The sequence below is a fragment of the Frischella sp. Ac48 genome, assembly GCF_019641635.1.
GTDB classification, from domain to species: Bacteria; Pseudomonadota; Gammaproteobacteria; order Enterobacterales; family Orbaceae; genus Frischella; species Frischella japonica.
Map to the genome: position 1 here is coordinate 1 of NZ_JAETXP010000013.1, position 57,671 is coordinate 57,671.

Annotated in this window: 44 protein-coding genes, 2 tRNA genes and 3 pseudogenes (1 of these 49 running past the window's edge); 12 read left to right on the forward strand and 37 right to left on the reverse strand. The window is 33.6% G+C overall.

The window, feature by feature from the left end:
- Window positions 1-283 precede the first annotated feature (283 nt).
- The 8 genes from JMI89_RS09600 to JMI89_RS09635 all read right to left on the reverse strand — a co-directional run bounded on the left by JMI89_RS09600 (window position 284) and on the right by JMI89_RS09635 (window position 8,720).
- The gene (locus JMI89_RS09600; RefSeq protein ID WP_220679958.1) at window positions 284-1,159 is read right to left on the reverse strand and encodes an EamA family transporter; all 876 of its coding nucleotides are present in this window, start codon (window positions 1,157-1,159) and stop codon (window positions 284-286) included.
- A gap of 3 nt (window positions 1,160-1,162) precedes the next feature.
- Window positions 1,163-2,074: a tRNA pseudouridine(55) synthase TruB gene (gene truB, locus JMI89_RS09605; RefSeq protein ID WP_187755873.1), complete on the reverse strand. Its 912-nt coding sequence runs from the start codon at window positions 2,072-2,074 to the stop codon at window positions 1,163-1,165.
- A gap of 200 nt (window positions 2,075-2,274) precedes the next feature.
- Window positions 2,275-2,652 (reverse strand): 30S ribosome-binding factor RbfA, encoded by a 378-nt coding sequence (gene rbfA, locus JMI89_RS09610; RefSeq protein WP_220679959.1) that lies wholly within the window; start codon window positions 2,650-2,652, stop codon window positions 2,275-2,277.
- Window positions 2,653-2,744: 92 nt separating this feature from the next.
- Window positions 2,745-5,429, reverse strand: a complete 2,685-nt coding sequence (infB, locus tag JMI89_RS09615; RefSeq protein WP_187755875.1) for a translation initiation factor IF-2 — start codon at window positions 5,427-5,429, stop codon at window positions 2,745-2,747.
- 30 nt (window positions 5,430-5,459) lie between these two features.
- Complete coding sequence (gene nusA, locus JMI89_RS09620) at window positions 5,460-6,935, reverse strand: transcription termination factor NusA (protein ID WP_220679960.1); 1,476 nt, start codon at window positions 6,933-6,935, stop codon at window positions 5,460-5,462.
- A gap of 39 nt (window positions 6,936-6,974) precedes the next feature.
- Window positions 6,975-7,430 (reverse strand): ribosome maturation factor RimP, encoded by a 456-nt coding sequence (gene rimP, locus JMI89_RS09625; RefSeq protein WP_187755877.1) that lies wholly within the window; start codon window positions 7,428-7,430, stop codon window positions 6,975-6,977.
- Window positions 7,431-7,623: 193 nt separating this feature from the next.
- Window positions 7,624-7,700 (reverse strand) — tRNA-Met (locus JMI89_RS09630).
- Between the two features lie 225 nt (window positions 7,701-7,925).
- Window positions 7,926-8,720, reverse strand: a complete 795-nt coding sequence (locus tag JMI89_RS09635) for a hypothetical protein (RefSeq protein WP_187755878.1) — start codon at window positions 8,718-8,720, stop codon at window positions 7,926-7,928.
- A gap of 338 nt (window positions 8,721-9,058) precedes the next feature.
- Here JMI89_RS09635 and JMI89_RS09640 point away from each other — a divergent pair, with 338 nt between their 5' ends.
- The 6 genes from JMI89_RS09640 to JMI89_RS09665 all read left to right on the forward strand — a co-directional run bounded on the left by JMI89_RS09640 (window position 9,059) and on the right by JMI89_RS09665 (window position 17,980).
- On the forward strand, window positions 9,059-10,429 hold the full coding sequence (locus JMI89_RS09640; RefSeq protein WP_187755879.1) for a hypothetical protein: 1,371 nt from the start codon (window positions 9,059-9,061) through the stop codon (window positions 10,427-10,429).
- Between the two features lie 14 nt (window positions 10,430-10,443).
- Complete coding sequence (locus JMI89_RS09645; protein ID WP_220679997.1) at window positions 10,444-11,469, forward strand: SPFH domain-containing protein; 1,026 nt, start codon at window positions 10,444-10,446, stop codon at window positions 11,467-11,469.
- Between the two features lie 14 nt (window positions 11,470-11,483).
- The gene (locus tag JMI89_RS09650; RefSeq protein WP_187755880.1) at window positions 11,484-11,726 is read left to right on the forward strand and encodes a hypothetical protein; all 243 of its coding nucleotides are present in this window, start codon (window positions 11,484-11,486) and stop codon (window positions 11,724-11,726) included.
- 316 nt (window positions 11,727-12,042) lie between these two features.
- Window positions 12,043-15,300, forward strand: coding sequence for an ankyrin repeat domain-containing protein (locus JMI89_RS09655; RefSeq protein ID WP_220679961.1), 3,258 nt, complete (start codon window positions 12,043-12,045; stop codon window positions 15,298-15,300).
- Between the two features lie 57 nt (window positions 15,301-15,357).
- The gene (locus JMI89_RS09660; RefSeq protein ID WP_187755882.1) at window positions 15,358-16,746 is read left to right on the forward strand and encodes a hypothetical protein; all 1,389 of its coding nucleotides are present in this window, start codon (window positions 15,358-15,360) and stop codon (window positions 16,744-16,746) included.
- 22 nt (window positions 16,747-16,768) lie between these two features.
- Window positions 16,769-17,980 (forward strand): hypothetical protein, encoded by a 1,212-nt coding sequence (locus tag JMI89_RS09665; RefSeq protein ID WP_220679962.1) that lies wholly within the window; start codon window positions 16,769-16,771, stop codon window positions 17,978-17,980.
- Between the two features lie 707 nt (window positions 17,981-18,687).
- Here JMI89_RS09665 and JMI89_RS09670 read toward each other — a convergent pair.
- The 4 genes and pseudogenes from JMI89_RS09670 to secG all read right to left on the reverse strand — a co-directional run bounded on the left by JMI89_RS09670 (window position 18,688) and on the right by secG (window position 21,156).
- Window positions 18,688-20,022, reverse strand: coding sequence for a Fic family protein (locus JMI89_RS09670; RefSeq protein WP_187755884.1), 1,335 nt, complete (start codon window positions 20,020-20,022; stop codon window positions 18,688-18,690).
- A gap of 341 nt (window positions 20,023-20,363) precedes the next feature.
- Window positions 20,364-20,482: pseudogene (locus tag JMI89_RS12120) on the reverse strand (integrase arm-type DNA-binding domain-containing protein); the annotation flags it as partial.
- Window positions 20,483-20,689: 207 nt separating this feature from the next.
- Window positions 20,690-20,775: transfer RNA gene (locus JMI89_RS09675), tRNA-Leu, on the reverse strand.
- Between the two features lie 9 nt (window positions 20,776-20,784).
- Window positions 20,785-21,156, reverse strand: coding sequence for a preprotein translocase subunit SecG (gene secG, locus JMI89_RS09680; protein WP_187755885.1), 372 nt, complete (start codon window positions 21,154-21,156; stop codon window positions 20,785-20,787).
- 209 nt (window positions 21,157-21,365) lie between these two features.
- Between secG and thiI the strand changes: the two genes are divergently transcribed.
- Window positions 21,366-22,811 (forward strand): tRNA uracil 4-sulfurtransferase ThiI, encoded by a 1,446-nt coding sequence (gene thiI, locus JMI89_RS09685; protein WP_187755886.1) that lies wholly within the window; start codon window positions 21,366-21,368, stop codon window positions 22,809-22,811.
- Window positions 22,812-22,896: 85 nt separating this feature from the next.
- Here the strand turns inward: thiI and JMI89_RS09690 are convergent, their stop codons facing one another.
- From JMI89_RS09690 to murA, 17 genes and pseudogenes are all read right to left on the reverse strand, one after another.
- Window positions 22,897-25,668 carry a pitrilysin family protein gene (locus JMI89_RS09690; RefSeq protein ID WP_220679963.1) on the reverse strand — a complete coding sequence of 924 codons (2,772 nt, stop codon included), beginning with the start codon at window positions 25,666-25,668 and terminating at the stop codon, window positions 22,897-22,899.
- The gene (locus JMI89_RS09695; protein ID WP_220679964.1) at window positions 25,665-27,350 is read right to left on the reverse strand and encodes an ABC transporter ATP-binding protein/permease; all 1,686 of its coding nucleotides are present in this window, start codon (window positions 27,348-27,350) and stop codon (window positions 25,665-25,667) included. The genes JMI89_RS09690 and JMI89_RS09695 overlap by 4 nt, the downstream gene beginning before the upstream one ends.
- Before the next feature lie 14 nt (window positions 27,351-27,364).
- Window positions 27,365-29,902: a TonB-dependent receptor gene (locus JMI89_RS09700; RefSeq protein ID WP_187755889.1), complete on the reverse strand. Its 2,538-nt coding sequence runs from the start codon at window positions 29,900-29,902 to the stop codon at window positions 27,365-27,367.
- A 215-nt stretch (window positions 29,903-30,117) separates the two neighbouring features.
- Window positions 30,118-30,696 carry a DJ-1 family glyoxalase III gene (locus tag JMI89_RS09705; protein ID WP_187755890.1) on the reverse strand — a complete coding sequence of 193 codons (579 nt, stop codon included), beginning with the start codon at window positions 30,694-30,696 and terminating at the stop codon, window positions 30,118-30,120.
- A gap of 63 nt (window positions 30,697-30,759) precedes the next feature.
- Complete coding sequence (locus tag JMI89_RS09710) at window positions 30,760-32,139, reverse strand: undecaprenyl-phosphate glucose phosphotransferase (protein ID WP_187755891.1); 1,380 nt, start codon at window positions 32,137-32,139, stop codon at window positions 30,760-30,762.
- A 93-nt stretch (window positions 32,140-32,232) separates the two neighbouring features.
- Window positions 32,233-33,063, reverse strand: a complete 831-nt coding sequence (rfbD, locus tag JMI89_RS09715) for a dTDP-4-dehydrorhamnose reductase (protein ID WP_220679965.1) — start codon at window positions 33,061-33,063, stop codon at window positions 32,233-32,235.
- Window positions 33,063-33,591: pseudogene (rfbC, locus tag JMI89_RS12125) on the reverse strand (dTDP-4-dehydrorhamnose 3,5-epimerase). The gene rfbD and the pseudogene rfbC overlap by 1 nt, the downstream one beginning before the upstream one ends.
- Window positions 33,592-33,596: 5 nt before the next feature.
- Window positions 33,597-34,459, reverse strand: a pseudogene (rfbA, locus tag JMI89_RS09725) (glucose-1-phosphate thymidylyltransferase RfbA).
- Window positions 34,460-34,479: 20 nt separating this feature from the next.
- The gene (gene rfbB, locus JMI89_RS09730; RefSeq protein WP_220679966.1) at window positions 34,480-35,535 is read right to left on the reverse strand and encodes a dTDP-glucose 4,6-dehydratase; all 1,056 of its coding nucleotides are present in this window, start codon (window positions 35,533-35,535) and stop codon (window positions 34,480-34,482) included.
- A 22-nt stretch (window positions 35,536-35,557) separates the two neighbouring features.
- Window positions 35,558-36,928, reverse strand: a complete 1,371-nt coding sequence (locus JMI89_RS09735) for a phosphomannomutase CpsG (protein WP_220679967.1) — start codon at window positions 36,926-36,928, stop codon at window positions 35,558-35,560.
- A gap of 25 nt (window positions 36,929-36,953) precedes the next feature.
- Window positions 36,954-38,366, reverse strand: a complete 1,413-nt coding sequence (locus JMI89_RS09740) for a mannose-1-phosphate guanylyltransferase/mannose-6-phosphate isomerase (protein WP_220679968.1) — start codon at window positions 38,364-38,366, stop codon at window positions 36,954-36,956.
- Entirely contained in the window at window positions 38,363-39,451 is a 1,089-nt protein-coding gene (locus JMI89_RS09745) for a glycosyltransferase (protein WP_220679969.1), read from the reverse strand. Before JMI89_RS09745 ends, JMI89_RS09740 begins: the two co-directional genes overlap by 4 nt.
- A gap of 3 nt (window positions 39,452-39,454) precedes the next feature.
- Window positions 39,455-40,504, reverse strand: a complete 1,050-nt coding sequence (locus JMI89_RS09750) for a glycosyltransferase family 1 protein (RefSeq protein WP_220679970.1) — start codon at window positions 40,502-40,504, stop codon at window positions 39,455-39,457.
- A gap of 16 nt (window positions 40,505-40,520) precedes the next feature.
- Window positions 40,521-41,696 carry a hypothetical protein gene (locus tag JMI89_RS09755; protein WP_220679971.1) on the reverse strand — a complete coding sequence of 392 codons (1,176 nt, stop codon included), beginning with the start codon at window positions 41,694-41,696 and terminating at the stop codon, window positions 40,521-40,523.
- Window positions 41,697-41,701: 5 nt separating this feature from the next.
- A complete protein-coding gene (locus JMI89_RS12130) occupies window positions 41,702-42,817 on the reverse strand; it encodes a glycosyltransferase (protein ID WP_220679972.1) in 1,116 nt (371 codons plus the stop codon).
- A 158-nt stretch (window positions 42,818-42,975) separates the two neighbouring features.
- Window positions 42,976-44,235: an oligosaccharide flippase family protein gene (locus JMI89_RS09765; protein WP_187755899.1), complete on the reverse strand. Its 1,260-nt coding sequence runs from the start codon at window positions 44,233-44,235 to the stop codon at window positions 42,976-42,978.
- Window positions 44,236-44,391: 156 nt separating this feature from the next.
- Complete coding sequence (murA, locus tag JMI89_RS09770; protein ID WP_220679973.1) at window positions 44,392-45,651, reverse strand: UDP-N-acetylglucosamine 1-carboxyvinyltransferase; 1,260 nt, start codon at window positions 45,649-45,651, stop codon at window positions 44,392-44,394.
- A gap of 215 nt (window positions 45,652-45,866) precedes the next feature.
- Here murA and JMI89_RS09775 point away from each other — a divergent pair, with 215 nt between their 5' ends.
- Together JMI89_RS09775 and JMI89_RS09780 are read left to right on the forward strand one after the other, a co-directional pair.
- Window positions 45,867-46,064: a YbdD/YjiX family protein gene (locus JMI89_RS09775; RefSeq protein ID WP_187755901.1), complete on the forward strand. Its 198-nt coding sequence runs from the start codon at window positions 45,867-45,869 to the stop codon at window positions 46,062-46,064.
- A gap of 35 nt (window positions 46,065-46,099) precedes the next feature.
- Window positions 46,100-47,140 (forward strand): GTP-binding protein, encoded by a 1,041-nt coding sequence (locus JMI89_RS09780; RefSeq protein ID WP_220679974.1) that lies wholly within the window; start codon window positions 46,100-46,102, stop codon window positions 47,138-47,140.
- Window positions 47,141-47,235: 95 nt separating this feature from the next.
- Here the strand turns inward: JMI89_RS09780 and JMI89_RS09785 are convergent, their stop codons facing one another.
- From JMI89_RS09785 to pepN, 8 genes are all read right to left on the reverse strand, one after another.
- Window positions 47,236-47,493, reverse strand: a complete 258-nt coding sequence (locus JMI89_RS09785) for a BolA family protein (protein WP_187755903.1) — start codon at window positions 47,491-47,493, stop codon at window positions 47,236-47,238.
- Between the two features lie 129 nt (window positions 47,494-47,622).
- Window positions 47,623-47,892 (reverse strand): STAS domain-containing protein, encoded by a 270-nt coding sequence (locus JMI89_RS09790; protein ID WP_187755904.1) that lies wholly within the window; start codon window positions 47,890-47,892, stop codon window positions 47,623-47,625.
- Window positions 47,893-47,919: 27 nt separating this feature from the next.
- Window positions 47,920-48,579: a phospholipid-binding protein MlaC gene (gene mlaC / locus JMI89_RS09795; protein ID WP_220679975.1), complete on the reverse strand. Its 660-nt coding sequence runs from the start codon at window positions 48,577-48,579 to the stop codon at window positions 47,920-47,922.
- A 38-nt stretch (window positions 48,580-48,617) separates the two neighbouring features.
- A complete protein-coding gene (gene mlaD / locus JMI89_RS09800) occupies window positions 48,618-49,169 on the reverse strand; it encodes an outer membrane lipid asymmetry maintenance protein MlaD (RefSeq protein ID WP_187755906.1) in 552 nt (183 codons plus the stop codon).
- A 16-nt stretch (window positions 49,170-49,185) separates the two neighbouring features.
- A complete protein-coding gene (mlaE, locus tag JMI89_RS09805) occupies window positions 49,186-49,962 on the reverse strand; it encodes a lipid asymmetry maintenance ABC transporter permease subunit MlaE (protein ID WP_187755907.1) in 777 nt (258 codons plus the stop codon).
- Entirely contained in the window at window positions 49,962-50,792 is an 831-nt protein-coding gene (mlaF, locus tag JMI89_RS09810) for a phospholipid ABC transporter ATP-binding protein MlaF (protein WP_187755908.1), read from the reverse strand. Before mlaF ends, mlaE begins: the two co-directional genes overlap by 1 nt.
- 114 nt (window positions 50,793-50,906) lie before the next feature.
- A complete protein-coding gene (locus JMI89_RS09815) occupies window positions 50,907-51,236 on the reverse strand; it encodes a rhodanese-like domain-containing protein (RefSeq protein ID WP_220679976.1) in 330 nt (109 codons plus the stop codon).
- A 203-nt stretch (window positions 51,237-51,439) separates the two neighbouring features.
- The gene (pepN, locus tag JMI89_RS09820; RefSeq protein WP_220679977.1) at window positions 51,440-54,052 is read right to left on the reverse strand and encodes an aminopeptidase N; all 2,613 of its coding nucleotides are present in this window, start codon (window positions 54,050-54,052) and stop codon (window positions 51,440-51,442) included.
- A 131-nt stretch (window positions 54,053-54,183) separates the two neighbouring features.
- Here pepN and pncB point away from each other — a divergent pair, with 131 nt between their 5' ends.
- The 3 genes from pncB to JMI89_RS09835 all read left to right on the forward strand — a co-directional run.
- On the forward strand, window positions 54,184-55,386 hold the full coding sequence (gene pncB, locus JMI89_RS09825) for a nicotinate phosphoribosyltransferase (protein ID WP_220679978.1): 1,203 nt from the start codon (window positions 54,184-54,186) through the stop codon (window positions 55,384-55,386).
- Between the two features lie 39 nt (window positions 55,387-55,425).
- Window positions 55,426-56,829 (forward strand): asparagine--tRNA ligase, encoded by a 1,404-nt coding sequence (gene asnS / locus JMI89_RS09830; protein WP_220679979.1) that lies wholly within the window; start codon window positions 55,426-55,428, stop codon window positions 56,827-56,829.
- Window positions 56,830-57,094: 265 nt separating this feature from the next.
- Window positions 57,095-57,671 carry the 5' portion of a porin gene (locus JMI89_RS09835; RefSeq protein WP_187755913.1) on the forward strand. The gene runs 470 nt beyond the window's last position, so only the first 577 of its 1,047 coding nucleotides appear in the window; the start codon lies at window positions 57,095-57,097; its stop codon lies beyond the right edge, outside the window.

The window sequence follows — 57,671 nt, forward strand, 5'->3', positions numbered from 1 at the left end:
CTTTAGCTGATAACTTATCATTAATAAACTGTTACTTAACTGAACGGTATAATCTGATTAGATAAAAACTATCATTATCGAACTGAAAACTTAATTGGTTACGCGTGGCGATGCCCCCTTATATTTATAAACTTCAGCATTTTTCTATGACTGATGCCCTACCTGTAAAACGCTATCAATCGACCATACAGAAAATAACTAGATTGAAAATAATAGCTTTGCTTAAGATTTGAAAAAGCAATTTAGTGAACACTAGTGGCTGTGCGACCACCTTCTACAAATATTAACTTTTACATTTTGCTATAGGTTTTATCTTCGGTTGACGTTTAATCGATAACACTGTACCAATAGATGACATGATAATTAAACTAATTGAAAACCACTGATTGGTTGATAGTTTTTCTTGTAAAAATAAAAAACCAGATAAAGCGCCGAGTACCGGTGATAAACTCATCAAAGTGCTAAACGTTAAAGCGGGTACTTTAGGTAGAGCAATCACATCTAAAGCGTATGGTATTGCCGATGCTAACACTGCCACAATAAATGCTAAAGGCAAAACATCAAGCGAAAACATTGCCGTACCGTTATGCCAAACACCAATTGGGAAAATAATACAGCAGACTAGACCTGAAGCTAGAGCAACACTTGAACTACCTTGTAATTGCCCCGCTTTACGTCCAGTAAGGATATATAATGCCCAGCAAGTCCCTGCACATAATGCCAAAATTATACCGTAAATATCTAAGCTGGTATTAGCCTGATGCATTGGTAACAATAAGACTAATCCTACAATGGCGATAGCTAACCAAACAAAATCCAGAAGTTTACGAGCTGAGAACATCGCGACCACAATAGGTCCGGTTAATTCAATTGCAACAGCAATCCCTATCGGGATTCGAGCTATTGCTGAATAAAAACTTAAGTTCATAAAACCAAGAGATAGTCCGTATAAAATAATATACTTCCAAGCTTGTTTACTGATTGGTTTACGCCATGGTTTGAAAATAAAAATTAACATAATTGACGAAAAAAATAGTCGCCATGCTGTCATGCCTTCTGGTCCGAGGATAGGAAACAGATGTTTAGCTAGTGATGAGCTACCTTGTACTGAAGCCATGGAAATTAAAATAATAAAAATGGGGGTAAAACGTCTGAACATTTTTTATTGTTCCGTATGAATTAATCGCTTAGGAAACAAAGTTTGACCAATAACTTCGCCCATCCCAATAAAGGTTTGGTGTTGATAAATTCTTACCAATGATGTTCTTCCCTGATAGGGTTCATCAAAGTGGATTTGCTGACCTAATAAAATCGCCTTAGCTTGCTGAGCATTAAGTTCAATATGATCATAATCAAATACTGGACTATCAACAGGCAATAAAAGTGCATCTAATAATGATTGATTCACACTATGTTGATGCAAAAAATCCAAAGAAACCATTTTTTCTGAAGGATAGGTGGAAACTTGTAAGCGCCTCAAATAAATTACATGCGCGCCACAACCGAGTTGTTCCCCCAAATCATCAATAATCGTCCGAATATAAGTTCCTTTAGAACAGTGAATTTCAAGTTCTAATTGATTATTGTTCAAACTAATAAAACGATTTTCATAAATGGTAATAGGTCTTGCTTCTCGGGTGACAGTTATGCCTTGTCGAGCATACTCATATAATGGTCGCCCTTGATATTTCAATGCCGAAAACATGGTGGGTATTTGCATTACATCGCCACGAAAATGAGGTAACACGGCCAAAATATCTGCTTCATTAATTTTGACAGTTTTTTCAGCGACTACTTGACCATCAGCATCCGAGGTATCTGTCCTTATACCTAATTGTGCAATAACCCGATATCGTTTATCGGAATCCAAAAGATATTGCGAAAACTTGGTCGATTCACCAAAACATATAGGTAACATTCCTGTTGCGAGTGGATCTAATGCCCCAGTATGTCCAGCTTTTTGAGCATTAAAGACATTTTTAACTTTTTGTAATACATCATTAGAAGTCATACCTTGTGGCTTATCTAATAATAAAACACCATTTAGGTTACGACCTTTTTTTCTTCTTGCCATATATTAACGACCTGAACAAATATAAAAACACACATCCACAGTAAATTTATCGCGCTAAAACAAAACATATTCTCGCTAAAATAAGTTTACAAACCGATGAATGAGTAAATAAATTTTATGTTTATCACTAAAACAAATAAATCCCTTGTTAGCACAGTAACAAAGGATTTAATGATAAATAAACTTGACCAACATAAAAGTTAATCTTGATGTCGATTTTTGTCCTTTTGAACCACTTGGCTGACTAAATTAGACATGCGCATCCCTTTTACTAACGATTCATCATAAAAGAATTTTAGTTCGGGAATAATTCGCAGTTGCATTGCCTTCCCGACTAATGAACGAATATACCCTGTGGCATCGTTCAATACTTTTAATCCTTGAGTGACAACCTCTGGATCGCTATCATTAAGAAAAGTAACAAACACTTTCCCATAAGACAAATCTCTGGATAGTTCAACACCTGAAACAGTTACCATACCAAGACGAGGATCTTTGATCTCTCTTTGCAAGATAATGGCAATTTCTTTTTGTAATTCATGACCAACACGTTGTGGACGAGTAAATGATTTCGCCATATGGTTGAATCCTCTTATTTGATGTCGTTTTGTGCCAATTGGCACAAAACCGAATAACATTACGTGAAAGACGAATCTTTCTCAAAAGTAAATTAGATAGTACGTTTAATTTCGATGGTTTCAAACACCTCAATCGAATCACCAACACGAACATCATTGTAGTTACGAACACCGATACCACATTCCATTCCATTACGTACTTCATTAACATCATCTTTGAAACGACGTAATGACTCTAACTCGCCTTCGTAAATGACCACATTGTCACGTAAGACACGGATTGGATTGTGTCGTTTTACAACACCTTCGACCACCATACAACCTGCGATAGCACCAAATTTAGGAGATTTAAACACATCGCGTACCTCAGCCAAACCAATGATCTCTTGTTTATATTCAGGGGAAAGCATTCCACTCATCGCCTGTTTTACTTCATCGATCAGGTCATAAATAACCGAATAGTAACGTAAATCTAGATTTTCTGATTCAATTACTTTGCGAGCTGATGCATCAGCTCGAACGTTGAAGCCAAGAATAATTGCATTAGATGCGGCAGCTAATGATGCATCGGTTTCTGTAATACCACCAACACCTGAACCGACGATTTTAACTTTCACCTCATCAGTTGACAACTTAAGCAACGCATCAGAAATAGCTTCTACTGAACCTTGTACATCAGCTTTTAGTACAATATTTAATTCAGATACATCCCCTTCAGTCATGTTAGTGAACATGTTTTCCAGTTTAGCTTTTTGCTGACGAGCAAGTTTAACATCACGGAATTTACCTTGACGATAAAGTGCTACTTCACGTGCTTTCTTCTCATCTCGAACAACCGTTGCTTCATCACCAGCAGCTGGCACACCGGATAACCCTAAAATCTCAACAGGCATAGATGGACCAGCTTCAACCACTTCTTTACCTAGTTCATTACGCATAGCTCGAATACGTCCGTATTCAAAACCACAAAGAACGATATCACCTTTACGTAAAGTACCGGATTGTACTAACACTGTCGCCACTGGACCACGACCTTTATCAAGGAATGATTCAATAACCACTCCACTTGCCATACCCGTTTGGATTGCCGTTAGCTCTAATACTTCAGCTTGTAATAAAATGGCTTCAAGTAACTGATCAATCCCAGTACCCACTTTTGCTGATACATGGACAAATTGAGCATCACCACCCCAATCTTCAGACATTACGCCATATTGAGCTAATTCACCTTTAATTCGATCTGGATCGGCCTCTGGTTTATCAATTTTATTCACTGCCACCACGATTGGCACATTAGCCGCTTTGGCATGCTGAATTGCCTCAATAGTTTGTGGCATAACACCATCATCGGCTGCAACCACGAGTACCACGATATCAGTCGCTTTTGCACCACGTGCACGCATTGAGGTAAATGCCGCATGACCTGGAGTATCTAAAAATGTGATGTCACCGTTTGGTGTACTTACATGGTAAGCACCAATATGCTGCGTAATCCCACCCGCTTCACCAGATGCCACTTTCGCTTTACGAATATAGTCAAGTAATGAAGTTTTACCATGGTCAACGTGGCCCATAATCGTTACCACTGGGGCACGAGATACCTTTTCAGCTCCGGTATCACGATCGCTCATTAGGGATTCTTCCAATTCATTTTCGCGACGAAGTACTACTTTGTGACCCATCTCTTCAGCAACAAGTTGTGCTGTTTCTTGATCTATCACTTGATTAATGGTTGCCATTGCCCCCATTTTCATCATAGTTTTAATTACTTCTGAACCCTTAACCGCCATTTTATTAGCCAGTTCTGCAACGGTAATAGTTTCTCCAATGACAACATCACGGTTAACCGCTTGTACTGGTTTATTAAAACCTTGTTGAATAGTACTTTTACCTTTCTTTTTATGACCACTACGAGTGATCGCACGTGCTTCTTCACGTTCGGCTTTACTTTCAGAAAGTTTGCTACCTTTCTTCTGTTTCGTGATCTTGCTACCACGTCCGCGACCACGACCACTTTCTACTTCACGATCATTATCATCTTCTGCAGCGCGAGCATAAGCTGAAGTTGTCATATGATAATCTTCATTATCTTCCGTGCGTTCTTCAGCATTATCGTTATATTGCGCTGCTAGCTTACGAGCTTCTTCAGCCATTCGCTTCGCTTCTTCTTCAAGTTTACGTCGATTTTCTTCTTCGGCTTTACGTTTTATTTCGTTGGCTTCAGCTTCCAAACGGGCTTTTTCATCATGCGCTTTTTTAGCTTTTGAATCCAAATTAACTGCTTTTTCTTCTTTCTGTTGCTTTTCAGCATTAGCTTTTGCTAATTCAGCTTGTTTAGCTTGTTCCGCTTGCAATTCTTGCTCTTTACGTAATCTTTCGGCTTCTTCTTGTTCTTGTTTAGCTTTTTCTTCTGCTAACAAACGTGCCTTCTCAATAGCGGCTTTTTGTTCAGCTTCCTGACGCGCTTTTTCCTGCTCGGCAGCAATCTGAGCTGCGTCATGTTTTACAAAAGTTCGCTTTTTGCGGACTTCTATTTTAACTTCTTTACTTTTACCACCTGAACCCTGAACATTTAAGGTTGAATGCGTTTTACGTTGCAAAGTTAATTTTGTCGGTGCTTGTTGGGGATTAAAGTGCGCCAATAACGCCTCTTTTTCCGCTTGAGTCACGGCATCCGTTTCCGTTTTATTAATACCTGCCTCGGCAAATTTTTGCAACAGGGTTTCCACTGGAGTATTAATCTCTTGCGCCAGTGTTTTTATCGATACTTTTGTCATAGGTAATTGTCTCTTCCTGTTACGTTTAAACTATTCGTTGGCAAACCAACAGATGTTACGGGCTTTCATGATCAATTCACCGGCTTGCTCGCTTGTCAAACCTTCGATATCCGCCAATTCATCTATACCTTGTTCAGCTAACTCTTCCAATGTTGTAACACCATTAGCTGCTAATTTGTAGGCTAATTCTTGTGTTACACCGGGTAAATTGAGTAGGTCAGGAGCTGGCTGCTTCTCACCACTATGGGCTAATGCTAAAGTGGTTAACGCATCTTTTGCACGACTTCTTAATGCTGTCACTAACTCTTCATCTAACCCTTCAATTTCTAACAATTCATCAACAGGAATATAAGCAAGCTCATCTAAACTACTAAAACCTTCTTCAACTAATAAAGTAGCAAGATCTTCCTCAATATCAAGATGCTTCATAAAGTTTTTTATAGCAGCAAATGATTCTTGATGATGTTTTTCCTGCAATTGATCGGTGGTCATGACGTTTAAAGTCCAACCTGTTAATTGGGATGCTAAACGAATATTCTGCCCATTGCGCCCGATCGCTTGTGGTAAGTTTTCTTCATGTACCGCAATATCCATCGTATGTTTATCTTCATCAACAACAATTGAAACAACATCTGCTGGAGCCATTGCATTGATAACATACTGTGCAGGATTATCATCCCATAATACGATATCGATACGTTCACCACCAAATTCGTTAGAAACCGCTTGTACACGTGCACCGCGCATACCAACACAAGCGCCGACGGGATCAATTCGACGATCATTACTTTTCACCGCAATTTTAGCTCTTGAACCAGGATCACGCGCCACACCTTTGATGTCGATCATCTCTTCACCAATTTCAGGCACTTCTATACGGAATAATTCTTCCATCATTTGCGGATTAGAACGACTTACAAATAATTGTGCAGGCTTATTTGGATGCTCAATTAAATATAAAATACCGCGTACACGATCACCAATACGGAAATTTTCTCGTGGTAACATATCATCACGCATCATCATCGCATCGGCATTATTACCCAAATCAAGGATTACACTATCACGATTAGTTTTCTTAACGATACCGGTTACGATCTCACCAATACGATTACGGAACATATCAATGACCATCGCACGTTCCGCTTCGCGAACTTTTTGTACAATCACTTGTTTCGCTGTTTGTGTAGTGATACGGTCAAATGCAATCGAATCGATCTGCTCATCAACGTAATCACCAATCTTCTTAGACGGATCTTCATATTGCGCCGCTTCTAAGGTGATTTCTCGCAATGGCTGGGCAACCTGCTCAACGACAGTCCAAAGACGGAAAGTATCATAATCCCCTGTTTTACGGTCAATCTTTACAACGACATCAATGTCTTGTCCATTTTTCTTTTTTGTTGCGGTTGCCAGTGCTGATTCTAAAGCTTCAAAAATCTTCTCTCTTGATAACGCTTTTTCATTAGACACGGCTTCAACAACCGCTAAAATCTCTTTATTCATCCTGTTCTACCTACTTATCTATAATTTGTTAAATTAGGTTCAAAATTTAGGAACGATATTGGCTTTTTGAATATTGCTTAAAGCGAAAACTTCATCTTTACCGTCAATAGTTAAGGTAATCATTTCATTATCTGCCACTGATTTAATCGTTCCTTTCCAATTACGTCTGTTAGCCACGGCAATACGTAATGACACACTTATCTCTTCACCTATAAAACGACGATAGTGCTCAATAGTAAATAGTGGGCGATCCATTCCCGGTGACGAAACTTCTAAGTTATAAGCTGTTGTGATCGGATCTTCAACATCTAAAACAGCACTAATTTGGCGGCTCGCATCAGCGCAATCATCAACCGTTATGCCATTTTCGCTATCGATATAAACGCGTAAAATTGGTAAACGGCTACGTATGTATTCAACGCCAACCAATTCAAAACCTAAAGCCATTACTGGCCCTTGAATAATATTTATTAATTGTTGTTCTAAATTAGTCAATGAGACCTCCACAACACCATTACAAAATAAAAAAGGGCATAAAGCCCAACTTAATCAATAATCCATTAAATTCAGTAATAATACTCCACCAGACATTAAAAAACCTCGACAAGCGAGGCTACATTTAAGATTCTGCAATGAAGCCACTTTACTGTAAAAACATTAAATAACTTTGTTATTTAATAAATTCAAGTGGTTGCGGGGGCTGGATTTGAACCAACGACCTTCGGGTTATGAGCCCGACGAGCTACCAAGCTGCTCCACCCCGCGATAGATGTGCTAAAATTATACGCTTTTCCGCTAAAAATGCAAATATAAATTTACCCCAATTTTAAACGTGAGTTTTGATTGTTTTCGACCAAATTATCATTTAAATTAATAACCAATATAAAACTTTTTACTAATCAAAATACGATAGAGGTAGTGTTCATAGCTTTATGGCAATATTTTCAAGCTAAATTTAACCTAATATCCCAATAAATATCATTCACTATTTTACCAATATTCAATTTCTCTGGTTATTGTTACCTTAGGTTCTACCGATATTTGATCTTTAGAATATTTTAGCGCTTTAATCCAATCCCCATACTGGTTATATTCAGTATAAAATATTTCATAAACATTTGAAATATTTTCTGAATTTATTATATCATGTTCTTCTTTGATCAATTGTCCTTTATGATTATAGAAAAAATAGTTAATCATCCTTACTATTATTTTTCCATTTACTGTCACTTTGGTCTCTTCCTTAGTTGGTAAATCACCATCCCAAGTAATATTCGCCTCCCAAATGGCTTTATTACCTACGCTTACAGTACGGATTATTTTACCGTTTTGTATGAAATAAGTACTTCCATATTGATATTTATTATCAAAAATTGTCTGGTCATTAACGCCAATTAATCTAACAATCTCATTATTTTCATCTCTTATAATTGTTCCGCCAGTGATTTTAATTTGCAAAATGGGGAGTAAAAGATTAAATTTATTGTTATCCAGATCAAATTCTTGACTGGTATTTAATATTTCGAATTGAGGATCAAGATAATTCAACTGACTCTTTAAATAATCACCAGTGTTACTATTCTCAAAAACATTTACACTTAAACGCTTACCCTGCTCTTCTGTAATAATTTTTTGTTTTTTTATATAACGTGCATAAGGGGTGAGGTCTACTGAATTATTATTAAATGCTTTAATGCGGTCAAATTTTGATTGCGGGGATTTAGCACATCCAATCATAATTAAAGCAAGGATTAAATATAATCCACAACTGAAAAACTTTTTCATTTATTACCTTTTTATTTTTTTAATTCGGCTTAGTTGTATTTCGTTAAAAATTTTATCATAATGAAATTTTGTTGTTAATAGCAATCATTTTTAAGTGTTTTATTCATAATATTGATCACAGATTGATTCAATTAAAACATATAATGCTATCATATTAAATTAAATAATAATTTCACTTACAATGTTGGGATGTCACAATAGGCTTACTTTATGATCGTATGATTATATCTGTATTCTCGCCTTAATTTTAACCGAAAATAATTATTTTGTAATTTTATAAAAAGCTTATAATATCTCTTCCTTACACCTCACTTATAATTATAACTTATATTTAACATATGGCTTCTAATATACTAACCATCAAATGCCCACAGTGCGGGTGCATTAAACATAGTTCGCTTGGGAATGATAAATACCATTGTGACGGATGTGGTGCAATCTATTTTATTGATAAAAATGATATGCATATTTTTCATCACCAACAAAACGGACCACAAAATACCATTAAATCGAATAAACTTTTAATCATCGGATTAATTATTTTCTTCTCTGCATTATTCCTGATTCGATTTTTTGTAATTCAAATCAAAAATACCGAAACAACTCAACCCAAGGTAGTTGAATACAGGAGCTATGTTACATCAAATGAAAATCGTATAAAACCAACTCAACCAACGAAAAAAGAGTTATGGAAACATAAAAATATTGCTATGTTTATCACTAATGACACTCCTTATTTAATTATGGAAAGTCATTTATCAATATCAGAATCCATGAAACCAACCCAAGATCAATATTTCATCAAAATATTTAATACCAAAACCCAGCGTTTTGAGAGTGAATTCAATTTGATTGATGAGCATAATAATAAATTCCCCTATGTTATAAAAACATGGGATGATGGTGAAATATTATTGTTAATCAATAATCTAAAACTATTTCAACTAAATAAAAAAGAAAAAATTTTTAAAAATGTCAATGACTCTTTCTTTTCCGAACATCCAGAATTTTCGCAAGGTTTAGCAAAAATTGAATTTGTTAGAGACGATTGGGGAAGTGGCCTATATGTTTACACGAATGAAGGTAAACATTTTTATTTTTATCCAACTATCAATAAACTTTATGATAAAGATGCTTTTTTTGACGCCAATTCTGGTTTCAAATCCTTACCGGAAAATACAGCTACTAGCACGGGCTTTGCATTTAATATCTATAGCTATGAATATCCTGACGAAGATTCGCTGCTGATAAAATTTGATTACAAATATCAACCAAATTATCCAAGAGAACAGCCTTCGTTTAGTTGGCGAAAATTTTATGGTACAGAAGATGGTTTTTTTACTGATGAAACCCCTTATCAAAAAGTACTTATGAATGAATGGATGATGAATAGAACTCGTACCATAAAATATCAGAATTTTACTCCAGATCGTGTCTACTTCTTCCCTAAATTATTGGATTTTAATGAAGAATTTATTTTAATTGCTTTTACAACCTCTCCAGTAAAAGCCGAAAATTATATCGTACAATTATTAAATGCAAAAAGTGCTGAAATAATTTGGAGTTACGATTTCCCATTAAACTTCAAGAATACTCGAGGAAAAATATTAGGGGATCGTATTTTATTAATGACAGATGATCATTTAATTGAATTAAATGAAAAAGGAAAACAAACATTAAGTCTCGATATCACTTCGTTAAACAATTAGGAATAAATATAACTATGTTTGGAATTTTTAAAAAACAATTTGCTTCCGTAATTGAATGGGCTGATAATTCGGCAAATATTTTATGGTATCAATGCCCAAATATAAACAATAATGAAATCAAAAATGCATCTAAACTTATCGTTGCCCCTGGACAAGGATGCGTTTTGGTTTATGAAGGTAAAATTGTTGATATTATTGAAGAGGCTGGTATTTATAATTTAAAAACTGATAATCATCCTTTTATCACAACGTTATTAAAAATTAGACAATCATTTGAAAGTGAACATAAACTGTATATATACTTTTTCAAAACAACAACTACGGTAAACCAAGGCTGGGGAACTTCGTCACCAATTAAGTATTTAGATCCTGACTACCAATTCCCTATTCAACTAAAAATGAATGGTAATTATTCTTATTGTATCAGTGATATTCGCCATTTTTATCAACAAATTATTGGTCAACAAAAACAATACACCGTAAATGATGCCAAAGAGTTAATTACAAGCCGAATCATTCAGGTAATAACATCTATATTAGCATCGGGTAAATATGCTTTTCTACAAATTGATTCAGAACTTAATCAAATATCAGAAAATGTTAAGAAACAACTAACCGATGAGTTTACGAAATTAGGCCTTAGTCTTACTGATTTTCGGATTATTGCTTCACAGTTTGATCAAGAAACTGAAAACCGAATAGCCAAAATAGCTAATATTTCAGTAGATGTCATTGCTGCCGGTAAAGCTAACTTAAGTTATGCTGAAATGGAAAAACTACAAGCTATACGTGATGCGGCTAGAAATGAAGGTGGTGTAGCTGCTTTAGGTGCACAATTTATGGCAGGTGCGGAATTGTCTAAAACTTTTACACAAAATGCTATAAACACAGAACATACTCAAGGCGTTTTGGATAAGCAAACAGCAGAAACCAATGATGTTTTTAATAAACTCACTAAATTAAAACAATTGTTAGAGCTGGGTGTTATTACACAAACAGAATTCGAAGCCAAGAAAAAAGAGTATATTGATAAGCTTTAATAAAGGGTCAAAAAATGAGAACAATTTTAGCCAGTCTTTGCATAGCTTTTATTTTTATGCTTTCACTATGGGTGATACTACTAATATGGGATATTAATTTATTACAACACATTGATATAATAAAAATCGCCTTAACAATAGCAGCCATTATAATAAGTTGCATTTTATTATGTTTGGTGTCAGCAATGTTTTTTAATAAAAGTGAACATCGATATGATAAAACAGCTGGTAAGGTTGCCCAACCAAAAAAAACATAACTTTTGCTGAAATTTTATGGGGATGCTCAGCGCATAACAAAATAACTATTCTTTTAATGCTAATTAAATAATTTATATTTAGCTGAAAAATCCAAATTGATTTTAAATTTAGATTTTTTTATAACAACAGTGATTTTTTATAATTTGATGAATCAATCTGTTTTTATTCTTGCTCGTTTATTATTTTTTTGTCTTAAGAGTGGTTATATCTTTCAGTTGCTAAATATAGTGTTTTTCATTTATTATTAGAAACACACTTTCAAAAATCAATAAATATATAATCATTATCGATTAATTATTTATGTGGCGAAAAATAATGATAACAAGCTATTTTGAATTCTCTGATGGTTTATCTAATAAATATTGGTATATCTGCACTCAAAAAACCACTCAATTAACCGTTACCGGTAAATTAAAGAAAGAAGGTAAAGTGCTTACTAAGCAGTTTGCAACAGAAGAATTGTGTCATGCTAATAGTTTAAAAGAAATAGAAGCTAAATTAAATAAAGGTTATATTGAAAAAAAAATTCCTGATTGGTTTAATTGTCTAAACATTACTGATACTGTTGCTATAGAGGAAAAACGAGTAGCTAAAGAGTCAATACTTGTTTCTACTGAAAAAGGGATTCAACCTCAGGATATTAGAAGATTTTTTCGTGCCATTAGAAACAATGATATCAATTCAGTTATTCAATATCTGTCTGTAGGATTACGGCCCGATATACCCAATTATTGCGATAATGGATATGAGATTGCATTAATGAATCATCATAAGGAAATGCTCAAATTACTCACGCCTTATATTAATACTGCTGAGAATAATAAGTTATCCTATTTAAGGACTATTGTTATCCACTATCGCTATAGTGAAAAAATAGATGATATTACCCAAACGTTACTTAGCGTTAATTATGATTTCGCTAATGATGAAGGCTTTGCAACTTTATTACCTTATTTGAAAGTTAATTTAGTAAAACAATTACTTGAATTGGTTAAAATCAATGTACGAGATTTAGATCGTCAAGTTCTTTTTGATAGTTTGGTGCACAAAAATAAACCGGTTATTATTTATCTCGTTGACAATGGCATTTCGATGGATGGCGTAGATCCCAACTCAGGTTTATCACTAATGCATCTTGCATTTTATCACTTTGGTGATGATTTACCTTTGATTAAAAAGCTACTTTCAGCAGGCGCTGATCCCTATATTTATAGTACAGGAGAGATTATACGCCCAGGATTAAAATTTGGAGGTGGTGAAAACGCGTTTGACTATGCCATTAGAGAAATGAGCCCAAATGTTATTCATTATGTTGAAAAACTCTATGTTGATTTTGAAGATAATCTACCAATTAAAACAGTTTTAACATCGGCTATGTTAAGTTTTTCACCGGCCATAAAACGTTTTTTATCGAAACCCGATCGCCCTATTTATGATGAACATGGCAATTCATTGATCCATTATGTTTGTTGCGCTACCCACGAATCAACTGCGATAGAAAATATCGTTTATATGCTAAAAAATAATATCAAAATTAATATTGTAAATAATATTCATCGTAACGGATTGTTTTATTTTTGGTTTAATGGCTCTGGGGTGCCTTGGCAGTTAGGCGATGAACTTAATGAGTTGTTAGGCGTTAATAATTTTTTTAATGCCGTTCTTAGTAAGACTAGTTCAATGTTTTGGTCTCAATTACGTGCAGAATATGGTATTAAAGATCCTGATTCCAAAGGGGATTTTTTAGTTAAGTGGTTTTCTGGTGTGATTGGCGACCGAGATTTTTTAGCTTTATTACTGCAAAAAGCAGGCGCCGATATTGAATGTACTGATATCTACGGTATGACGCCAATTATGTTCTATGCTAGGTATAGCTTAAAAGATGATCCGGGAAAATTAGCCCATCCATTATTACAGATACCAGCTAATAATTCAGCAAAACCTGAAGATGATAACCTATATGATGAATCATCAAGTGAAGATAGGCGGTATTACGCTTTAATTTCTTTATTGCGCTGCCGACCTAATGTAACACGACGCTATCAAGATGATGGTGCCACCATATTACATCATATCCAACGTCATAAAATCTATGAAAAAGCGGAAATTTTAAGCTTATTATATTTTCTAGGTGCGGATGTTAATGCTAAGGATAATAAAGGGCGCACACCACTTCACTACATTACTTTAGCTGATAGTTCGGCATCATTTATGGATATAGAATTAGAAGATGCCATTATTCATTTAATTGCTAAAGGTAAGGCGAACCCGAATATCCAGGATCACGAGGGCAATACTCCGTTACATTTAGCGCTTGCAGATAGTGATAAATATAATTTGGTAGAAACACTATTAGAATATGGTGCCAATCCCCTTATTGCGAATAGTTTGGGCGAAACAGCTGAAGATTTAATTGAAAAATTAGCATTACAAAGAAAATTTGCTGAAAATATTGCTATCAATCAACATAAGCAAGCCAATAGCCATGCGGTTGAATTAAATTGGCAACCACTCAACACACCTAATAAAGCAGTTAATTCAAATTTACATCTTTATGCTAGTTTAGCATTGCCGCGATATTCTTTAGATCATCTAATGATAACCAGCTCTTACTTGTATGTAACAGAAAAGGGAATAGACCGAACTTACTGCATAGATAAAATAACAGGTAAGACACTATTTGGTCGTTATGGCATTAGTTATCCCTATTCTTATAACGGACATCTTTATGCTGGCGTAGAAAACCGTTTTGCTGAAATAGATCAGCAATCTGGCAAAGTTTTATGGTCAGTCGGTTTAGGTCAAGATATGAGTGGACCTATCTATATTCACAATGATCGCGCTGTTTGTGTTGTGCAAAAAAATTTAGTAGGGATATGTTTAAAACAACGCAAGCAACAATGGAAAGTCAGTTTATATGGTAGATTGACCGCAAAAGGGTATATTGTTGATAATAATTTAGTAATTTTAACTCAAGAGGCTCGTTGTACTAAAGTTAATATTATTGATTTTTTATCGGGTTCTATTGTTGAAAACGCAGAACTCTATACTCTAAATGGTTTTATTGATAGTTTTCAAATGACCGACCAATTGTGGGTTTATACTCGAGATAATATCATTCAGACATTGAATTTTAGCTCTATGAAAATTGATCATATTGTATGTGAGTTTGATGATGATGAGTATTGGCAATCATTTAGTATTATGGGACTATGTAACGGACATAATCAAGTCTATGGTTTATTTAAATTAATATCAAAAAATGAACAACAAAACCCCATCTATCGTTTATGTTATTTAGATGGTGCAAATGCCCATACAGTAGTTGATGTACCTGTAGGTGGACCAATTCATTATCATAACGATATGCTTATAATATTAGATCCCCATCAAAAAGCCGTAGGAACATTTAATCTAAAAAATCAAGATTGGCAAATGTGGCAATTTCCGAGTTTCCATGGTGATGATGGTGTACGTCAGCTCTTCATAGCAAATGATGGTTATATTTTTGTGGCACAAGGTGGTGGAGCATCCTATCCAGATCAAGATTTGTTGTATGTATTAAAAAACTAATGAACATAAATTGTTCAACTTCGAAAATCCCAATGTTAAAATTAAAAGAGGTCAAATGTGTCAAAAGAATTAGACAAAAGCTTTCGTTTATTTAAAAAACCGTTTCATGTGGTATTGGTTGGAAGCGGGTTAGATGTTTTACTACCCAGTACTTATAATACAATATTTACTGATGCAAAAATGCGCTATCAACAAGTTGATGATGAGCACTATCTATTTGTGAAATCAGCCACAGGATGCTTATCAACAAACCCACCAAATAATCTAGGATATCGAATAACAATCTCTTATGTGAAAAATTATAAGGCTAATGACTACTTTCAGCAGTATAAAAATATCTATCAAGATGTAAGCGAACAATTATCAGAAGATGTTGAGTTGTGGTGTAAAGTGTTATCTATTCCGCAAACCCCTCCAGGAACAAAAACCTATGAATTAGTGCTAGAAGCCCAAAATGGATTGATGTTAATAACCGGCTCCGCCATTCCCCACGATGAATTAGATGAATTTTTAGTATTAGCGGAATATATTCAGCATTATGATGGGGACATACCTACGATTTCTGATAAAGATGGCTATAAAAATAATACTTATCATCCTGAAATTATTTTAATGAATATGGATGATGAAGAGCGCTTATTAGAACAAGAGCTTGAACAGTATGAAGCAGAAGATCACGATGAGTACGATGATGTCGATGATGATTGGGAAATTTGTGTTAATTTAAATGATAAAGAGCAAATGCGACGAGTCCTTAATCGTTTAATCGACAATTTTGACGAAATCGAAGAATTTTTGAGTTTTGGCTCGATAGTAAACGGTGAATTTCAAGAATATCAGCATGAAGAAGAAGACAATAAATTTTATCAAGTTGGATTGTGTAGTGAGTTATTCTTTTTTGAAGCTGCAGTGAAATTTCCAGCTTTACACAAGAAAATTATTGATTACATCAATCTTGCTATTGATGAAGAAGGACCTTGGATGGATGAAGAGACACCAAAAGCACTGCATGCTGCATATGCCTTAGCGATGTATGACCAAAAATATATTCCTAAATATATTGAGTTATTGCGAGTGTTAGATATGGACCATGAAGTCTATCAATGTGGGCAAATAGCAAAACTGATAGAAAAATGGCAAAAATATGATAATGCTATTCGACTCATGGCAAGTCGTAGTTGTAGTGTCGCAGGTCAACACGGATTTGAAAATTTAGATCCAGAAATTTTAGACAGTATTCAACGAAAAGAGACATTTTTAAAATATCTTTTACTTGATGCCAAAGAAAACCATTATGATTATCCAAATCACTTGAAGAGTTTGATGAGTGTCTGTTTAGAACCAGTACTAGAAACAGTCGATATTGATTTTAATGAAGTTAAGCTAATTAATGCATTAAGATCTATACATGAAAATTCATCTATTAGTTTAGATGATATTGCATAATAAAATTAATTTGGAGAAAACAATGATCACCCGTACATATTATAAAAATAAAAAAGGTCAAACCGGCTTTATAGAATTAAATGGTTTAACTTTGCGATCAGGATTAGACTCTGATATTCAGATCGAAACCTTTACCGATCAAAATGATATAGGCATTGCTTTTAATGGTTTAATAATGAAAATGATTCAAAATGGTTTTGAATTTGATCGTGTTGAAACAGAAGAAACTGCTGAAGATATTGCCGCAAAAACAGTGGATGGTGTACTTTTGCAAGACAATCAATTTATTGTTGATTTTAATGATCCTAAGTCCCTACAAAATACTTTAGAAAATCACTATACAAATTTTTTCCAGTATATCGAAGCTATTGAAGGAAAAGGTATTTTTTATGGTCAAGTAAAAGATGGTAAATTTGTTCCTCATACAGTTGTGTCAGGTGATAATGAGCTAGACTTTTATCAAGCCGCTGTCAAACATGAGTCTTTACGACCTTTAATTAATGAATTGTTAACCAAGATCATTACCAATAACACTGATGAAAAGACGAATATGTGTGATGATAGTATGCCAGTCGGTGCAGTTGCAGCATTTGTCAATGCTTATAACGATAAAAAATACTTAGTCACTTACCGTCGCTTGCAAGATAGTATAATCTACCTTAATCGCCATAAAGCTAGATTTGATTTCGATGGGCAAAAAGGAAATCATATACCTCAATTATTAACAAAATGGGGATTTGACGACAATGATGAATATGCATTCACGTTTTTAGCAGCTCAGCTTATTAATATTGACAATCCGAATCAAGCCAAAGAAACGGCTTATATTCTTAATGAACTCGGATTAGCCGAAAAATTGAAAAGCAGAGAATATTTAGAAAAGCTTTATATAGCCATTGCAGAGCGAGCTGCTCATATTTTTAATCAAAATGATGTTGAAAAGAGAGCTGGTGGAGAATATTTATATGTCGCATTAAATGCATTGGGTATCACGTGTAATAAAAAAGATGCCTATATGGTTTGCTATTTAATGGATGATATTCGACATTATCCATCTCTTGCTCAGTTATTAGCTGGTAACATTAATGAAGATGATGATTTTACACCAATTGAAGGTGTGTATGATGAAGAAAATTGTGATGATGACGACGATGATTGGGCGGATGATGGTTATGATGATGACGAAGAAGATGAAAACGAGTGGGAAGACGATGACGATGAAGATGATAAATAAGTTATACTTTCTCAAATTAAGTGATAAACTCAAAAAAGTTAAATTCGACTAAAATCGATTTTTAATTAATGTGTAATAGTCTTTATTCAATCTGATTCTGACATTATTTTATAGCGTATAAAAAAGTGTCAGAAATAAATAAAAATAGCAAACTCATTAATTTTAAATTAGTGCTTTTTAGATGAATTAGCAACACATCTCGGTCATGTCAAAGCGGTAAAGTCATTGGATATGACCGAGTCAATTATTTTCGCTATAACTTTACGGGCTTAATACTATTTTATTAGAAACCGCATCAGGCAATATTAAAGCAAAAACTTTTATTAGTCTCTTTGGTCTTACTAAACATGTAAGTATAGATACGCTGTTTAAACGACAAAGCTTAAATTTTTTCAAGTTCTGTAATCAATTGTCTTTTAACTCCAAAGCTTTTTCTTATTTTTAAACCATAAGAAATCTATAATATTTTATCGCTAAAAAACTGCGCTAATTTATCAAACTGAAAAATTGTAGACTTTTACCTTATCTCCATAAAAATTAAATTTTATAAAAAATGTTTACATTATTTATTATTTCTTATAAGCCTTATTCTAAAAGGATTTAGACGGTAAACACTTTAGGATTAATTATTTACTGGTGTTCACTTTACGTATTCACTAAATAAAAAAACCGCTAAATAATAGCGGCTCATAGTTATGATAATGAGATTAATTATCTAATAAGTTATCCAACAAGTCAGATGGTGAAATATATGTTCTAACTTTGCTGTTTCCAATAAGCAATAATAGTCCATTATCTTCCAGCCCTTTTAAATCAGATCTTGCTGTATTTTCAGACACACTGTATTCAATACTTATCGATTTTGCAATAAATTGCCTACCCGGTTCTTTAGCTGCTTTTTTTAGAATATCAATTTGTCTAAAATTTAACTTTGATGCTATTTTAGAATTTTTAATTCTAGTTAAGAAATAGGCTAATTCTCGTTGCTTTCTATGTAGATAATTATTTAATTCGTCGATAGACCGCATGATAATATCAATTTGGTGGTATAGAAAATAAGTAGTATCTAATTCATCATCTTCTACATATAAATAAGCTTTTGCATACTGTATTGGTGCGTTTTTAATTAATTTACTTATTGATGTATATTCAAATAACCAATAACCAGACTTCATCATAAACCAATAAAATAAGGCTCTTGCAGTTCTTCCATTTCCATCTCCGAAAGGATGAATAAAGCCAATAAAAAAATGTAACAATATTGCTTTAATTACTGGATGTATAAAAAACTCGCCTTCTTCACAATCATGACGAGTATTAACAAAATTACATAAATCACTCATCAAATCATAAAGTTTATCTGCTTTAGGTGGCGTATAAATAACTTCTTGTAAATGGTTTCTAACATAAATATCATCTGTTTGTCTAAACTCACCACAGACAGCATTATTTTCTATTGCACCAGTTGTTGCTATTTCATGAAAACTGAGAATTAGCTCAATAGATAAACTTTCATTTTTCATTTCCAATGCTTTCTTCATTAATAAATAATTATTTAAAATCATAATTTCAGATTTATTTTTTGGTTTCCTATCTAATTCAAGCATTTTTTTGGCTATTCTTCTTGTTGTTGAAGCGCCTTCAAGCTGAGCCGATGAAATAGCTTCTTCCATAATTAAAGAATGAACTAAATATTTATTATTAACTCCATCCATCGATTCAGGATTATTCGTCCCTATATAACCACTGGATTTTTTATCTATTGTGTGGAGATCTCTTTGTAAAGAATCAGGAACACAAAAGCTAAATTGATATTCACCTATATTAATTTTTTTACTTGACTGTAACCTAGAAATTTTAGTCGCAGCCCATGCTAAATCAATATCAATATCTTCATCATTTTTTTTATATTTAAAGTCATTCCAATGGAGATACCGACCTTTTACATCAGTTTCCTTAAATTTACCTAAAACCTTAATTAAATCTATAGAATGAATAACTTTAATCATTTCTTTTAATGATTTAGCGTGTGATATTCTCATATTTAACTCATTTTTTAAAAATTGAGTTAAATGATATTATTTAATCACCATAAAGTAAAGGTTACATTTAATAAAGAATTTATCTTTACCGTAAAATGAAGGTTATTTTATAAAATCTTTAGTTCATGATAGCCAATCTTTATTCATGTCTCAATTTATTTGTAAATTTGATTCATCCCAGTATTAGTACGTTTTTTTAATATAAGTCTTTTGGTTTTCATTTATAGCCTAATCTAATGATGTGCCAAAGCCATTTAGTGAAAATGGGATTATTAAGCACTGAATTTCGGACATACTCAATATATGCATGATAAAGATATTTTTTGGAGTTAAAGGGTGTTATAGCTAAATTGCCATATTTTGTTCCTGTTGACTTGATTAGCAAAAGCAAAACATTTCCATCATAAATAGGATAATCCTTACTTTGTGGCTTGGCGTTCTTAATTTGTGTGTCAGTCATTGGAGCTATTTTTTAGGCATACTTTCACCTTTTGGGACTATAAAATTATAGGACTATGTCCGCGTAGTCCTTAATATAGTCCCAAAAAATATGAATGTAAATGTATCTTACTGATGCTTACGAAATAGCAAAATAGGTTTTAAGCCTTATTTATACTGATTTTGATGTGGTATAAAGGGTTTTGAAGAATATTACTGATTATTGAATTGGTGCCGTGGGCGGGACTTGAACCCGCATGCCCTTAGAGCACTACCCCCTCAAGATAGCGTGTCTACCAATTTCACCACCACGGCATCTAAAATTTATTCAGGAATATCAGAAACTGGATTGACTTGTTCTTGATGAATAAGCGAATCAGTTGTGACAGGCTTCTGACCATCCTCAGTTTGTTGCGTTGCAACAGGTGTATCATCCCCAATATTATAAAAGGTTTTGCCAGCATCATTTTTACTATCAAGATTAGCTAATACAATACTAAGAATAAAAAATAAAATACCTAAAATCGTTGTCGTACGGGTCAGAAAATTCCCGGTGCCAGCTGAACCAAATAGTGTTGCAGATGCACCAGCGCCGAATGAAGCTCCCATATCCGCACCTTTACCTTTTTGGATTAGAACTAAGGCAACAATTGCGACTGCAATAACTAAATATACAACGATTAAAATTCCGTACATATTAACCCACAGCTAATTTGATTGTCCTTTTTTAAGCTTTAACAACTTTGATAAAAGGAAAATAAAAATATTGATGCGAAATATTAGCGAAAGCTGACCAAACAAGCAAGCAAATTTTTATATTTTATTGTTATTTGCTTAATCTATAGTACGCATTTCTGTAATAAATCGGTATAATGTCGCGAATTTTTTATGCAGTGGTAATACAAATGAAATTTATTATTAAACTTTTTCCTGAAATCACCATTAAGAGTGATTCTGTCCGTTTACGATTTATTAAGATTTTAACCAGTAATATTCGTAATATTTTGACACATGACTTTGCGGTAGCTGTGGTTCGTCATTGGGACTATATCGAAGTCAGAGCAAAGAATACTCATGAAGAACCCGCTATTTTAGATGCGCTTTCACGTATTCCTGGAATTCATCATATTTTAGCTGTTGATGAATTACCTTTCACTGATGTACATGATATTTATCTAAAATCGCGGGATTATTATGCCCCATTGATTGAAAATAAAACCTTCTGTGTTCGTGTCAAGCGTCGAGGTAAACACGATTTTAGTTCAATTGAAGTTGAACGTTATGTTGGTGGTGGTTTGAATCAGTCGGTTGAGAGCGCTAAAGTCAAATTAACTAAACCTGATGTGACTGTTCATTTAGAAATTGAAAACGATAAATTGCTATTAGTAAAAGGGCGGTACGCAGGCATTGGCGGATTTCCAATTGGCACTCAAGAAGATGTATTATCGCTAATTTCTGGAGGATTTGACTCAGGCGTATCAAGTTATATGTTAATCCGTCGAGGTTCAAGAGTACATTATTGTTTCTTTAACTTAGGTGGCGCCAGTCATGAGATTGGTGTAAAACAAATGGCACATTATCTGTGGCATCGTTTTGGTCGCTCTCATAAAGTACGTTTTATTGCTATAAATTTTGCGGATGTGGTGGGTGAGATTTTAGAAAAAATTGATGATGGGCAAATGGGTGTTATCTTAAAACGGATGATGGTTAGGGCGGCATCTAGCATTGCTGAAAAATATGGTGTACAGGCACTGGTAACCGGCGAAGCATTAGGTCAGGTTTCAAGCCAAACGTTAACCAACCTACGTTTAATTGATAATGCAACCGATACTTTGATTCTACGACCATTAATTACTCATGATAAAGAGCAAATTATCAAATTAGCGCGACAAATTGGTACCGAAGATATCGCAAAAACCATGCCTGAATTTTGTGGTGTCATTTCGAAAAATCCGACCGTTAAAGCGATTAAAGAAAAAATTGAAGCTGAGGAATCCCACTTTGACTTTGCGATTTTAGATAAAGCCATCAGTGAAGCGGAAAATATTGATATTCGTGAAATCGCTAAACAAACTGATAACACTATTCGATCTGTAGAAACGGTATCTGACTTTGATGAAAATAATATTATCATAGATATCCGTTCTCCCGATGAGCAGGAAGATAAACCGTTACAAATGGAAGGTGTTGATATTCAATCCATTCCTTTTTACAAATTATCAACCCAGTTTGGCAATTTAGACCATCATAAACAATATCTTTTATATTGTGAACGTGGCGTAATGAGTAAATTACAAGCACTGTATTTAATCGAACAAGGCTACACTAATGTAAAAGTATTTAGACAGTAAATTCGACTTATAGCGCTATATTAAAAATAGATTAAGAAATAAATAAAACAGCTAACAAAAGTTAGCTGTTATAGCTTTATGTAAGCTATTTAATTTCGGCACTTGGAAGTAGACGAAATTGTTTTATATTCTTGCCAATAAATTGATTCGCAAGTTGATTCACTTTTTCTAATTTAATTGACTTAATATACTCTGGCTGATTAACTAATTGATCATAATCCTGATCATCTGTTGCTACCTGTGCGATCGCATTCACCCAATATTGTGCACTTTTAACCATTTGTTTATGGTTAACCAACCATGCTTGTTTAGCTTGAGCTAACTCTTCGCTACTTACACCATAATGCCGAATATTATCCATCGTTTTGTTGACTAATTCCGTTATCTGCGTTGCCCGTTTAGGATCGGTTGTGAAATTTAAACGTGCTAAATAATAAGCTGTAGGACGTTTAATTAACTGTTCTGAAAATACAATCGTATATACGCCAGAATGCTGTTCTCGTATAATCGTTCTTAAGCGTACATTGATAATATTATCTAACAATGCTAAAGCTAGTTGATCAGACATTTGCCATTTTGCATCGGTCGAATAAAGCATACTAACCATGGTTTTATTACTAGTACCATAAGGATAATCAACTCGTAAAACATCATGAATTGGCGTAATATGATTATCATGCCATTTTGTAACCGCATTTGCCTGATCTATTTGATGAATACCAGCTAACCAAGTTGTTATCAATTGTTTAACCTTATTACTATCAAAATTGCCAGCAATGACGACCGTCATCGCGGCAGGATTAGCATACAATTGGTGATATTGTTTTTTCAATTGATCAAGATTGAAGTTTTGCCAAGAGCCTTTAGGATCAACCGTTAAACGTTCACTATGATGGAATGATTTTTGATGAATAAAATCAAGAAAGTGCCGCTCAACAGGTTGATGAGCTCGACTTAACTGGGCATTTTGTTTTGCTGATATCAATTTATTTTCATCAAATTTAGCCGCCATTAATTTCATATATAATAGCTTAAATAAGGTTTCTAATTGATCTGCTGGCGCACTCCCCTCATAACCGTGATACAACAGTTCGGTATAAGGAGTTAATTCAATTTGACGTTGTTTGAGCTGCATGACATTAACACTTTCATTAGTTGAAGAATTGGCAATAAGTTGTGACCATGCAACTAATCCAAGTTGATCTTTGCTGTCAATCGATTGTCCGCCTGGCACGCGCAACTTAATCTGCACATTATCACTCAGCTTATTATCAGAATGTAAAATGACCTGCATACCATTCGTTAACTGCAGGTGTTCACTATTTATTGCTCCTATCGTTTGCGAAGCAATTATTTTACCCGTAGAAATTGGTGTAATCGCCAATTGAATTGGCTTTTTCTGATAAGGGAAAACCGTTAAATTTTGGTTAGCCCGAATGGAATCCCATGCGGTAAGAACAGCTTGTTTTGTAATCACTTGTTTATCAGTTTCAGGCCCAATAATCGCTACCCGAAGCTCACTGGTGGCTAATCTTTCTGCCACAACTTTTTGTAATTGTTGGGCACTAATACGATTAAATATCTCATTAGTCATGCGCCATTGTTGTTTTTTACTGATGATTGGCAAATGATACTGTAATGCTGTAGCGATCTGATCAGCCTGATAAGTATTACTATAATTGATTTCGTTTAGTGCTTGCTGAGATAACTGACTAGTTATTGCCTGCTTAGCTTCAAATAATTCCGCATCAGATACTGGTAGAGTTGCTAGCCGTTGCAATTCTGTAAATAATAGCTGCGTTGCTTCTAAATAATCATCCTGTTTAGGAACAGCGAAAAAGGTATATTGTTGTCTTTGTTGATCTAGTAATACGCTTTTATCTTGTCCTTGCATTGCTTGAATTTTCTGCTGTTCAACTAGTAAACCAAAACGCTGATTTAATATGTATAGCCATAGTTGATCAATCACATCGTCTTTAAAACCTGTTTGAGTATTTAAAGATTGTGGCAAGTTTTTTTGTAACATCACTTGAATCATACGTTGCCCTTGCTCTTGATCAAAAATCGTTTCAATTAATGGGGAGCTTTGTGGCTTGTAATAACGTAATGTTGGAATATCTTGGGGTGTATCACCTCTAGCTTGTTGGCCGAATAATTTTTCAATCGCCTGTTTCATTGATTGTTGATCAAATGAACCCACAATAACTAAACTCATTCTTTGTGGTTGGTACCATTGTTGATAAAAACGTTTAGCCTGTTCTAAGGGGCCTGTTTTAATAATTGATAGTTTTCCTATTGGGTTACGATCTGCATAAAGGCTACCTTGATAACGCAAATTTTCCAACTGACTATTGATGCGGTAAGCAACGCCTTGACGTAACCGCCACTCTTCAATGATGACATCACGTTCACTATCAAAATCTTGTTGATTAAATGCAATATGATAAGCCCAATCAGACAAAACTCGCAAACCAAGATTAATTGCTTTACCATCATCCGGTAAAGATAATTTATAAGTGGTGGCATTAAAACCAGTGACTGCATTAATATGCGATCCTAAGGTAATACCATATTTTTCTAAACGTTTGAAACTACTTTTATCGGGAAAATGTTGAGTACCTTTAAATGCCATATGCTCCACAAAATGGGCTAATCCAAGTTGTTGCTCATCTTCTTGTAATGATCCACTATGAACCACTAAGCGCATTTCAAGCCCCTCTTTTTCACGTGGGAAAAAGACCACATCTAATCCATTATCTAACGTAAATTGTGAAACTTGTGGATTTTGTAGGTTTGTCTGCTGGTTTGTACACGCAACCAGTAATGTCATAATTAATAGAAAAGTGATTTTTCTCATTTCTGATTTCCTGTACTCGTATCTATATCAATAATGGTATCAGCCAATATTTGTAATTCATTTTGGTGAGAGATAAAAACCATCGCACTGTTCGGTAATTCGCTTTTTAATAACAAAATTAATTGTTTTGCACTTTCAATATCTAAACTGGCTGTAGTTTCATCAAGTAACATTAAGGCAGGCCTTTGCAGTAATAAACGTGCAAATAATAATCGTTGCTGTTCTCCACCTGATAGAATCATTTGCCAGTCTGCTGTGCGTTGTAAATCTGATTTAAGTTGCGACAATCCCACTTGATCTAATACTAAAGCAATTTGATCTTGCTGATAATTTATTGATGCTTGTGGATAACTCACTAAATCAGCTAATTTTCCTTGACCTATCCAAACTTTTTGAGGTAACCATATAAAATCATAAGTACGAATAATCTCTCCCGTATAATCTTGCCAAAAACCGGCCAAACATTTTAACAATGTTGACTTTCCTATACCAGAGCGTCCTTTAATCATAACGATTTGCCCTGTTTTAACGGTAAAAGACGTAGTTAAAATTGGCTGCTCTTTGCTAGCCACGCTGATAGCTAAATGATTAACCGCTAATTTGGTTGGTTGATTGTCTGTTGTCGGGTTAATTGAATTATCAATCGGTTCCTCTAATAACTGCATAAAATGATAAAGACGAGTAACAGTAGCTTGCCAAACCGCAATATTTTTATAACTAAAGATAAACCAGCTCAAGGCACTATTAAGTTGCATAAATGCAATCCGAATTTGCATCAAACCACCTAACTGTATGGCTCCGCTAATAAATTTCGGCAAAGCAAAAAAGATAGGCGCTAAGCTAGATATTTGACTAAAGCCATTTATAAAAAACAGCAGATTACGCTCTTTACCAATCAAACGATGCCAGTTGCGTACGACTGCCGAAAACGTTATCTGTAAGCGTTCTTGTTCGACACTTTCGCCATGTTGTCCAGCAATACTATCACCATTATCACGACAGCGGATTAAATCACTACGAAAATTCGCTTCATTTTTTTGTTGTTCAATATTGATGGGATGTAATTTGCGACCAATAAAATGGGTACATAATGATCCAACAAATACATAAACTATGCAAACAAAAAACATATAACCAGGTATCGAAATATCCGAAGAAAAAACGGTAAACTGTAATGCACCAGATAATTGCCATAAGATGGTCGCAAACGAAAAAAAAGTTAGCGTTGAAGTCAAAAAAGAGATTAATAATTCTAAACTTTGACTAATTAATAAATTGACATCTTCAGCAATCCGCTGGTCAGGATTATCGGGCATTTTCCCTTGCAAGGTTAAATGATAATATTGTCCGTTATGAGCTAACCACTTGGCGGTGATAAATTGCGTCATGGCGTCACGCCATTTAATTTGTAGTTTTTTACGCAGAAAGTCAGCAAATACTACTAACAAAATCAATGCCACAACTAATAGAGAAAATTGCCACAATAAATTGATTATAGTTTTACTATCTAACAATTGTAACGCGTTATAAAATTGACCATTCCAATCAGCCAATAAAACATTTAGCCATGTAGTACTTAAACTTAGTGCTAAAGTGGCAATCAGTAATACCCAAGCTATTATCGCTTGGGATGAAAACCAAAAAGGTTTAATTAAATAAAGAAATTGTTTAAATTTTTGCATGTTGATCTAGAAAATTAAAAATCATAATTGAGTTGTAGCCAAAATTGTCTACCGACATCATAGGAATTAGCAATGATCATTTCTCTATTTGAGTTATAATATGCATAACGATCAGTTACATTTTTTTTATTCAAAACATTATCGATTTCAAGTGAAACGCTTCCACCATAAGCAAATGAAGGTGCCCAAGAAACTTTCATATCCCAACGTAAAGTGCTAGCAAAATCTTCACGTTCATATCGTGCCATTTGACCATGTTCTCTATCATTATAATATTTGTTGTCATAACGAACAGCTTGATAACGTCGTCCATGCCATTCTAATAAATTATAAACGGATAATCCCCAATCAGGAATCTGAGTTTTTAATTCGACATTTAAACGTAATGGCAAATTAAAATCGGTTGCCGGCAACTTTGATGCTTTAATGACTTTACCATTGTAGTAAACATAATCTTTACTAACTCTTCCTGAAGGATCATAACTTGCATATCCATTTTTAGGTTTGTTACTTTCATTTTTTTCCCAAATAATTGAACTTGTCAGCGTGTTTTCTGTAGTTCCTAACATCCACGGTTCAGGATTACTCATACTAATTGAAAAGCTATTGTGTGAACTTTCACCTGAATTATCAAAAATTTTCACCACTGAATTATCTATTTTTGGTCGGCTTATTACTTCATTACGTCCTTTACGATAGACATATTGGAATTTCCAAAGTGTATTAAGAACAACTTGTTCTAAGCCTAAACTGAACTCATCACTATATGGTGTTGATAATGAATTTAACCCTTCAAAATCACTTTGATGTTGCCAATTTTCATCTATTTCTGTTCCTGGTGCACAATCATCAATATCCATATAACCCGTACAATTTTTTAGACCTGCATTTTGAGCACCATATAATGCATATATCAACATATTGCGTCCATAATAGCGATTATAACCAGCAATAATATTGGTTTTCCCATCACCTAATACATCATAAGATGCTGTGATACGAGGTGCAAAATTAGCTTCTTTAACAAAATCATCATAATCCATGCGAATCCCTGGTCGTAAAGTCAAACGATGATATTTGATCGTATCATCAACGTATGCTGCATAATTCGTATAACTAGCGGAATGGCGACCCGCTTCAAAAACGGATGTAGACCAGTAATCATTCATCCACGGTCCCATGTTTAAATAATAAAAATTATAACGATAATAATCTTTATCCCGCTGATAAATTCCTTTAGTTTTACTATATTCTAGTCCTAGTTTTGGCTCATGAATTGTCCCAGATAGCTGTATTGGACGAAACTGTAGTTTAGTCTTTAAATTAGTGCTTTTTTGAGTTGTTTTTAAATCCCCTATTCCACCAGAATTATAACTTGCACTTGGATATTGTGAATAATCATTAAATCCAATAAAGTAGTTTTGATCGCTGGTACGCTTATCTTGTAATTGCTGATAACCGGCATTTATTGATAACTCTGCCATATCAAAATTACTGGTTAATTCAAACATCCCACCAATACCAGTATGATCTGTTTGGTTACCTGAGTGGTCTTCTTTAGGTGAAAATGAATAATCTTTATGTTTCGAATAGTTAATTGATAAATCTGCATTGGTATTTTCAGTCATGTACCAGCTAAGCTTGCCAGAAAAATTATCGGCATCTCGAGTTTGATTTTTAAAGCCTTGATAAGGTTTATTTGTGATGACAATATTATTATTTTCATCTAGTTCTGGTGATAGCCCTTGAAACTTGACCGCCGAAATATCAGATTCACGATGGGAGGCAGAAAATACAATCCCTAATGTGTCGGTAATGCCAGACTCAAACCAGCCGCCGAAGCTATTTTTTTTATAATGAGGCTGAAAACGACTAGGACGGCTATTATCATTGTTGGCAGTACTAAACTTGATTTGGTGATCATAATGCACTTGATTCCAACCCGAACGGGTAGTGCTATAGAAAACGCTTCCACCATTATGATAACGCCAACGTTTACTGGTGATATCAACAACACCGCCGGTAAAATTACCATATTCTACGGGAATGTTATTATCATATACTTTAATATTATCGATTAGTCGGCTATCGATATAATAACCCTGTTCACTTGATTCGATCGTTGTAGCAGTCACACCATTACCATCACTTGATGGATCAAAATCATTATTAAAACTGATACCATCGAGCATAAAATTATTTTGGTAACTATTAGCTCCCCGAATTGTCATTTTGGTCGGTTTGATTTCCCCTTGTTGGTTACCACTCATCCCACCATTTGACATTTGTACGGCAGGCAAGGTTCTTATCAAATCAGTAATATTACCATTGCCAATAGTATTGTTTTTGATGTCCTCAGACGTAATCATTTCAGGTTTTACCACCTCATTAATTGAGGCATTAACAACCATTACATCCTTAATGTCCTCCTCTTTTTCTTTTTTCGATTGCTCTGCTACGTCTGCTTGCATTTCTTCTTGTTCAGCCATGACTGGAGCAGATGCCAAGCCAAGGCTAATAACAAACAAAGAAAGTGAAGGGAATTTATTCATTATGACACCAAATAAAAATAAGTATTATTTATATAATAGAAACGAGAATTATTCTTGTTTTTATTAATAAGTCAATAACGGTACAAGATATAAGAGGCAAAGATTATATAAATAATGACAAATAAATAATGTGATGATATGGGTGAGTAAGATATGCAATAAGAACTGTAGTGGATCGTAAGATCCACAATACAATCGGCTAAAAATGTGTGAAACTAATGAGTATAATCATTAATACCAATAGGAAGCACTAATTCAGTTGCTACTCTATGCGCTGTTGATTGACCTAATAGAACAGTGATAATTTTTAATGCAAAATCAATCGATGTTGCAGGACCTTGGCTTGTTAAAATTCGATAGGTTTCGTCATAATAAACACGATCATCTCGCCAGTTTTTAAATGCAGCTTTAGTACTAGGATAGCCCGTCATAGCTGCTTTCGGAAATAAATTATGATGTTGTAAAACCATTGCCGGTGTAGCACAAATTGCCGCTATGATTTTGCCTAGCGCATGAGTTTGTTTTAATTTTTCGATTACAGTGGGGCTATCACGAAAATTCTCCGCACCTTTCAAACCACCCGGTAATACCAGCACATCAAACACTTGATCCTTAATTTCGGAAAAGGTTTTTTGCGCTAAAATTACGACACCACGCGAACAACGTATTTCACGTTCGTCAGTAATGCTAGCATAGGTCACTTCAATACCTGCGCGGGTTAGTAAATCGATTGTTGTTACTGCTTCTGTCTCTTCACAACCTTGTGAGAGTAGGACTAATACATTTTTTTTCATGATTGATACTTTAACCTTAAAATAGGATACAAAATCACTTTAACAATGAAATTGTCACACGTTTTAATATGCTGTTTTCCCTGTAAAACCTTTTATAATTGTGAGCAAAATTATTCTTATGTCTAAATTTAAACTCCAATTCTGAATATATTCTAAATCATATTTTATCCGTTTTTCCATTTTATCTAAAGTGTCTGTTTCACCACGGTAACCATTGATTTGAGCCCATCCAGTTATACCCGGTTTTACTTTATGTCTTAACATATAACCTAAAATTTCCGTACGATATTGTTCATTGTGAATAACAGCATGCGGCCTTGGTCCCACAATTGACATATCACCAAATAATACATTAAAGAATTGCGGTAACTCATCTAAAGAGGTTCGACGTAAAAAAGCACCAATTTTAGTTAATCTTGGATCATTTTTCGTCGCTTGTTTAACTTGATGGTCATTCTCCATCACTTTCATTGACCGAAATTTCCATACTTTGATAATTCTTCCATTCACTCCATAGCGATCTTGCTTAAATAACACAGGACCTTTTGACGTCAACTTAACGAGAATTGCAATAATGAACAGAAGCGGCGAAATGATTGTTAATATGATAATAGACCCTATAATATCTTCAATTCTTTTCAACAATACGTTAAAACCTTTAAGTGGAGTATCATAAATAGAGACAATTGGAATATTGTTAATAGTGTGAATTCTTGATCTTAATAAATCAAAAGTAAAAATATCAGGTAAGAAAATAACAGTACAAGTTGTATCTGCCAGTTTTCTGACTAAATCGACGAAAATCTTGTGGTGTTCAATAGAATCAGCTATAAAAATTTGATCAAATACGCCTTTTTTTGCATCTTGTAATAATTGTTGTAAATCACCTTTACAATTAGAATCATTACAAGAATATATATTTTCTTCATAATATCTCGTAATGTTATATTTGGTCCATGGTATTTTTTTTAAGTTTAAAGATAATAATCTTCTTTGTGCTCTACTACCAACAAAAGTTACATTTAATACTTTTTGATTAATTCTATTATTTAAATACAATTCAAATAAAAAATGAATAATATAATAAATGATGACGGCAATTAGGAACCAAATAATTAGAATTTCATACGATATAGAAAAAATAGTCACACTTTTATAAAAAACGAAAGCCCCCCAAAAACTAAAACACCATATTTTTAGTAAATCAATAAATAACTCTTTGAGTTTACTAGCGAATAATGAATAGTAAAAATCTCGCATATTAGCAATAACTAAAAAAAAGATAACAACCATTAAACAAAAATTGCCATCAATTTTTTGATCATATTTATCGAATAAATAATTTGTTATAATAAAACTAATAATAATAACTGCTATGTCAAGTAACATTTTGAAAACCGCAAAAGTAGGCATAGCAAAACGTGAAACTTTATTTTTTAACATATTATAACCTCAACACAGAGTTTTAAATTCAATACTTCTTAGCTACTAAAATGTTTATTTACAGTGATAACATTAACATTGTAACGATTTTATTTAGCGTATTATCCAGTTTACCTGGTATATAATTATAGTTACTGATATTTTTTTATCTAACACTGAATATGCAGGTCTTTTAACTAGTGCTGGATATTCATACGAGCTTAAAGCAGATAATTTTGGTAATTTTGGAATCATATTCAACTCATAAGCTTTGGAAATGATTAGTTTTGCAAAATCAAACCAACTCATTACCTCATCACCACAATAATGATAAATCCCAGGTATATTATTTTGTTTAATTAACTGAATAATGCAATATGCTAAATCACCGGCATAAGTAGGACAACCAATTTGATCATTAACAATTTTTAATTCACTCCGTTCTTTAGCCAGTCGAAGCATCGTTTTGACAAAATTATTACCATATTGGCTAAATACCCACGCAGTACGGATTATGGTTACATTCGGATTAACTTTTAAACATAATTGTTCACCCTGCAACTTGGTTTTACCATACACACCAAGAGGATTTGTTTGGTCTGTGGTCAGATACGGCTTAGTTTTTTCACCACCAAAAACATAGTCAGTTGAAATGTGATAAAAACGCGCATTATTTTTATTAGCAGCAATCGCGAGATTATAAGGACCTTGTGCATTTATTTTTCTGGCAATTACCGCTTCTGATTCAACTTTATCAACTGCTGTATAAGCAGCCGCATTAACAATAACATCTGGTTGATATTGTTTCACAAAAGATTCAACTTGTTCTGTATTAGTAATATCTAATACGTCATGATCAGCTGCTATTAATTGCCATTCATTAGGAACTATATCCTGGAAACAACGTCCTAATTGACCATTGGCACCAGTTAATAAAACTTTCACTACAATTCTCCTAATAATTTTCCAAGTTTATCTTTATCCGATAATAATGGACTTAACATCGGCCAGTTAATATTAACTGTTGGATCATTCCACAATAAACAACCTTCATCATGGGGATTATAGTAATCAGTACATTTATATTCAAAATCAGCAATATCAGAAATAACGACAAACCCATGTGCTAATCCTGGTGGAATCCAAAATTGCGTTTTATTATTTTCAAACAAATTTACTCCTATCAATGTGGCGTATGTTGGTTAATCTTTAAGAATATCGACAGCAACGCCGAAAACTTCACCTCTAACGACTTGAACTAATTTACCTTGAGGATTCTTTTTTGAAAATGCAATCCACTTAATACATTTTTTCGTGATCGGGAATGATTGTCCTGAACAAAATCGTAATCTATATTCAACATTTTTTGATAGCGACGTTTTTCAAATGTTTCTAAAAAAAACCTCGCTCATCACCAAAAACTTTTGGCTGAATTATCTTAACATCTGCAATTGCGGTATCTATAACTTGCATTAGTTTTATTCTCCTAACAATCTATATAGATATTGACCATATTCAATTTTATTGAGTCTATTAGCCGCATCCCTTAGCTGATCTTGATTTAACCATTTATTATTAAATGCTATTTCTTCTAAACAGGCGATTTTCATTCCCTGGCGTTTTTCAACTGTATGAATAAATTGGGACACTTCGATCAGGCTATCGTGTGTACCGGTGTCTAACCAAGCAAATCCTCGGTCTAGCATTTCAACATTTAATTGATCTTCCTCAAGATACATTTGATTTAGGGTGCTAATTTCTAGTTCGCCTCTGGCTGATGGTTTAACCTGTTTAGCTAAATCTACAACTTGATTATCATAGAAATATAATCCAGTAACAGCCCAGTTTGATTTTGGTTTTGCTGGTTTTTCCTCAATAGAAAGTGCCTTGAAATTTTTATCAAACTCAACTACCCCAAAACGTTGAGGATCGGTGACTTGATAGCCAAATATAGTCGCACCTTCTTTTCTATTAGCAGCTTGAAGAAGTTTTTTACCAAAACTTTGCCCAAAATAAATATTATCATCTAATACCAAACTACAATTATCTCTATCGATAAATTCTTCCCCTAAGATGAAAGTTTGAGCTAAACCATCTGAGCTAGGTTAAACATATTTAAAATTAACCCAAATTCACCACCATCACCTAAAAGGCGTTTAAAACCGTCAATATCATCGGGTGTAGAAATAATTAATATATCTCGGATTCCTGATAACATTAAAAATGATATTGGATAATATACTATCGGCTTATCATATATTGGCAGTAGTTGCTTAGAAGTACCTCTCGTTATCGGATGCAAGCGGGTTCCAGTACCACCGGCCGAAACTATCCCTTTCATTAAATACCTCCAATATTACTTCAATCTAATGTGATATTCCTATACGATCCATCTAAAATAGCCTGCCACCAATCTTGATTATTGAGAAACCATTCTACTGTTTTACGTAATCCGGTTTCGAAGGTTTCCTCTGGCATCCAATTTAATTCTTGATGAATCTTTGTGGCGTCAATAGCATAACGTGCATCGTGACCAGGTCTATCGGTGACGAATGTAATAAGCTCATGATAGCTGTTAATATTATTCGGATGTTTTGGACATAATTCATCTAATAACGAACAAATTGATTTAACCACATCAATATTCTTTTGTTCATTATGACCACCAATATTGTAAGTTTCACCAATTTCTCCCTTAGTAACAACCATATATAATGCACGAGCATGATCATCAACATATAACCAGTCGCGAATCTGTTGACCATCACCATAAACAGGTAAAGGTTTTCCTTGTAAAGCATTTAGGATGGTCAACGGAATTAATTTTTCAGGAAAATGGTAAGGTCCGTAATTATTGGAACAATTTGTGACAATTGTCGGTAAACTATATGTACGTAACCAAGCACGCACTAAATGATCACCCGATGCTTTTGAAGCTGAATAAGGACTACTCGGTGCATAAGGCGTCGTTTCAGTAAATAAGTCTGTTGTACCATGTAAATCACCATATACCTCGTCGGTGGATATGTGATGGAATCGAAATAACGCTTTTTTACTCGGATCCAAAGTGTGAAAATAGCTACGAGCTGCCTCAAGCATATTATAAGTACCAATAATATTGGTTTGTATAAACGCATCTGGACCATCAATAGAGCGATCTACATGACTTTCTGCTGCTAAGTGCATAACAGCATCTGGCTGGGATTGTTCGAAAATCTTTTTTAACTGTTCAAGATGACAAATATCAACGTGTGCAAATTGAAAACGATCGTTACCTTGAAATTGCTTCAAAGAGGCTAAATTGCCTGCATAAGTAAGCTTATCAACCACTACAACCTTATCATCTGTTTTTTGTAAAACATAACGTACGACGGCTGAACCAATGAAACCAGCACCACCAGTTATTAAGATTTTCATTTTAGTTACCTTGCGTTAAAAATTACATTAACGATAAAAGTTGTTGGAGTTTTTCTTCCATTAATTGCTTATTTCCACGTGCTTCTACATTTAGTCGAACAACAGGTTCAGTATTGGAAACTCGAAGATTAAATCGCCAATCAGCAAAGTCCATACTTAACCCATCAGTCATATCAATAGTATGAGGTACAGATAAAAATTGCTGTTTCACCAATTCAATGGCTTGATCTGGATTGGTTAAAACTCTATTGATTTCACCTGAAACAGGATAAGCTTTAATACGTTGATTAACTAACAAACTCAATGGTTGTTTTTTTACACATAATAATTCAGTTACTAATAACCAAGGGATCATACCACTATCACAGTAAGCAAAATCACGAAAATAGTGATGTGCGCTCATTTCTCCACCATAAATAGCATCTTCCGTGCGCATTCTTTCTTTTATAAAAGCATGGCCTGTTTTTGATTGAATGGGTATACCACCATTTTTTTCAACAACTTCAATTGTATTCCATGTTAATCTTGGATCATGGATAATCTTTGCACCATGCTCTTTTAATAAAAATGATTCTGCTAATAAACCAACTATGTAATAACCTTCAATAAACTGCCCTTTTTCGTCAAATAAGAAACATCTGTCAAAATCGCCGTCAAAAGCAATGCCCATATCTGCATTGTTATTGATCACAGCTTGCCGAGTATCTTCGCGACATTCAGGTAATAATGGATTAGGAATACCATGAGGAAAATGCCCATTAGGTTCATGATGAACTTTTATAAATTCAATAGGTATATTTTCTAGCTTAAAACGTTGTTCAATAGCATCGATCACATGGCCTGCTACACCATTCCCTGAATTGATAACTAATTTTAGCTTTTTATTTAAATTATCTCGTTTAATATAACTCATCAAGTGATCGATATAAGGTTTAATAATATCAATTTTTTGATACTTTCCTCTTGTAACAACATTGATAAATCGCCCTTTTTCAGCTAATGCACGTATCTCATTTAATCCTGTATCACCACTAATAGGTTTAGCATTTTCGCGCACTAGTTTCATCCCATTATAATCAATTGGATTATGACTTGCCGTTACTTCAATACCACCGTCAACCCCCAAATAAAAAGTTGCAAAGTAGACCTCTTCAGTACCAACTTGCCCAATATCAATAACATCGACTCCTGCATCTTGTAGACCTTTCGCTAATGCCATTTTTAACGATTCACTAGTCAAACGTACATCACTACCAACTACAACTTTTTTGGCCTGTAAATATTCGCCATAAGCACGTCCAATGCGATAAGCAATATCTTCATTTAACTGTGTACCCAACTTTCCTCGGATATCATATGCTTTAAAACAAGTTAGTTCCTCATGAGTATTCATTTTTGACATTCCATATATAAACTTATTAATAAAAATCTTCAAATCGAATGATATCATCATCACATAAATATCGACCGGATTGAATTTCAATCAATTCAAGATCAATTTTACCGATATTTTCAATCGCATGTTTTTGCCCCAAAGGGATATAAACAGACTGATTTTCGATCAACAATTGGGATTTTCTACCAATTGTGACTTTAGCAGTTCCCGACACTACGACCCAATGTTCAGAACGATGGTGATGCAACTGTAATGATATTTTACCACCAGGTTTAACTTTGGTATTTCTTACTTTATAAAATTTATCACTATCAATTAAATCTGTTTTACCCCATGGTCGGTAGGATTCGCGATTATCGCGATATTCGATACGATCACTCTGTTTTAATTTTTCAATAACTTGTTTGACGTCTTGAGATTGCTCTTTATGCATGACCAATACCGCATCTTTGGTCTCAATAATAATTAAATTGTTAATCCCAACCGTAGCCACCAATTTATTTTCGGAGCGGATATAACTATCATTGGTATTTATAGCAATGACATCGCCTTGAATAACATTGTTGCTATCATCTTTTTTACTCATTTCCCATAGTGTTAACCAACTTCCTACATCACTCCATTGCGCATCCATTGGCACTACAACAGCATCTTGTGTATGTTCCATCACAGCATAATCAATAGAATTAGAGGGACATTTTTCAAATTCTGTTTTATCCAAACGAATGAAATCCAAATCAATAGATTGATGGCATAATGCAAGTTTGCAATGTGTTAAGATTTCAGGACAATATTTTTCTAACTCATCTAAATAACGCTGTGCTTTAAATATAAACATTCCGCTATTCCATAAAAATTGTCCTGATTGGAGGTAATCTTTAGCCGTTTCCAAATTAGGTTTTTCAACAAAATTTGCTACATCAAAGGTGGTTGCTGATACTTTTTTGCCCTTTTTGATATAACCATATCCTGTTTCAGGGTAAGTTGGTATGACACCAAACGTTACTAATTTATCATTACTTGCATGAACAACTGCATCTCGAATCGCGTTATAGAATGCCAATTCATTACGAATAACATGGTCAGCCGCTAATACCAATAAAATACCATTAGGATCTTTGCGCATAACTTCAAGTGCAGCTAAAGCTACAGCAGGTGCGGTATTGCGTCCACAAGGTTCTAAAATAATATTATTCGCTAATTGATCAATTTCTCTTAGCTGTTCAGCAACAACAAAACGATGTTCCTCATTACAAATGATTAAAGGATTTGAGCGATTTTCTAATCCATGTAAACGTTTAATTGTGGCCTGTAACATGGTATCTTCGCCAAACAATTGGATAAATTGCTTAGGATAAGATTCTCGTGATAATGGCCATAGCCTACTACCGGTACCACCTGCCATTATGATAGGATATATTTTATTCATTATCATTTACTCTTTGAAATTAATTCAATATATAAATCATCAACTAATTTATTCATCGTTAGCGCCGAAAAACGTGATGTAACAAAATCAATGCAATGCTTTTTCATCAAACGCCAATCATCTTCCGTTTTACTATTTAATAAGTTAATGATACTTAACATGTCACTTTCAAAATCAAATAAATATCCAGTGTTGCCATTATTAACCACTTCTGGTAGTGCACTACAGTTGTTTGCCAAAACCGGTAAACCAAAACTCTCAGCTTCTACTGCAACCAACCCAAATGATTCCCAACGACTTGGCATTACTAACACCATTGAATGCTGAAAATAAGGTATAATAGATTGATAATTCAGCCAACCTAAGTAATTGACATTATCTGCCTTTAAACGTTCTACATTTTCGTGAACACTATCTCCGATAATCGTAAATTGAAATTGGTGCTTGTCTAACCTTTTAATTAATTCAATTAAATAATCATAACCTTTTTGCCGGTCAAAACGACCAACAAATAATATTTTCCTTTTATGATTACAAGGGTCATATGGTGAAACCGTGTCACAACGAATAAAATCAATACCATTATATATGACGCATAATTTGGCACGATTTATGCCATAATTAATAGCTTGCTGCTGTTCAAAATAGCTAGTACAGATAATTCGATGGGTGATAAATTGTAAACAACGTTCAATAACAGCGTAACAACGGACTTTAAAACTGGTCGTCGCCATCAAAAATGAAAAAGCATGCGGACAATAAATAACAATCGGTCGCTGAATGGGATATAAAAATATTAATGAAATTCGACAAATTAAGCCAGCAAAACTACTGTGAATATGAATGATAGCAGGTTTATTTTTAAGTACTAAAACAATAAAATTTTTTAATAAAGATAGCAAGGATAAGCAATTTCGACCGGTGCGCTGAAACAAATATTTTTTTCCTTCCGGAACATGAGCCAATTCTTCTGCTTGACTATCAGGCACCAATACACTGACATCATATTTTTTTGCTTGATAAGCAACCAGTTGTTGCATGACTGAAGCAACTCCGCCCTTAATTGTTTCAGCAACATGTAGGATTTTCATTACTTATTCCTGGCTCATTAGTTGGTTAATGGTATCATTTAAAATTTGAGCAGAATCAGCCCAAGAAAATCTTGCCACATTCTGTAAACCTTTGGTTACTAATCCTTTGTATAATTGTTTATCTTGAAGTAAAAGATTTATTTTTTCTTTAATATCATTAACATCTTTTGGATTAAAATAAATCACACTGTCGCCTAATACTTCTGGCATGACTGACAAATTAGATGAGATAACTGGGCAACCACATGCCTGAGCTTCTAATGGTGGAATACCAAATCCTTCATATAATGAAGGAAAAACGAAGGCATAAGCATTTTGATAAAGTTCGATCAACTGTTCATCTGAAACACGACCTAAAAAATTAATGTTTTTTTCATTTTGATATTGAATAGCAATCGAACCTTTATTTCCCACAATTTTCAATTTCAATGTAGGATGATTAAGCAATAAAAAAGCTTTTACTAACGACTCGAAATTCTTATGTGAAAAATCAGAAGAAACCGCTAATAAATATAGTTCATTATGATGATTATCATAATGTGGTCTAAACTTTTTATCAACAGCATTGTAAATTACCTTAATATCACGATGATATTTTGGATAAAAATACAAAATCTCTTGCTTAGAAAATTGGCTAACAGTTAAAATTTTCTTTGCTCGTTTAATAAGGTTCGGCACCATTAATTTATAAAATAAACCAAATCCCAATGAAACAGTTTTAGGGTAACGTTTAAATATTACATCATGCAATACAATAATATTGTTTTTATAAAAAATAGGTGCTCGATTACATAAATTAATTAATAGATGATTGCCCTGTTTCTTGAGGAATTTTGGTAGTTCAATTTGTTCCCAGTAAAAACCATTTTTTTTACCTACCACTTGTACAGGAAAAGATCTTTCTAAAATAGCAATGTTTTCCACATTCGGTACTAAAAATACAAGGTCATGACGTAGCTTTAATAACTCCTGACAAATCTCTAAAGCAAAGCGTTGTACGCCTGTCATATTTTGAGTTAAAAAACGAGCATTAACATATACTTTCATAGCCATTATATTTTTTCCTAATTCATTTTTCTTTAGAATCTAACATAATCAAATAATAATATAATAGGATAATAAAATTATCGACTGTCAGAATATAAACCGTAGAAGTGAATAGTACTAAGATAAAAAACTTAAAACTATCTAATTTAAGTATTACAACCGAAAAACAAATTAAAATTATACCAAACAAGCCAAAATCTAAAATTAAACCAATAAAACCAATTGATGGATATAAATGACGTTCATTTACCAGATAATCAACTAATGCCATACTTTCAGAATTAAAACAATTAAAATCTACAGGACATCCTGAGAGCAAATATTTTTCTTGCATATTAAAGACCAGATAAGCAGCAGAGAAACGATGAGCAATAGATTCGTTATCATAAAAATAATTGGTCGATCCAATATTCAAATAAACAGCGATATAACAATAAACTAAAAACAAAACTAAAAATGTCAGAAATACTGGAATCTTATTAATAAAATTTTTAAATAAAAATAAAATGGGTAACAATAAACCTAAAATTGAAATTTTAGATAAACTAAATAGAAAACCGAGTAAAAAAATGACGTTTTCAACAAATGTCATTTTTCCATATTGTTTCCTTATTAAAAAAACAATACATAGTAAAGAAACAAAAAAACCAGCTTCGCGAGACAAACCAGACATTCTTGGAAATAGAAACAAAACATACTGATTTGTAAAAGTAAGAGTTGCATATTCCCCCCATAATGCCAAAGACATTTGCTCTGGACCTAACGAACTTGCTAGTACTGGCGAATAGAAATAAGTAACAAATTGAATAATACAAAATATTGCTGAAAATAAGAAACACGCATATATTTTTTTTATTATTGCCTCACCAATAAAGAAAATATAAGCAACACCTAAACATATCGAAAAACATTTAATGGTTAAGTTAAATTTTAAAGATAACAAACAACCAGTTAACCATAAAAATAATAAAAGAACATATTTTAAATTAATTCTTTCTATTAATTTAAGCACAAATTCTTTATCGCAACAGATCATTGGTAGCCAAAGATAAATTGTTGTGTCATCGATAGAAGGATTAAATGGCGTTGCTATAAAAAAGAAGGCGATTAACCATCTTAAACAAGATAAACCTGTACCTTCTTTCGCTACGATGCGATTAAAATGATTGTTTACAGAAACATTATTTACTTTTAGCATAGGGGTCACAATTTAGTTGATGGATTTATATTAATACGCCCACTTAAAAAACTTTTTAACAAAAGCGCTAAATTATTTATTCTTTCCTGATCATTTTTACCAGAAAACAAATGAGACTCAGGTAAATAATCCAACATACCATCTCTAGCTGATGATAAAACAGGAATATGATATTGTAAGGATTCCAACATAACTAAAGGAACACCTTCAAATCGTGAAGGCATAATGACTAAATCAGGTAAAACGTCTAGCTCCCATACATTGTTAACCCAACCATAGAAGATAACCTTCGTTTTTTTTAATTCATTAGCTACCATTGACTTTAATTTTTCTAAATCAGGTCCATTACCCACAATATGAAGACTAATTGTTTTTCCCGAAGGAAAATCTGGTTCTATTCGTGATAAGGATTTCACTAAAATATCATGACCTTTTTGGGAGAAAATGATACGGCCAATGATGAAAAGATTAATCGTTTGGGAATCATATTTAGTTAAAGAATGTGAATTTAAATCAACTTTTTTTAAAATAAAATTTTCAAGTATAAAAATATTTGCTTTGGGATTGTAGGCTTTTAATTTTTCCTTAAATACACGTGCAATGGTTATATAATTTTGGCATGACCGATAGACCCAGGGACTAAGAAAATCTTTGATCATCCAAAATTTACTTCCCATTTCCCGAAATGAATGTGTATAAGGGATATATGAAATAACATTTATATTTAATTTGTTAGCCATAAGAAGAAAAATACTACCTTGCTCAATATCTCCTTGAATGATAACTAATGAATCATATTGTTCATTCAATTCTAATAATAATTTTTCCGCTTTCTTACGATAAGAAAAATTAAAAAAAGATTGAACTATTTCCCCTTTTTTATGATTTACATTATGCAGTTGATAACTTAAATGATTCAATGCAAATGCTTTTTTCAAACTCTCATTTTTAGAAGGTATAAATGAATCGATAGTACAATTTTCATTAAATTTTTTTATAATATTGATTGCCATACTTTCATGGCCACCAATTATAGCTGTCACAAAAATAAATGCAGTTCGAGTACCTAGTTGATCCAATACTAATTGAGTATCATCGAATTTATGGTTAGCATAATTCACTTAATCAAACTCTCACTTATTAAAAAATTATACTATAATATCAAAATGTTGTATTAAAAAATACAATTTAAGTTTAATTCTTTTCTAACATAATTATAGGAACTAACTAAATATAAATAAAATTTAAATTTTATAAAAATTATTATTAATAGATTATTTTATTTGAAGAATTTTTGTTTTTGGCAAAAATATAATCGATGAGTAATTTCAAATAAATATGTCAAAACAGCTATGATCGTAAATTGATAAACTGCGTTAAAACCAACTAAAATATAGGTACCAAATATTAGTAACAAATAAAATATTGTTGTAAAAAAACAATTTTTAAGTACAAAATTATATAAACCAAAAACAATTAAACAATTACGTGCTAATGGAACACTAACAGCTAAAATAATTGGAGATAATAATAAAATTTCCGTTGGTAAAAGTGTCCCGGTTAATCCTTTTGATAAAAAATCAAGCATGAAAGGTAAAAAAGGTTGTATTAATATAATTAAACTTATTACCCCTATAAGAGATAAGTATATAAATTGCCTTACAAATTGCATATTCTTTTGTTTTGCGACCTTGGGATAAATAGCATTATTAGCTACAACAATCAATTGCATAAAGATATTCATAATTTTTGTTGCTAAATCGTAAATAGCCACATCAGTCATACCTAAAAAAGTACCAATGAATAGTATATTAAAACGATCCTTGACAGCAACAGCTATATTAGAAATAAAAATCGGCAATCCATCCTTTAAATAAAGGATTATTTGGCTTATTGGTTGGAATGAGAAATTATTTTTATGTTTAACTATCATAATAAACAATGCTATTAATCCACCAATGAAGATACCTATTGCATTCAATAAAGGTACATAAAGATAATCGTCAGGCTGATGAATAAATAAAAAAATCGCGATCAAAAATATACACTTAATCACTATGGTTAAATAAGTAATATATTTCATTTTTTCGATACCCTGAAAATACCAGATTGGTAAAAGCAGTTCATTAAATGTTAAGAAAAAAGTAAATATATAGAGCAGTTGGTATTGATGTAAAAAAGGAATAAAGTAAATCATTACTAGGAAGAAAAAAAAGAGTGTAATCCATAAGAAAAATTTTGTGATCATTATAGTTGAGATGATCTGAGATAGCTTTTGTTTATCATTGCGATGAATTGATATTGCTTTAGTCCCTGTTGCTTCAAATCCCCAATCAATCATTAAAGAAAAAAAACTACACAGCGATTGAGCAAATACCACCGAACCAAACATAGTGGCGCCTAGTGTTTTAATTAAGTAAGGATAAGTAATTAAAGGATATAAGAAATTAAATAACTGTGTTAAAGATAAAAATAAAAAATTTTCAAAAATCCCTTGATTTTCAGATAATTTGGTTTTAATAACACTCAATTTAATCATAAATTAATTAATCTCATCCAACACTTTATATTTTTCCCAATCCAAGGAGACAGTTAACTTAGTCACAAAATTTTATAAAAATTTGTTCCTTACAATTTCTGCAATTTTAAATCAGAAAAGTCTTTTATGATTTAATTGTTAAGAATTTCTTCTATTTTACGAATTATGAATTCTTGTTATATTTGCCCCTAAAATACTTAATTTCTCTTCAATTGCCTCATAGCCACGGTCAATATGATAAATACGATCAACAATGGTTGTCCCTTTAGCAATACATCCAGCCAAAACTAAGCATGCAGAAGCACGTAAATCGGTTGCCATGACTTCAGTACCTGTTAGGGTTTCAACGCCATGGGTAATAAGCGTATTACCTTCAATTTCAGCTTTTGCACCCATTCGAATCAATTCTGGAACATGCATAAAGCGATTCTCAAAAATTGTTTCTTTAATGATACCTGTTCCTTCAGCAACAATATTAAGTAATGTAAATTGTGCTTGCATATCGGTTGGGAAGCCTGGGTGAGGAGCGGTATAAATGTTTACAGCCTTGGGGCGTTTGCCTCGCATATCCAGACTAATCCAATCATCACCTGTTTCAATTTCGGCACCCGCATCACGTAATTTTGCAATTACCGCATCCAATGTAGACGGTGCAGTATTACGACAAGTAATTTTACCTTTAGAAATTGCTGCTGCTATCAAATAAGTACCCGTTTCAATTCGATCTGGTAAAATTTTATGAACACCACCACCAATTTTATCAACACCTTCAATCGTAATATGCTCAGTCCCTGCTCCTGTAATTTTTGCACCTAAGGCATTTAAGAATTTCGCAGTATCTGCAATTTCTGGTTCACAAGCAGCATTTTCAATAACGGTTGTCCCTTCAGCCAAAGTCGCTGCACACATGACAGTTACCGTAGCACCTACACTCACTTTATCCATAACAATGTGTGCACTTTGAAGACGACCATTGACTGTCGCTTTAACATACCCTTCATCAAGATGAATTGTCGCACCTAATTTTTGTAAACCAGAAATATGCAAATCAACTGGACGAGCACCAATAGCACATCCGCCAGGTAAAGAAACTTGACCTTGACCAAATCTGGCTACTAACGGACCTAATGCCCAAATCGAAGCACGCATCGTCTTAACCAATTCATAAGGCGCACAAAAATGATTAATTTGACTGGCATCAATTCGAATACCATCATTTCGTTCAACTTTCACACCTAAACGCTCTAATAATTCTAAGGTAGTATCAATATCTTTTAATTTAGGAACATTCTTTATTTCAACGGGCTCTGTTGCTAACAAAGAAGCAAATAAAATAGGTAGAGCAGCATTTTTAGCGCCAGAAATGATTACCTCACCATTTAAAGAGGTTGGTCCTATGATTTTAAATTTATCCATAAAATAATTATCTTTTATATGCAATGACCATGAAACGATACATCATTATAAATGGAATAACAAAATCTGTAATTATTAATTTAATTAAAACATGAAAATGTATGTTTAATAATAAAAAATATATTTTTTCAATCGCATTTTTCAAAACGAAGCAAGTGATTAGATTTAAAAAAAATGTTAATATTCACCTCATGGCGATATAGAAGGAAAACAAAATGTTTGATGATTTAGCTAAAGCAGGAAAATATCTCGGTCAAGCAGCTAAATTAATGATCGGTATTCCCGATTATGATAATTATGTACAACACATGAAATTAACTCATCCTGATCAAAAACCAATGACATATGAAGCGTTTTTTAAAGAACGTCAAGAAGCCAAATATAGTGGTAAAGGCGGCTTTAAATGTTGTTGATTTAGTCATTTCAAACAAATTTAAAAAGGCCAATAATGACAATAACAAATCACATGCCGGTGACTATTCTGACTGGATTTTTAGGTTCTGGTAAAACGACTTTAATAAATCATTTACTAAATCATAATCATAATCATAATGAGAAAATTATGATAATTGAAAATGAATTTGGTCCGATTAATATTGATGGTGGTTTATTAAAACACGATACCAATATCGATATCATTGAAATGACTAATGGTTGTATCTGTTGTAGTGTACAAGGCGAGTTAATTACTGCATTACATCAACTACATCAAAAAAGATTAGCCGGTGAAATTAATTTTGACCGTTTAATTATTGAAACAACTGGTCTTGCCGACCCTGCCCCTATTTTGCAAACCTTTTTTATTGATGATGTGATCCGTGAAACAATTCAACTTGATGCCGTTATCACTACAGTAGATTGTGAACACATCTCAACACACTTAAAAAATCATCGTGTTGCCGCTTCACAAATCGGTTTTGCTGATCGTATTATTTTAACCAAAACAGATCGTGTTAAAACGGCAGATAAATTATCGGTTATAGCTCGAATCAATGCGATTAATAATAAGGCCATGATCATTGAAGCTAATCATGGTCAAATTGCCAAAACACAATGGCTTGATTTACATACTTTTGATTTAAATGATGAATTAACGATTAGTAAAGGTTTTTTTACAGTCGATATGAGTAAACAGTTGGTAACTAAATTTACACCTTTTACATCAAAATTACATTCATATCAATCATATGATGATAATATTTTCTCTTATTTATTTGAAGCTACTGAATTAGATCTCAAAAAAATTGGCAGTTTTATTGAAAAACTGATCGAACAATATGGTAATGATATGTTGCGCTATAAAGGCGTTTTAGCAATCAAAAATCAATCACAGAAATTAATTATACAAGGAGTACATAAAGTTGTCGGATTTGATTATGGGTCTGCTTGGGATAACATAACGCCAAAAGAATCTAAATTCGTTGTGATTAGCCGTAAATTGCCTTTTGAAGAATTAAAACAACAGTTTTTAGCGACTATTGCCGATTAATAAAACTACCGAATGAATAAAATACGCCCTTAAATGGGCGCGTAAGATAATGCTAAGGAGAAAAATAATTATATAAATATTATAACAATTTAGTGTCAAAGTCCCAATAACTTGCGTTCACGTTGCCATTCCGCCGGTGTATAAGTTTTAATTGATAAAGCATGTATACGATTATCCGCAATATAAGGGGATAACGGAGCATAGACTGCTTGTTGTTTTTTTACTCGACTTAAATCAGCAAACATATCACCTACGGCAATCACTTGAAAATGACTTCCATCATCAGTGATAGCATATACCTCATCTAAATTGAGTGATTGTTTTAACTTCTCTTCAATTTCTTTCTTATCCATATCAGAAAACAACGCTTATATTATTTAAAATTTGAACTAATTGAACCGATAATATTAGATACTTGTTCAATTATTATAAATCAATTTATGGTAAAACATTATTATACTTAAAACACTTTAAGAGTAAATCTAAACTAATAACGCATCAAGATCATAGAGCACGATCAATGTTTTAAGCTGCTGATTTATTGCAATTAATTTAATGTTTTGTTTAATACAAAAATAAGTCAATAGCGCTAAACCGGCAGAATCAACACGGTTTAACGCTGACACATCTATACCTGTAATATCCTTAAGAAGCTCAGTTCTGTTATGCCAAAGTTGATTAAGTGTATCGCAATCCAATACGCCACTAAGATGTAATATTTTATCTTGTTTTTGTACTGTAATTACTTGCATAACAACAACTCCTTACCCTAAAACATGTTATTTTGAAACGGTACTTTTACTTTGATTAGCATTTGGATCAATTTTTTGGTTAGCTTGTGACTGCAATTGAGCAATTAAAGCTTTAATACCTTGCTGTCTAACAACGGTCGACCATTCGCTTTGTTTCGTTGTGATCATACTAACGCCTTCTGCCACCATATCATAAGCTTGCCATTCACCTGTCGCCGTATTTTTTCGCCATTGAAAATCTAATCGAATAGGTTGCTGAGTTTTGTCTGGGTTAAGTAATAGCACCCGTACTGAAACGATATTTTTGCCACTGATATCTTTTTCAGTTTCAACTTGATAAGTTTGACCGTTATACATCGATAATGCTTGAGCAAATGCTTGAACCAAGTATTTTTCAAAAACGTTAAAATAAGCTTCACGATCCTCTTTGGATACATCTTTATAATTATCGCCCAATGATAAAGCTGCAGCATATTTAACATGAACATAAGGTAATAAATCACTTCTTACCACATTTTTTAAAATGTCAGGATTACTTTTTATTTGAGCACTTTGTTCATTAATCGCCACAAAGATTTTATCTGCTGCATTTTGAGTTTTTTGATAAGGATTTTGTAAATCAGCTTCAGCTGCCATAACAAAAGAAGCTAAAAACAGGGAACAAATACAAATACATTTCTTTAACATTTATCATTATCCTCTTAATTAAAACGGTATTCTTTGATTTAAGCTTTTTTATCTTTTGCATTACCAGAGCTAAACAAGAATTGACCAATTAAATCTTCAATTACCATTGCCGGCGAAGTATTATGAATAACAAATCCTTCTTCAAAATAATCTGGTATTTTTTCTTCGAAATTTACAGATGGATCTTCATTTATACCACGATCCTGAGCATCTTCAATATCAAGTTCATTTTCGGAGCTTTTAGCGATACCTAAACTAATAGCAATGAATTGCTCGCCCAAAAGACCAGAAGTCTTAATTGATAAACTACTATTACTTGGAATACGATCATAGTTAGCATCAATATCCATCGTGACATAAGGTTTATAATTTTTCAAAGTGATATTAGCTATTCTTCCAATTACAACACCACCAATTTTAATCGGTGAACGTGCTTTCAAACCACCAACATTATCAAAAATAGCATAGACCCGATAAGTTGAATTTTGACTAAATGTAGAGACATCCGTTACTCTGAAACATAGAAACAGTATTGAACAGATAGCAATAATCATAAAAAATCCAACCATGATTTCGATTTTGCGACTCATGTTTATGTGACCTCGATTAACTAAACATTAATGAAGTTAGAATAAAATCTAACCCTAAAATAACCAATGATGAATACACAACCGTACTGGTAGTGGCTTTGCTGATCCCTTCAGAGGTTGGTAAAGAATTATAGCCATTGAATAATGCAATCCAAGTGGCTGCGATTGAAAAAGCAAAACTTTTAATGAAGCAATTGACAGTATCATGCCACCAATCAACATTATTTTGAATAGATGACCAGAAAAATCCTGAATCGATACCTTTCCAATCAACACCGACTAAAGCACCGCCTAAAATACCAACAGCGATAAATATTGCAGTTAAAAAAGGTAAGCAAAAGAATCCTGCCCAAAAACGCGGAGCGATAATTCTTCTTAAAGGGTCAACGGCCATCATTTCCATACTAGATAACTGTTCGGTTGCTTTCATTAAACCAATTTCCGCCGTTAAAGCTGATCCCGCTCTTCCGGCAAACAGTAATCCGGCAACAACGGGTCCTAATTCGCGTAATAGCGCTAAAGCGACTAACATACCTAAGCTGGCTTCAGCACTGAATGTGGTTAAAATAAAATAACCTTGCAATGCTAGAACCATGCCAATAAATAAACCAGAAACCACAATAATTGTTAGTGATTGCACACCTACAAAATAAAACTGTTTGACCCAAAGGGGGAACTGTTTTTTAAACTCAGGTTTGCCAACCAATGCACCAAATAACATGATTCCGGCTTGACCAAACAAGGCAATGAAATTAATTCCCGATTGCCCGATTCTGGCAAGAATATTTAACATTAAGATATACCTCGACTTAAATCGGTTAGATAATCTTCAGCAGGGTAGTGAAACGGAACCGGTCCGTCAGCTAAACCTTCTAAAAACTGTTTGACGCGCATATCGTCATTCTGGCGCAGTTCTTCTGAGGTACCACCAGCAATAATATGCTTTTCAGCAACAATATATGCATAATCTGCAATGCTTAACACTTCATTGACATCATGGGTAACGACAATACAAGTTAATCCTAGCGATTGATTTATTTCAGCGATTAATTTAACAATCACACCCATTGAGATGGGGTCTTGTCCAGCAAATGGTTCATCAAACATAATGAGATCAGGATCTAAAGCAATGGCACGAGCTAGTGCTGCTCGCCTTGCCATACCACCTGATAATTCAGAAGGCATTAAATTAGCCGCCCCTCGTAATCCAACTGATTGTAATTTCATTAAGACTAAATTACGTAACACGGGTTCAGGCAAGTTAAGATGCTCGCGTAAAGGATAGGCTACATTTTCAAATACTGTTAAATCCGTAAATAATGCACCAGACTGAAATAACATACTCATCCGTTTGCGAACTTCATATAAACGCGAACGAGATAAAGTGGGTATATTTTCGCCATCAAATAATATTTTTCCAGATTGTGGTTTAAGCTGACCACCGATTAATTTTAATAAAGTGGTTTTACCAATGCCTGAAGGTCCCATAATCGCAATGATTTTGCCCTTAGGTACCGTCAAATTCATATTTTTATAAATTGGTCTTGCCCCACGATAAAATGACATATCATGGATTTCAACCAAATTATCAAATTTTGTTGAGTTGCTTTTTAGTTCTGTCATCTGTAGTTTCTCAAAGTAAAGACCATCCAGTTAACAATATCACTTATTTAGTTTACATTATCTTTTTAATTTATGAAAATAAAACTAATATAAACAAACAATTCTATTTAAAATTTAATAGCGAACCATCGTATTATCGATGGTTAATGCCCAATCATCAATACCTTTATTTAGATTATAAATTTGTGTTTCATCAAAACCATTTGCTATCAGGTAATTCGCAACATTCAAACTCCTGATCCCATGGTGGCAATAAATAATAATTTGTTTATCATCGGGAATTTCATTTAAATATAAGGGAATCAGATTCATCGGAATATGATGGGCATGTGGCAATTTACAAATTTCAACCTCATTATTTTCCCGCACATCCAATAAAAAGATATCATTAGGTTGTTGATTTAATATTTGTGCTAATTGTTGGCTTGAGATAGGTTGAATCATATTATGCATTACTCCATTGGCTATATGAATTTTTTAATAATATAAACATTACAACAATCTCATAATCCTATTTTGAACACCACATGCAAGTCGCCACAAAAATTCTTTATGGCACACGGCATGTCATCTGGTGCTTATTTAAAAAAATCACCTATATTTATGATTAAACATTTTCTTTAATGAAATCTAATTAACCTTAAAGGTTATTCTAAGGCTTTGCTAATTTTTTCATAAAGATCATTAGATAAATTATCCAACTTTAAAAGTCGCTCCAGTGCACTACGCATTAACGAAGCACGTTGCTCATCATAACGTTTTAAGCGAATTAACGGATCAATAAGCCGCGAAGCAACCTGTGGATTTTTCAGATTTAATTCGATTAATATTTCAATTAAAAAATGGTATCCGCTACCATCTATCGCATGAAAAGCTGCTGGATTATTATTAACGAAAGCACCAATAAGTGAACGAATACGATTCGGATTATTCAACGAAAAGGCGCGATGCATCAGTAACTGTTTTACCGTATCTAAAGCGTGATCTGGACTAGTTGCTTGTATTATAAACCACTTATCCATCACCAAACCATCTTGATACCAACGTTCATCAAAATGAGCTAATAAACTATCTTTACACAATAATTGCCCCATAACCGCGGCTTGCAATGCTGCCAAACTATCTGTCATGTTATCCGCATGTTGATACTGTTTGTTGACTAATAAATTGACTTCTTTTTTGTTATCAGCAAAAGCTAGTAGATATAAACAACTATTTTTCAAAGCTCGTTTTGCCATATTCGCATGCTCAATACGATATTCAGACAAGCAATGACGATAAATGGCATATAATTCATCATATAATTCATTAGCAAATTGTCTCAGTAAAAATTGACGCACTACGTGAATGGCTTGCGGATCGACTACAGCAAACAGATTGGCTATTTCATTTTCGGACGGTAATGTGATAATTTGAGCAATTAATGCCGGATCTAGAGTATCTGAAAGCAAAATTGCACGAAAACCATCAATAACACTTTCAGGAAGCATCATCGCCTGGTTTTGTTGGTAATAACTCACATTAAGGCGTATATACTTGGCAAGCAACATTTGAGCTGCATCATAACGATTAAAAGCATTACTTGCCTTTTGCATCAAAAAGATCAACTCATCATCTTGATAATCATAATGTATTTTCACTGGCGCTGAAAAGTCACGCAGTAAAGCTATGATAGGTTTTTCTTGTACATGATCAAAGATAAATTGCTGTTCAGTTTGATGTAAATTAAGAACATGATTGATGGATTTACCTTGATACTGTAAATCTATGACACTGCCATCTTTTGCATATAATTCAATATCTAACGGTATATGCAAAGGTTGCTTTTCTGTTTGATCAAGCGTTGGAGGCGTGGTCTGTTTAACGGTTAAAATATACTGTTGATTTAATTTGTCAAATTGATCTGTGACGGTAACTTCTGGCGTTCCCGACTGACTGTACCATAATTTAAAATGGGTTAAATCTATGCCAGATGCATCTTGCATTGCTTGAACAAAATCATCACATGTTGCCGCACTGCCATCATGACGCTCAAAATAAAGTCGCATGCCGGCTTGAAATCTTTCTTCTCCCAGTAAAGTATGCAACATTCGAATTACTTCAGCACCTTTTTCATACACAGTAACAGTATAGAAATTATTCATTTCAATGACTTTTTCCGGTCTAATTGGATGAGCCATAGGGCTGGCATCTTCAGCAAACTGCACTGTACGTAATATTTTTACATCATCAATACGTTTAACTGAACGTGACCCCATATCAGCACTAAATTCTTGATCACGAAAAACCGTTAATCCCTCTTTTAAACTTAGTTGAAACCAATCACGACACGTCACGCGATTACCTGTCCAGTTGTGGAAATATTCATGACCAATTACACCTTCAATGCCTAAATAGTCATTATCTGTTGCTGTTTCTGGTTTCGCTAACACATATTTCGAGTTAAAGATATTTAAACCCTTATTTTCCATTGCTCCCATATTAAAGAAATCAACCGCAACAATCATAAAAATATCTAAATCATATTCAAGACCAAAACGTTTCTCATCCCACTGCATGGCATTTTTAAGACTGGTCATGGCCCAATGTGAGCGATCTAAATTGCCTTTATCAACATAAATTTCTAAGTCTATTTTACGTTGACTTTTAGTAATAAATTGATCACGTAATATATCAAAATCGCCAGCGACTAAGGCAAATAAATAACACGGTTTTGGAAAAGGATCTTGCCATTGAACCCAATGCTGATTATTTTCAAGATCGCCTTGGGCAATACGATTACCATTAGAAAGCAAATAAGGATATGAGTTTTTATTTGCAGTTATACGTGTCGTAAAACGTGCCAATACATCAGGTCGATCTAAATAATAGGTAATGTGGCGAAAACCTTCAGCCTCACATTGCGTACACAATGCTTCGCCCGAAACATATAATCCTTCTAAAGCTGTATTATCAATCGGTTTGATTTCATTAACAATCGTTAAAGTAAATTCACTCGGAACGTGATAAATTTCAATGCCAGATGCGGTTATTTTATAGTCTTGCCACGGTTGCTCATCAATATTCATTGCTAATAATTTTAAATCTTCACCATCGAGAATCAGCGTATTCGTCGCCTTATTGAGTTGCACAATATGGCTACGTGCCGTTACAGTAGTAATTTCAGGCGCAAGATTAAAATCAAGATCAATATCAGTAATGGTGAAATCAGGTTTTTTATAATCTAAACGATATTTTGCTATTGGGCTATTTTTGTTCATAATTCACTCGAATGTCCGACTTAATTACTAAAGTATATTACGCTTTATTAGGAAATAATATACTCCTTGATTTTTATTCTGCTATAATTTATCAAATTTGGTAGAACAACTCTCTGAACTTTATAAATTAAATGCAATCTCCAATATTAACATCATTGTTAGATACTGATGCTTACAAATTACATATGCAGCAGGCGGTATTTCATCATTATCCTAATGTTATTGTTGCCGCTGAGTTTCGTTGTCGAAATCATGAAAAACTTGGCATTTATACCGAAGCCATTAAGCAACAAATCCATTTTATGGAACAGCTTTCTTTAACCGATGATGAATTTAATTACCTAAATCAAATCAATTATTTCAAACCAGATTATTTAAGTTGGTTGAAAAATTGGCATTTTGATCATCGACTGGTTACCATTCGTAATGATAATGGTGATCTTTATATTCGTATTGAAGGCAGATGGTTAGATGTAATTTTATGGGAAGTCCCTTTATTAGCAGTAATCAGTGAAATAGCCCATATGGACAGAACCCCAAAAGTAGGTATTGAGCAAGCAATAAGCCATCTCGAAGCTAAATTGGCTAATTATCACCATAAAACTGCTGCTTTTGATATGTCACAATTTTTTTTAATGGATTTTGGTAGCCGTAGACGCTACTCTTATGCAGTACAAGAAGCCGTAGTTTGCTATTTAAAAAACCATTTTCCAAACTTTAACAGCACCAGTAATTATTTATTAGCTTATAAATATGGATTAAAACCAGTAGGAACGCAAGCGCATGAATGGTTCCAAGCGCATCAGCGATTAACAGATGATTTAGCAAATTGTCAGCGCAAGGCATTGCAAATTTGGCTTGAAGAATATCCCCATGATTTGAACATTGCTTTAACCGATTGCATTACTATGGACGCTTTCTTAAAGGATTTTGATAGTGATTTAGCAAATCGTTATCAAGGATTACGCCATGATTCAGGTGATCCCATTGAATGGGGAGAAAAAGCCATTGCACATTATCAGCAACTTGGTATTGATCCTAAAACAAAAATTTTAGTTTTTTCAGATAGTTTGAATTTTGATAAAGCAATCAAGATTTATCAACATTTTTTTAATCGTGTTAAACTATCTTTTGGTATGGGAGGGCATCTTGCCTGTGATATTCCAGCCACCTTAAATTCTCAGACTAAAGCATTAAATATTGTGATCAAATTAGTCGAATGTAACGGACAATCAGTCGCAAAGTTATCAGATAGTCCGGGAAAAACGATATCTCATGATATTGGATTTATTGAAGAATTGAAAAAAACGTTTAATGTAACAGGCAACAATTAAATATTAAAGGCTAAACAAAGCATAATGGAAATGATAAACATGAGTAATATCGCACCGATTACGGATATTTTACAAGGTAAAATTGCTGTAGGCAGTTCAATTACCGTACAAGGTTGGATTAGAACCCGCCGTGATTCTAAAGCAGGAATATCTTTTTTAGCTATTTATGATGGTTCATGCTTTAACCCAATTCAAGCTGTGGTTGAAAAAACCTTAGCGAATTACGAAAGTGACGTTTTAAAACTCACTACTGGCTGCTCGGTACAAGTTACTGGCATCGTCGTAGAAAGCCCTGGTCAAGGTCAACAATTTGAATTACAGGCCACTGCTGTTAAAGTATTTGGTTTTGTCGATGACCCAGAAACTTATCCCATGGCAGCTAAACGTCACTCCATTGAATACTTACGTGAAGTTGCACATTTAAGACCGAGAACCAATATTGTCGGTGCAATTACCCGAATACGGCACACATTAGCGAATGCTATTCATCAGTTCTTTAATGAACGCGGATTTTATTGGATTTCCACTCCAATTATTACGGCTTCCGATACTGAAGGAGCTGGTGAAATGTTCCGTGTTTCAACTTTAGATCTGGTTAATTTACCGCGAAATGACCAAGGTAACATTGACTTTGATAAAGATTTCTTTGGTAAAGAAGCATTTCTGACTGTTTCAGGACAATTAAATGCCGAGGCATATGCATGCGCACTCTCAAAAGTCTATACTTTTGGTCCTACATTTAGGGCTGAAAACTCCAATACAACGCGTCATTTAGCAGAATTTTGGATGATGGAACCCGAAGTGGCTTTTGCAGATCTAAATGATATCGCTAAATTAGCTGAAGATATGCTGAAATATGTCTTTAAATCAGTGTTAGAAAAACGTGCTGATGATATGCAATTTTTTGCCCAACATGTTGATAAAGAAGCCATTTCGCGCTTAGAAAAGTTTATAAATTCAGATTTTGCTCAAGTTGATTACAGTGATGCGATTAGCATTTTACAAAATTGTAATACTAAATTTGAAAATCCAGTAAGTTGGGGGATTGATCTTGCTTCTGAACATGAACGTTATCTAGCTGAAAAACATTTTCAAGCTCCGGTAGTCGTTAAAAACTATCCAAAAGATATTAAAGCTTTTTACATGCGTATGAATGATGATAACAAAACTGTTGCGGCGATGGATGTATTAGCACCAGGTATTGGTGAAATCATTGGTGGTTCGCAACGTGAAGAACGTTTAGAAATGTTAGATAAACGCATGTTAGAAATGGGATTAAAACAACAAGATTATTGGTGGTACCGCGATTTACGCCGTTATGGCACAGTGCCTCATTCTGGCTTTGGATTAGGATTTGAACGGTTAATTGTTTACATTACTGGTGTACAAAATGTACGTGATGTTATTCCGTTCCCAAGAACACCACGAAATGCTAATTTTTAATATTAAATTGACCACGCTTAAGTAGTAAACAGGCTAAAGCATGCTTATTTTTTAAGCAAACAAACATCGTTTTACGGTTAGACAACGGCTTTTATGAAAAGTTCACTTGATTTTAAAAAAAATTCAATATAATTTGTACGCATAAATATTCAAACAATGACTACTTATGCTGAGTGGTCATTCATAACAACTGACACCAAACTGTCAATGAATATACATAGAGCAGTGGCAGGTGTCTTAATAACAACACCAATGAGGGTATAAAATGAAACGTAATCTACTAGCTATCGCTATCCCAGCACTTTTAGTTGCTGGTGCAGCAAACGCATCTATCGAAGTTTGGAATAAAGATGGTAACAAATTAAGCATAAACGGTCGTGTATATGCATTAAACTATCTTGGTAATCACAACAATGGAGTTGACGGCGAAGGCGATAAAACCACTGCGCGTATCGGTTTCACTGGTGAAACACAAGTAACTGATTCACTTTCTGGTTACGGCCGTGCAGAGTGGGAAACTAAAACAGGCGGAAATTCTTTTAAAGAAACGCGTTATGCATTTGCTGGTTTAAACTTTGGTCAATATGGTTCTTTCGACTACGGTCGTAACGACGGTGTGTTAAAAGCAATCACTGCTTATACTGACGTTTTACCAGAATTTGGTGGTAATGCTTCTGATAATGGTTTATATGTTTTATCTGCTCGTACTAATGCAGTTGCTACCTACCGTAATAACGGTTTTTATGGTTTAGTTGATGGTTTAGATTTCGCTGTTCAATATGGTGACAACAAATCTGATAGTAGCACAAAAGGTGATTCAAAAGAAGCGTACGGTTTAAATG

Excerpts from the sequence above, each read along its gene's own strand:
- JMI89_RS09600 (WP_220679958.1), bottom strand. The coding sequence starts at position 1,159 with ATGTTCAGACGTTTTACCCCCATTTTTATTATTTTAATTTCCATGGCT.
- truB (WP_187755873.1), bottom strand. The coding sequence starts at position 2,074 with ATGGCAAGAAGAAAAAAAGGTCGTAACCTAAATGGTGTTTTATTATTA.
- rbfA (WP_220679959.1), bottom strand. The coding sequence starts at position 2,652 with ATGGCGAAATCATTTACTCGTCCACAACGTGTTGGTCATGAATTACAA.
- infB (WP_187755875.1), bottom strand. The coding sequence starts at position 5,429 with ATGACAAAAGTATCGATAAAAACACTGGCGCAAGAGATTAATACTCCA.
- nusA (WP_220679960.1), bottom strand. The coding sequence starts at position 6,935 with ATGAATAAAGAGATTTTAGCGGTTGTTGAAGCCGTGTCTAATGAAAAA.
- JMI89_RS09635 (WP_187755878.1), bottom strand. The coding sequence starts at position 8,720 with ATGAAAAAGTTTTTCAGTTGTGGATTATATTTAATCCTTGCTTTAATT.
- JMI89_RS09640 (WP_187755879.1), top strand. The coding sequence starts at position 9,059 with ATGGCTTCTAATATACTAACCATCAAATGCCCACAGTGCGGGTGCATT.
- JMI89_RS09645 (WP_220679997.1), top strand. The coding sequence starts at position 10,444 with ATGTTTGGAATTTTTAAAAAACAATTTGCTTCCGTAATTGAATGGGCT.
- JMI89_RS09650 (WP_187755880.1), top strand. The coding sequence starts at position 11,484 with ATGAGAACAATTTTAGCCAGTCTTTGCATAGCTTTTATTTTTATGCTT.
- JMI89_RS09655 (WP_220679961.1), top strand. The coding sequence starts at position 12,043 with ATGATAACAAGCTATTTTGAATTCTCTGATGGTTTATCTAATAAATAT.
- JMI89_RS09665 (WP_220679962.1), top strand. The coding sequence starts at position 16,769 with ATGATCACCCGTACATATTATAAAAATAAAAAAGGTCAAACCGGCTTT.
- JMI89_RS09670 (WP_187755884.1), bottom strand. The coding sequence starts at position 20,022 with ATGAGAATATCACACGCTAAATCATTAAAAGAAATGATTAAAGTTATT.
- secG (WP_187755885.1), bottom strand. The coding sequence starts at position 21,156 with ATGTACGGAATTTTAATCGTTGTATATTTAGTTATTGCAGTCGCAATT.
- thiI (WP_187755886.1), top strand. The coding sequence starts at position 21,366 with ATGAAATTTATTATTAAACTTTTTCCTGAAATCACCATTAAGAGTGAT.
- JMI89_RS09690 (WP_220679963.1), bottom strand. The coding sequence starts at position 25,668 with ATGAGAAAAATCACTTTTCTATTAATTATGACATTACTGGTTGCGTGT.
- JMI89_RS09695 (WP_220679964.1), bottom strand. The coding sequence starts at position 27,350 with ATGCAAAAATTTAAACAATTTCTTTATTTAATTAAACCTTTTTGGTTT.
- JMI89_RS09700 (WP_187755889.1), bottom strand. The coding sequence starts at position 29,902 with ATGAATAAATTCCCTTCACTTTCTTTGTTTGTTATTAGCCTTGGCTTG.
- JMI89_RS09705 (WP_187755890.1), bottom strand. The coding sequence starts at position 30,696 with ATGAAAAAAAATGTATTAGTCCTACTCTCACAAGGTTGTGAAGAGACA.
- JMI89_RS09710 (WP_187755891.1), bottom strand. The coding sequence starts at position 32,139 with ATGTTAAAAAATAAAGTTTCACGTTTTGCTATGCCTACTTTTGCGGTT.
- rfbB (WP_220679966.1), bottom strand. The coding sequence starts at position 35,535 with ATGAAAATCTTAATAACTGGTGGTGCTGGTTTCATTGGTTCAGCCGTC.
- JMI89_RS09735 (WP_220679967.1), bottom strand. The coding sequence starts at position 36,928 with ATGAATACTCATGAGGAACTAACTTGTTTTAAAGCATATGATATCCGA.
- JMI89_RS09740 (WP_220679968.1), bottom strand. The coding sequence starts at position 38,366 with ATGATAATGAATAAAATATATCCTATCATAATGGCAGGTGGTACCGGT.
- JMI89_RS09745 (WP_220679969.1), bottom strand. The coding sequence starts at position 39,451 with ATGAAAATCCTACATGTTGCTGAAACAATTAAGGGCGGAGTTGCTTCA.
- JMI89_RS09750 (WP_220679970.1), bottom strand. The coding sequence starts at position 40,504 with ATGGCTATGAAAGTATATGTTAATGCTCGTTTTTTAACTCAAAATATG.
- JMI89_RS09755 (WP_220679971.1), bottom strand. The coding sequence starts at position 41,696 with ATGCTAAAAGTAAATAATGTTTCTGTAAACAATCATTTTAATCGCATC.
- JMI89_RS09765 (WP_187755899.1), bottom strand. The coding sequence starts at position 44,235 with ATGATTAAATTGAGTGTTATTAAAACCAAATTATCTGAAAATCAAGGG.
- murA (WP_220679973.1), bottom strand. The coding sequence starts at position 45,651 with ATGGATAAATTTAAAATCATAGGACCAACCTCTTTAAATGGTGAGGTA.
- JMI89_RS09775 (WP_187755901.1), top strand. The coding sequence starts at position 45,867 with ATGTTTGATGATTTAGCTAAAGCAGGAAAATATCTCGGTCAAGCAGCT.
- JMI89_RS09780 (WP_220679974.1), top strand. The coding sequence starts at position 46,100 with ATGACAATAACAAATCACATGCCGGTGACTATTCTGACTGGATTTTTA.
- JMI89_RS09785 (WP_187755903.1), bottom strand. The coding sequence starts at position 47,493 with ATGGATAAGAAAGAAATTGAAGAGAAGTTAAAACAATCACTCAATTTA.
- JMI89_RS09790 (WP_187755904.1), bottom strand. The coding sequence starts at position 47,892 with ATGCAAGTAATTACAGTACAAAAACAAGATAAAATATTACATCTTAGT.
- mlaC (WP_220679975.1), bottom strand. The coding sequence starts at position 48,579 with ATGTTAAAGAAATGTATTTGTATTTGTTCCCTGTTTTTAGCTTCTTTT.
- mlaD (WP_187755906.1), bottom strand. The coding sequence starts at position 49,169 with ATGAGTCGCAAAATCGAAATCATGGTTGGATTTTTTATGATTATTGCT.
- mlaE (WP_187755907.1), bottom strand. The coding sequence starts at position 49,962 with ATGTTAAATATTCTTGCCAGAATCGGGCAATCGGGAATTAATTTCATT.
- mlaF (WP_187755908.1), bottom strand. The coding sequence starts at position 50,792 with ATGACAGAACTAAAAAGCAACTCAACAAAATTTGATAATTTGGTTGAA.
- JMI89_RS09815 (WP_220679976.1), bottom strand. The coding sequence starts at position 51,236 with ATGATTCAACCTATCTCAAGCCAACAATTAGCACAAATATTAAATCAA.
- pepN (WP_220679977.1), bottom strand. The coding sequence starts at position 54,052 with ATGAACAAAAATAGCCCAATAGCAAAATATCGTTTAGATTATAAAAAA.
- pncB (WP_220679978.1), top strand. The coding sequence starts at position 54,184 with ATGCAATCTCCAATATTAACATCATTGTTAGATACTGATGCTTACAAA.
- asnS (WP_220679979.1), top strand. The coding sequence starts at position 55,426 with ATGAGTAATATCGCACCGATTACGGATATTTTACAAGGTAAAATTGCT.